Origin of the sequence: Streptomyces sp. 3214.6, from assembly GCF_900129855.1 — a bacterium.
In the GTDB taxonomy this organism is placed as follows: Bacteria; Actinomycetota; Actinomycetes; order Streptomycetales; family Streptomycetaceae; genus Streptomyces; species Streptomyces soliscabiei.
In genome coordinates, this window is the sequence record NZ_LT670819.1 from 3,204,154 (window position 1) to 3,260,270 (window position 56,117).

Genomic DNA, 56,117 nt, shown 5'->3' on the forward strand with positions numbered 1-56,117 from the left:
TCGGCCATGATGCTCTTGACTTCGAGCTGGAGATCGGGGAACGCCTTCAGCCCGGCCTCCATGAGTTTGATCATGTCGGCGGAACTCACCTCCGTGTCCTCGGAGTAGTGCACGATGTCCGGCGACCAGTGCTTGATGATCCCGCTCAGGTCCCACCGGTTCCAGGCGGCGACCATCTCCAGACACAACGCCTTGCGCTCGGCCAATGACATGGCGATTCCTCACAGTCTCGCGGACGATGTCACGCCAGCCTCCCCCCGACCCGCACGAGAACCCCTGGTGTGTCGCTCCAGTCCTGCTGGAGCGGCGCGGGCGGGTGCGGATCCATCGGGGCTCACCGGGTCCTCTAGCCCGGCACGCCAGCCTTGGCGTCCTGCAATCGCCCTCCGGAGGACTTCCGGGGGGTACCGCTTCGCTTGCCGAGGAGGGGCCTTGAACATTTTGTTGACCGGTGCCACGGGCAAGGTCGGCCGCCATGTCGCTGAAGGCCTGGTGGCCTCTGGGCATCATGTGCGGGCGCTCACCCGGACACCCGGGACCGCCGCTCTGCCGGCCGGCGTCGAGGTCGTCCAGGGCGACCTGGAGCAGCCGAAGACCCTGGCCGCCGCGCTGGAGGGCATCGACCGGATGTACCTCTTCCCGGTGCCCGAGACCGCCCACGAGGTCGCGGCGCTGGCCCGCAAGGCGGGGGTCCGGCACATCGTCGTCCTGTCGTCCAGCTCGGTGCTCGAGGACGAGAGCAATCCCAGCCACCAGCACCACCGCACGGTCGAGCGGGCCGTCGAGGACAGCGGGGCGGACTGGACCTTCGTACGCCCCGACGAGTTCGCCGGCAACGTCCTGTGGAAGTGGGGGGAATCCATCCGTACGCAGAACGTGGTGCGCGCCCCGTACGCCGGGGCCGCCCGCGCGATCGTCCACGAAGCAGACATCGCCGCGGTGGTGGCGGCCGCGCTGCTGGAGGACGGGCACGCGGGTGCGCAGTACCTGGTGACAGGGCCCCAGGCGCTGACGCAGATCGAGCAGGTCCGTGCGTTGGGGGAGGCGATCGGCCGGGAGATCCGCTTCGAGGAGCTGAGCCGTGAGGCCGGGCGCGAGGCGATGAGCGGCTCCATGCCGCCGCCGGTCGTCGAGATGCTGCTCGACTACCTCGCCGAGTCGGCCGTCACCCCCGGGCCGGTGACCGATGTGGTGCGGAAGGTCACGGGCCGGGAGGCACGCACGTTCGCGAGCTGGGCGGCGGACCACGCCGACAGTTTCAGCAGTTCCAGCTGAGGGAGGGGACTCCGCAATGTACGGACCCGGGATGGCCGAGATCTACGAGCTGCTCCACGAGTCGCGCGGCAAGGACTACCGGGCGGAGGCCGCCACCGTCGCGGGGCTCGTCCGGGCCCGCAATCCGCAGGCGACCTCGTTGCTCGACGTCGCCTGCGGCACCGGCGCGCATCTGCGTCACTTCGCCGAACTCTTCGACAAGGTCGAAGGGCTGGAGCTGTCCGACGCCATGCTGACGATGGCCCGCACCGCGGCGCCCGCCGCCGTTCTGCACCGCGGCGACATGCGTGACCTCTCCCTGGGGCGCTCCTACGACGCGATCACCTGCATGTTCGGCTCGATCGCCTATCTGAAGGACACCGCCGAACTCACCTCCACGCTGCGGTCGTTCGCGGAGCATCTGGCGCCGGGCGGTGTCGTGGCGGTCGACCCGTGGTGGTTCCTGGAGACATCTCTCGAACGCCATGTGAGCGGGGACACGGTGACCGTGGGGCGGCGCACGATGACCCGTGTCTCGTACACGGAGCGCGAGGGGCACACCTCGCACATGGTCGTGCACTACGTGGTGGCCGAACCGGACAGCGGCATACAGCACTTCGCGGAGACGCACGCCCTGACCCTCTTCACACGGGCCGAGTACGAGGAGGCCTTCACGCGCGCCGGTCTGCGCGTGACCTTCGTCGAGGGGATCCAGTCGGGCCGAGGCCTGTTCCTCGCGAGCCGGGCCGAGGGCGGCCGGCGCTGAGCGAACCCGGGCACGCAGAAGGTGCGGTGGCCGCTTCGAGCGGTCACCGCACCTTCGTCGTCGTCGTCAGTCGGGCAGTCGTACGGACAGCGCGTGCCGGAAGACGTTCTTGGGGTCCCAGCGGGCCTTGACCTGCTGCAGGCGCGGGTAGTTCCCCTTGTAGTAGAGGGTGTGCCAGGGCACTCCCGAGGTGTTCCACTGCGGGTCGGTCAGATCGATGTCGGGGTAGTTGATGAAGGTGCCCTCGGTGCGGTCGCCGGGCACCGGGACGCCGCCGGTGGTGGCGAAGACGTCGCGGTAGATCTCCCGGATCCAGGCGAGGTTGGCGTCGTCCTGCGTGGGATCCATCCAGGTCGCGGACATCCACACCTTGATGATGGAGTCGCGCTGGGCGGTGGCGGTGGCCGTCTCCGGCACGGAGTTGACCTTCGCGCCGTAGGAGTAGAGCGAGACCTCGCCCCACACCTGGGAGTCGGCGCTCAGGTAGCGGTAGAGGGTGGCGGACTGGGCGGCGGTCCACGGCTTGCGCAGATACGCGCCCTTGGACTTGGTCCGGTCGAAGCCGCCGGTGTCGAACTTGTTGGCCAGTGTGGCGCGCAGCCACGGCTCCGTGCTCCGCTGGACGGTGGGCTGCACACCCGTGCCCTCGTTGATCGCGGCCACGAAGTCGTTCAACAGTCCTTCGGCGCCGTCGAGTCCGCCGTCGATCTGGATGTCCAACAGGATCTGTCCGGCCGCCCGGCTGTTGAGGTAGAAGACGCTGTGCAGACTGGCGTACGGGGTGTCGGCGGCGCTGTTGCGCTGGTGCCAGACCCCGTGGTTGTCGATGATCCGGGTGAACGCCTTCTCGGTGAGGGCGGACCATTCCCAGGTCACGATGTGCCGCAGGGTGGACTTGGGGGCCTTGGGCAGCAGTGCGGACGGATCGTTGCCGGTGGCGCCGGGCGTGCGGAACCAGTACCGGGTGACGATCCCGAAATTGCCTCCCCCTCCCCCGGTGTGGGCCCACCACAGCTCACGGTTGGGGTCGTTCGCGGCGCTGGTGGCCACGACCTTGCGGGCCCGGCCCGAGGCGTCGACGACGACGACCTCGACCGCGTACAGGTGGTCGGCCACCACTCCGTCGCGGCGGGAGAGCGGGCCGTAGCCGCCGCCGAGGACATGGCCGCCGACACCCACCTGGGGGCAGACGCCGGCCGGGATGGTCACACCCCAGTCGAGGTACAGGGTGCGGTACGTCTCCCCGAGCGTGGCGCCGGGCTCCACGGCGAACGCCCGCTTGGCGGGGTCGTAGCAGACCTGTCTCATCTCGGACATGTCGATGACGGCCCGGACGGCGGGGTCGTCGACGAAGCCCTCGAAGCAGTGGCCGCCGCTGCGCACGGCGATCCGCTGGCCCGCGTCCAGGGCCCGGTTCACCGCGTCGACGACCTGATCCGCGGTGTGCACGACGTACACGGTGTCGGGCTTGCCGCGGAACCGCCCGTTGAAGCCCCTGCTGACCAGGTCCTGGTAGCGCCGGTCGGTCCGGTCCACCTGGACGAGTCCGGTCGGGGCGCCGCACGCACCGCCTGCCGCCGCTTCCGGGACGGCCGCCTCGGCGGTCTGGACCCCCGGGAGGGCTGTGGTCACCACAGTGGCCCCGCCGACCGCTGCCGCGCTGCCGAGGAATCCGCGGCGCGTGAATTTGTTCAACACAAACACCTTCCCTTTTCCTACCATGAATTTTCTCTGAACATTCGACCGGAGCCGGACGTCACGGGCCGTCGGCGGTTACGGCTTGACGGGCTCCAGGATCACCACGGGAATATCCCTGGTGGTTTTCTTCTGGTAACTCTTGTACTGCGGGAAAATCCCCGTCATGAGCTTCCAGAGATCCGGCTTCTCATCGGCGTTCGCCGTGCGGGCACGCACGTCGAGATGTTCCTCGCCGATCTGGACATGAGCCTCGGGCGAGGCGACCAGATTGAGATACCAGAGCGGATGCTCCGGCTTCCCGGCGTTCGAGCCGACCACGATGACGTTCTCGCCGTCACGGCCGTAGATCACCGCGGTGCGACGCAGCTTGCCCGATTTGCGGCCGCGAGTGGTGAGGAGCAGGGTGTCGAGCCCGTACCACTTCTGCCCTTCCTTGCCGCCGCTGCGGTCGTAGCGACGGATGTGCGCCGCGACCCAGCCCGTCGGGTTGTCGATGGGCGTCTCGTCCTGCTGTTCCGGCTGCTCCAGCTGTTCCGGCTGCTCCGGACCCTGCTCCGGCAGGTGCTCCTCCGGCATGACCCCTCCCCGAACTAATCAAATTTGTCTAGATGCACCCTAGTCACGCCGGGCCCGGCGGCGCAATCAAATTTGAATACCGGTACGTCAGCTGGGACGTCAGCAGCGACGTCAGTAGGGACGTCAGTAGGGACGTCCCCCGCCGAAGGCGGTGGCGGGCATGGCGACCGGGGTCCGGCCCACGGCGAATCGGGGCTCGAAGTCGGTGTCCGCGTTCAACACCGCCTGGTGCAGTCGCTGCACCTGAGGCCCCGGCTCCAGGCCTAGCCCCGCGACCAGCGCACCGCGCAGCCGGTGGAAGACCTGCAGCGCCTGGGCCCTGCGCCCGCTGAGATGAAGAGCCCACATGTACTGGCCGTGCAGGCCCTCGTGCAGCGGGTTCTCCACCGTGAGGGCCGCCAGCTCGGCCAGCACCTCGCGGTACAGGCCGAGCCGCAGCTCCACGTCGACCAGGTACTCGAAGGCGGCGAGCCGGGACTCCTCCAGTTGCCGGCGCCTGCTCTCCAGCACCCGCCCGGCCGGTACGTCGACCAGGGCGGGGCCCCGCCACAGCAGGAGCGCCTCGTTCAGGTCCCGCACCCCGGCCGCGTCGTCGCCGCGCACCAGGGCCTCACGGCCGGAGGTCACCAGGCGCCGGTAGCGGTGGAGGTCGAGCGCTCCCGCCTCGGCGGTCAGCAGATAACCGCCCGCCCGGGTCACCAGGACGTCGCGGGCCACCTCGTCCGTGGTCAGTCCGGTGATCGCGGAGAACATCTTGCGCAGATTCAGGATGTACGTCTGCAGCGTGGTCAGACCGCTGACGGGTGGATCGTCGTCCCACAGATCCCGCACCAGCGAAGGCACGGGCACCACGTGTCCCGTGTGGACGAGCAGCATCGCCAGCACGTTGCGCAGCTTCGGGGCGCTCGGAGCGGTCGTCTCCCCGTTCACCCGCACGTACAACGGCCCCAGCACTCCGAACTCCATCGAGCTCCCCCTGCTTTCCCGGCGTCGAGGAACCCGCCGTCACGGACGGCGGTGCTCCTTCTCCGGCCACGGCTCACCGAGCTGGCGGTAGGTGCCCTGGTAGTCGGGCCAGTCGCGGTGGTGGTGGATCTTTCCGTCGACGAAGTGGAAGAGATGGATCTGCTCGCCGGAGAAGAGCCGCCCGGTGGGCGCCATGCCGACCATCTCACCGACGTGCCGCCCGTAGAGCACCAGCCGGGCGCGCACCCAGTCGCCGTTCTCCTCGATGCCCACCTCTTCCAGGCGGGCCTCCTCCGAGAACGTCTTCTTGACCCATGCGACATTGATCGCGAAAAGCTCCGGGCCGCGCAGAGACGTGAATTCCAGAGTTCCCGGATTCATGTATTCCGGATGGATGTAGTCGGCCACATCGTCCGTTTTCCCGGTGTTGTACGCCTCCACCAGGCGCCGAACGCTCGCTATCTGCTCGCTCACGTTTTCTCCTCCTGAATCGGTGCGGTACGTGACGGAATCAATTCTTAGGAGACGACACCGTCGGGAACAAGGGCCGACAGGCGTCCCACAGAGTTCTTTGCTTTTTATCCAGCCACAGTCCAGTGGCGCTCCAAGACCCCTCCATCCGTGCCCGAGACAGGGCGGGAAAGGTGGTGAATCCACCGAGAGAGCGGGAGGGTCAGTGGACACGTCCACGTACAAATCCGAGGTGGCGGCCGCCTTCAACAGCGCCGCGGCGTCCTACGACCGGCTCGGCGTGGAGTTCTTCACTCCGATGGGCCGGCGGCTGGTGGAACGGGCGGCCCCCGGGGAGGGCGAGCGGGTCCTCGACGTCGGCTGCGGCCGGGGGGCCTGTGTCTTCCCGGCCGCTGAACGCGTGGGGCCGAACGGCAGTGTGGTGGGCATCGACGTTGCCGAGGCGATGATCGAGGAGGCCGCGAAGGAAGCGGCGCTGCGGAACACCACCACGGTGGATCTGCGGGTGATGGACGGGGAGCACCCCGATTTCGAACCGCGCTCCTTCGACGTGGTCCTGGGCAGCTACAGCGTCATCTTCCTGCCCGACGCGCCCGCGGCCCTCGCCCGTTACGCGCCGCTGCTCTCGCCCGGCGGGCGGCTCGCCTTCACCAGCCCGGTGTTCAGCGACGACACCTTCCCCTTCCTGCCTCCGGTGTTCACCGAGCTCATCCCGCGCGAGCTGCTGCTCGACCTGCCGCCGCAGTGGCAGCCCGAGCGTCTCCAGCAGCGCTTCAACAGCTGGCTCGCGGACCCGGCCGACCTCACCCGCACCCTGGAGAAGGCCGGCTTCCAGGAGGTGTCGGTCGTCGACGAGCCCGTCCACCTGGTGGCCGAGTCGGGTCTGGCGTGGGTGGACTGGTCCCACACGCAGGGCATGCGCCTGCTGTGGAACCACCTCTCGGACGACAAACGCCGGCAGCTGCGGGAGCGGCTGATCACCTCGCTCGACGCGATGCGGGACGGCGACGGGCCGCTCACGATCGACACCCCCGTGCGCTACGTCACGGCGACCGTGCGCGACTAGGGCGACCGGTTCCGTATGGCGGCCGGTTCTGTATGGCGGCCGGTTCCGTATGGCGGCCGTGCGGAACCGGCAGTCTGCGCCGGCCCGTACCTCGTCACTCCGCACCCGACCGACGCCGCGCCCCCCGTGAACAGGGCGGGGGCGCGGCGTCGGTCGGGTGCGGTCAGGCGGTTGTGGTGCGGGGGTGCGGGTGGTCGTGGGCCGCGGCTGTGCGGGCGATCGGGTGGCCCGCCGCCTCCATTCGGGCCACTGCGGCGTCCAGCGCGGACCGGTCCGCCTCCGGTGGGCCCGGCCGGGCCGGGAGCAGTGACACCACCGCACTGGTCCCCCGCCGGACGGCCGGGTGACGGCGGGCCACCTGGGACAGGCCCTGCCCCGGCCCCACCTCCAGCAGCAGGTGGTCGCCGGTCGCCAACAGCCCTTCCAGCGCGGGCCAGAAGAGCACGGGCGCCACCGGCTGCAGCGCCCAGAAGGAGGGATCGTCGATGGCGGACTCCGTCAACGGTCCGGCGGTGTAGGCGGAGTGGACCGGCAGGGACGGTGTGCTCTTGTCCACCGCGGCGAAGCGTTCGGCCGCGCCCCGGCAGGCGGGTTCGAGCACCGGACTGTGGAAGGCACTGAGCGACGGCACCCGGCGGCAGACGAACCCCGCCTCCCGCAGCGTACGGTCGACCTTGTCCAGCGGGCCGTCGGGGCCGGCCAGCACGGTCTGGCGCGGGGCGTTGACCGCGCCGACCACGACGTCTCCGCTCAGATACGGCGTCACCTCCGCCGTGGACGCGGCGACCGCGAGCATGCCGCCCGGCGGGGCGTCGGCCAGCCGTCGTACCCGGTCAAGCACCAGGCCGGTCGCGTCCCGCAGGCCGAACACCCCGGCCAGCGTCACCGAGGCCAACTCCCCGATGCTGTGTCCCAGCAGGGCCGCCGGGCGCACCCCCCAGCTCAGCACCAGCCGGCCCAGCGCGTGGTCGACGGCGAAGAGCAGCGGCTGCGAGCGGGTGACGTGGTCCATGTCCGTGGCGGGCCGTTCGGCCAGCCAGTCCTCGCGCAGCGGACCGCCCTCGGGGCCCGCCGCGTCGAAGAACTCGTCCATCGCCGCGGTGAACACCGGCTCGTGTCCGTAGAGTCCCGCGGCCATCCGCGGGTGCTGGGAGCCCTGGCCCGGCAGCAGCAGGGCGACGGGCAGAGGCTGTGCAGCGGTCATCCGACGTCTCCCGTAGGTGTCGTGCCCGCCCAGTCGGGCCGTTCCAGCATTTCGACGACGGCGCAGGAGTAGGTGAACCCCGCGCCCACGCTCATCCACACGACCAGGTCCCCGGCGCCCAGGCTGCCCGAGCCGACGAGGTGGTCGAAGCCGGCGATCTGGTCACCGGCGCCGAGGTGCCCGATGCCGCGGCTCCACTCCCAGGTCGTGCGCTCCTCCGCGATCCCGAAGCGGGCGAGATGCCCTGCCCGCAGCCGCTTGCGGCCCAGGTGCGGAAGGACGAAGCGGTCGACGTCGGCGAGCGTGACCCCGGCCGCGGCGAGGGCCTGCTCCACGGCGGCGTCCTGTGCGGCTCCGCTCGCCGCGATCACCTGGGTCACCCGACGGGTGGCCAGGAAATCCTTCTTGCACGCGTCCAGGTCGACGACCGGCCGGTGACTGAACGGGGCACTGCCGAAGGGGTCGTCACCGCGGTGCATTCCCTCCAACTCCGGTGCGGAGACGGTGGCCAGGCCCCGGATCCGGGCGAAGCCCTCCCGCGAGGACAGCACGAGGGCGGTGCCCCCGTCCCCGTAGAAGGTTCCCGAGTCGCTGCGCCAGCGGTCGAAGCCGGGCGGGCGGAAGGCGTCACCGGTCGTCACCAGTACCCGCCGGTCCGTCTCGCCGGCCGTCGGGCCGGCCCGCAGATGATCGACCGCGAGGCCGAGCGCGGCCATACCGCCGTTGGAGACCTGCCCGACCTCGATCGCGGGGCACTGGTTGCCGACGGCGGTGCGCTGGATGTACGAGGCGGGCGCCCACAGGTCGTGCCCCTGGTAGAAGAAGCTGGCGTGCAGGATCAGCGACACGTCGTCGAAGCCGGCGCGCCCGAGGGCGGTCCGGGCGGCGCGAGCCGCCATCTCCGGCGCCGGCTCGTCCTGCGCCACGGCCACCGACACCATGCCGGTCGTCTTGGCCAGAGCCTCGTCGCACTGCCCGGCCGCGACGGCGTCCGCGACGGGTGTGCGGGGCGGCAGCCAGGCCGCGCACCCCGCGATCCGCAGGTCCGGCGCCGGGGCCTGAACGAGGGGAGCGCCGCTCGCGCCGAGGCCCGCCTCGGTCATCCGGCGGCCTCCACCGCGGGCGTCCGCTCGGCGAGTGCGGCGTTGACGGCGTCGACGAACGCCGCCGGGGTCAGCGCCTCGCCGAGCGTGTCCTCGGGCAGCTCGACCCCGAAGCCGCGCTCCACCCTGCTGATCGCCTCCATGAGGGCCAGCGAGTCGTAGCCGAGCAGGGAGAACTCCTGCTCCGCGGCGGCGCTCGACAGCTCGACGGTCTCCTCCTCGCCTGCGCACTCACGCATGATCTGGAACAGGTCGTCCATGGTGAAAGCGGACATGACGTCTCCAAGGTGCGGCCCCGTGGGCCGCGGTGGGGCCGGCCGCGTGCGGCGCGGCCGGGCGGAGCGGATGGGTTGGGTTGGGTGGATCGGACGGGTGGTGGGCGGCTGGGTCTCAGGCCGCCGACGGGCGGCGTACGACCATGGCGCTGTTGAATCCCCCGCGTCCCCGGGCCAGTACGAGCGCGGCGTCTCCGCCGACGGGTCGGGGGGAGCCGGTCACGAGGTCGATGTCGTAGCCCGTCGCCGGTCGGTCGACGTGGACCGTCGGCGGGACGACGCCGTCCCGCAGGGCGAACAGGGCCGTGACGAGGTCGAGCGGTGCGGCGCCCGAGTAGAGGCGTCCCGTCATGGTCTTGGGGACGGTGACCGGCACGCCTTCGGGCCCGAAGACGGCGGTCAGGGCCTGTGCCTCGACGCGGTCGGATTCCGGTTCACCGGCGCCGTCGGCGAGGACGAAGGCGATGTCCCCGGGACGCAGGCCGGCGTCGGCCAGCGCGCCGCGCACGGCGCGCTCCAGGTTGGAGAGCCGGCCCGAGCCGGGGCGCGGGTCGAAGGTGGCGGCGTACCCGCTGATCTCCCCGTAGCTGCGGGCCCCGCGTTCCCGGGCCCGCTCCGCGTCCTCCAGGGTCACCATCGCCCCGCCCTCGCCCGGCACATGGCCGTCGGCGGCGGCGTCGAAGGGCAGGTAGGCGCGGGTCGGGTCCTCGTTCTCGCTGAGGATCCCGGCGGAGATCTGCGCGGCGAGCCCGTACGGACACAGCGAGGCGTCCATGCCGCCCGTCAGCATGAGCGGGGTGCCCTTGCGGATCCGGCGCCGGGCCTGCGCGATCGCGTCGAGGCCGCCCGCCTGGTCGGTGACGACGACTCCGGTGGGGCCGCGCAGATCGTGCCGGATGGAGACCTGGCCCGAGTTGACCGCGTAGAACCAGGCGAAGGACATGTACGCGCTGACGTGCTTCGGGTCCTTGCCCCACAGGTGGCCCAGTTCGCGCTGGCCGAACTCGAACCCGCCGGAGGCGCTGGCGGTGACCACCCCGCGCTCGGCCGCGGGCAGGCTGTCGGCGGTCAGCCCGGAGTCGGCGAGCGCCCAGTCGGAGCCCGCCAGGGCGAACTGCGTGGTGCGGTCGGTCTGGGGGACGAGACGGCTGGGGATGTGGTCACGCACCGAGAACCCGGTGACCTCGCCGGCCAGCCGGGAGGGATAGGAGGAGGCGTCGAAGCGGCTGATGCGGCCGATGCCGCTCTCGCCGCGCAGGGTCGCCGACCAGTACTCCTCCGCTCCGATCCCGTTGGGCGCGAGCACGCCGACTCCGGTGACGACGGCCGTGGTGGTCATGGGCGCCTCCCTTCCGTGGCGGTGAGCACCATCGCGCTCTGAAAGCCACCGAAGCCGCTGCCCACCGTCAGTACGGTGTCGGTGCGCTGGTCGCGCGCGGTCAACGGCACGTAGTCGAGGTCGAGTTGAGGGTCCGGCTCGTGCAGTCCCGCCGTGGGGGGCACCACGCCGTGCCGGATCACCAGGGCGGAGGCCGCGGCCTCGATGGAGCCGACGGCGCCGAGCGAGTGGCCGATGACCGCCTTGATGGAGCTGACCGGGACCCGGTGGGCGTGCTCGCCCAGGCTGTGCTTGATCGCGGCCGTCTCGTGGATGTCGTTCTGCCGGGTGGCCGTGCCGTGCGCGTTGACGTAGCCGACGGACTCGCGCTCGATCCGGGCGTCGTCGAGCGCGCCGGTGATGGCGGCGGCCATCTCCAGTCCGTCGGGGCGCAGTCCGGTCATGTGGTGGGCGTTGGCGCGCGCGGCGAAGCCGGCGATCTCGGCGTAGACGTCCGCCCCGCGCCGCAGCGCGGCCTCCCGCTCCTCGAGGACGAGGACGGCGGCGCCCTCGCCCAGTACGAAGCCGCTGCGGGTCCTGTCGAAGGGCCGCGAGGCGTGGTCCGGGGTGTCGTTGCGCGGCGAGGTCGCCTTGATGGCGTCGAAGCAGGCCACGGTGATCGGCGCGATGGGAGCGTCGCTGCCCCCGGCGATCATGATGTCGGCGCTGCCTTCCCTGATGAGTTCGACGGCGTGGCCCAGGGAGTCGAGGCCGGAGGTGCAGCCCGCCGAGATGAGCGCGACGGGACCCTCCGCGCCGGCCTCCCAGGCCACTTCCGCCGCCATCGAGCTCGGCACGAAGTAGTCGTAGAGGTACGGGCTGCCCGCAGCGTGGTCGACGAGCCACTGCTGCCCTGCGTCGCTGCGCGCGACGTACTCCTCCTCCAGCTTCTGGGTGCATCCCACGGCGGAGCCGAGGCTGACGCCGGTGCGGTGCGCGTTGCCGTGGTCGATGTCGATGCCGCTGTCGGCCAGCGCCTCGCGGGCGGCGACCAGGGCGAACTGGGTGGCGCGGTCCAGCCGGGCGGTGTCGCGGGCCGACAGTCCGAAGCGGGTCCCGTCGAAGTCGCACTCGGCGGCCATCCGGGAGCGGAACGGCGCCGGGTCGAAGGCCGTGATGGTCCTGGTGGCGGAGACACCGGAGACGATGCGTTCCCAGAACGCCTTCGTGCCGATGCCGCCCGGGGCGATCACTCCCAGTCCGGTGACGACCACCCGGCGGGCCGTCATATCTCCTCCGTCGCATCGGCCGTCTCGTCGAGCCCCGGGCCCTGGAGCGCCGAGTCGCCGTCGCGGTGCAGCCGGGCCCGGTACAGTTCCGGCCGGCTCTCGCTCAGGGCGCGCAGCGCACCGGCGTGGGGCTTGAAGTCGGCGTGTGAGACGGCCGCGCGGAACGAGGCGACGTCCTGCCACTCGGCGACGTTGACGTACTGGCCGGGCCGCTCGGTGTGCTGGGAGAGCGTGTGCCGGACGAAGCCCGGCTGCCGTGCCATGAACTCGGACGTCCGCGCGAACTCCTTCTCGAACACCTCGGGTTCGACGTGCACGGTGAAGGTGTTCACGAAGGTCACGGCACCGGTCTCGCTGGCATCTGGCTCGTGATCCGTCATCAATGGCCTCCTCGTTGCCCGGTGTTGTCCGGTCTCTTTTTGACCCGTTCGTGTGACCCGGCGTCGCTTGACATCGTGCGGTCGTTCGTGTCGTTCCAAGCTGCGTGTCTGGTCTCGCAGGCGGGTGGAAGGCCACTGGAGCCCGGGCCGGGCCAGGGGTCGAGCGCATTTCGAGCGGCCGCTGACACCCTCGCAGTCGTCCGACACCCCACCGCAGGGACCGCTGAGGAGCCTTCATGTCGCCAGCAGCAGAACGCGTCGCCATCGTCACCGGTGCCACCAGCGGGATCGGTCTCGCCGTGGCCCGCAGTCTGGCCGAAGGTGGTGCGCGGGTCTTCATCTGTGCCCGCGACGGCGACCGTGTCGCCCTCACCGTCAAGGAGTTGCGCGAGGCCGGTCACGACGTCGACGGTGCCGTCTGCGACGTACGCGACACGGAGCAGGTGCGCGCCTTCGTCCAGGAGGCCAGGGACCGGTTCGGTCCCGTCGACGCGCTGGTGAACAACGCCGGCCGCAGCGGCGGCGGCCATACCGCGCAGATCCCCGACGAGCTGTGGCTCGACGTGATCGAGACCAACCTCAACAGCGTCTTCCGGATGACCCGTGAGGTGCTGACGACCGGCGGCATGCTGGAGCGCGGTGCCGGACGGATCGTCAACATCGCCTCGACGGGCGGCAAGCAGGGCGTGGCGCTGGGAGCGCCGTACTCGGCGTCCAAGCACGGCGTCGTCGGCTTCACCAAGGCCCTGGGCCTGGAGCTGGCGAAGACGGGCATCACCGTCAACGCCGTCTGCCCGGGCTACGTCGAGACACCGATGGCCGAGCGGGTGCGCCAGGGATACGCCGGCGCCTGGGACATCACCGAGGACGAGGTGCTGGAGAGGTTCGAGGCGAAGATCCCCCTCGGCCGTTACTCCACGCCTGACGAGGTCGCCGGGCTCGTCGGCTATCTGCTCTCCTCGACGGCCGCGTCGATCACCGCCCAGGCGATGAACGTCTGCGGCGGACTCGGCAACTACTGACAGCGGGCCCGGCCGTGCGCGGCCGCGGGCAGACAGAGGGGATCAGCATGGCGCACGAGGTGCACACGACCGAACACACGATCACGGTGGCCGCCGCCCCGGAGACCGTCTTCGGCCTGGTGGAGCGGGCGGAGGACTGGCCGCACGTCTTTCCGCCAAGCCTGCACGTGGAGTATCTGGAGCGGTCGGGCGACGAGGAACGGCTGCGCATCTGGGCCACCGCCAACGGCGAGGTCAAGTCCTGGACCTCGCGGCGCACCCTGGACCGCGAGGGGCTGCGGATCCGGTTCCGCCAGGAGGTCTCCCAGGATCCGGTCGCCGCGATGGGCGGGGAGTGGATCGTCGAGGCGCTGCCCGACGGCGGCAGCCGGGTACGGCTGCTGCACGACTTCCGGGCCGTCGACGACCTGGAGCGCAACGTCAGCTGGATCCTGGAGGCGATCGAGCGCAACAGCGGGGCCGAGCTGGCCGCGCTGGAGTCCGCCGCACTGCGCATCGGCACCGACGACGCGCCCTGCACCTTCGAGGACGAGGTGCGCATCGACGCCCCGGCCCAGGAGGTGCGGGACTTCCTGCGTGACGCGGGGCTGTGGCAGGAGCGGCTGCCGCACGTCGCCCGGGTGCTGCTGAAGGAGGACACGCCCGACGTCCAGCACCTGGAGATGGACACCCGCACTCCCGACGGTTCGACGCACACCACGGCCTCGGTGCGGATCTGCCTGCCGGACGGGCGGATCACGTACAAGCAGTTGCAGACACCGGCCCTGATGTCCGTGCACACCGGGGAGTGGACGGTACGGGAGACCCCGTCCGGCTGTGTGGCCGTCTCCCGGCACACGGTGGTCGTCAACGCCGCGGCCATCACCAAGGTCCTCGGCTCCTCCGCGACCACTGCCGACGCCCGCGCCTTCCTGCGGGACGCGCTCGGCGGCAACAGCACGATCACCATGCGGCACGCCAAGGAGTACGCGGAGCGGCGGGCCCGTACCGAGCCGGTGCAGCCCGCCGAGTACGCCTCCATTCAGCAGTTCTACGCACGGCAGATGCGGCTCCTCGACGAGGGCGACGGGGATGCCTGGGCGGACACCTTCACCGAGGACGGGGCCTTCGACCAGAGCTCGTTCACCGAGCCGGTGCGCGGCCGGGCGGCGATCGCCGCGGCCGTGCGTGAGCGGCCGGCGGCGCCTCCCGGCACGGTGCGCCGGCACTGGCTGGGCCTGCCGGCGGCCTGGCGGTTCCCGGACGGTTCGGTGCGCACGGGCTACGACGCCCTGGTCGTCTCGACCGCGAAGGGCGCCGCTCCCGTGATCCGGCTGAGCACGTCGTGCCAGGACGTCCTCGTCGCCGACCAAGACGGCTGGCTGGTGAGCCACCGATACGTCGGCCACGACGGGCAGTGAAGCCCGCCGCCCCGGACAGTGCCGGCTCCAGGGGGCTCGCCGGCCTCCTGGAGCCGGCGCCACCACTCGCGAAAAGGGAGATCGATGAAGGTCCTGTTCACCACGTTCGCCGCGAAGTCCCATATGCATGCCCAGGTTCCGCTCGCCTGGGCTCTCCAGACCGCCGGCCACGAGGTCCGTATCGCCAGCCAGCCGGATCTGGCGGAGGACATCACCCGTACCGGACTGACGGCCGTCTGCGTCGGTGAGCCGCTGCTCCTGGAGGAGCAGATGCAGCGGGTCAACGAGGGCCTGGGCGACGACGCCGAGATCATGGAGAGCCAGGCGGAAGCCGGGATGGACATGACCGAGACCCGTCCCGAGATGCTGACCTGGGACCACGTCCTCGGGGTGTTCACCTCGATGACGGCGATGGCCTTCCAGAACTCCTGCCCGGAGCGCATGATCGACGACCTGGTCGCGTTCAGCCGCGAGTGGCAGCCCGACCTGGTCATCTGGGACACCCTGTCCTTCGCGGGCCCGGTGGCCGCGCAGGTCACCGGCGCCGCCCACGCCCGGCTGCTGTTCGGGCTCGATCTGCTGGGGCGGATGCGCGAGACCTTCCTCGACCTCCAGGCGGAGCGGCTGCCGGAGCAGCGGGACGATCCGCTGCGCGAGTGGCTGACCTGGACGCTGGGCCGCTACGGCGCGGAGTTCGAGGAGGAGGTCGCGGTCGGTCAGTGGACCATCGACCCGGTGCCTCCGTCGATGCGCTTCCCGGTGAAGCAGCCGTTCGTCCCGCTGCGCTACATCCCCTACAACGGGCAGGCCGTCATACCTCAGTGGCTGCACGAGCCGCCGAAGAAGCGCCGGGTCTGTCTGACGCTGGGTGTGGCCCACCGTGAGGTGCTGGACGGCGACCGTGCCTCGATCGGTGAACTGGTCGGGGCGCTGGCGGAGCTCGACGTCGAGGTGGTCGCCACGCTCAACGCCAAGCAGCTCGCCGGGCTGGAACTGCCGGACAACGTCAGGGCCGTCGACTTCGTGCCGCTCAACGCGCTTCTGCCGACCTGCTCCGCGGTCATACACCACGGTGGCTCCGGCACCTTCCAGACCGCGCTGGCGCACGGGGTCCCGCAGCTGATCGTGCCCGACATGGTCTGGGACACCATCCACAAGGCGAAGCAGCTGGAGAAGTTCGGCGCGGGACTGTACCTGCACGACGTCGACCACTACACCGCCCAGGACCTGCGCGAGCACGTGCTGCGTCTGCTGGAGGAGCCGTCGTTCGCGGAGAACTGCGCGCGGATCCGCCGGGAGATGGTGGGGACGCCGAGCCCCAACGACATCGTTCCGCTGCTGGAGAAGCTCGCCGCGGAACACCGCGGGGCCCGCGATTCCCGCAGCGCCGTCCGAGGGGAGCGGTAGATGGCCTCCGCCGTGACGTTCCGCGAACTCGCCGTCAGTGGCGCGTACGCCTTCACCCCGCCCGTCTTCGAGGACGACCGCGGCCTGTTCACCTCGCCCTACCAGGAGCCGGCGTTCGTGGAGGCCCTGGGGCATCCGCTCTTCCCCGTCGCGCAGAGCAACCACAGCAAGTCGCGGCGCGGCACCGTCCGGGGCATCCACTACACCGTGACCCCGCCGGGCGTGGCCAAGTACGTGTACTGCGCCCGGGGCCGCGCCATCGACATCGTGGTGGACATCCGGGTCGGCTCGCCCACCTTCGGCCGCTGGGACTCCTCCGTGCTCGACCCGGAAGGCTTCAGCGCCATGTACTTCCCGGTCGGTGTCGGGCACGCCTTCATCGCCCTGGAGGACGACACGGTGATGTCGTACATGCTCTCCGGGAGTTACGAGGCACAGCACGAGCTGTCCCTCTCCCCGCTCGACCCCGCGCTCGGCCTGCCGATCCCGCAGGACGTGGAGCCTTTGCTGTCCGCACGGGACACGGCCGCGCCGCTGCTCGCGCAGGTGCAGGCGGAGGGCGGCCTGCCGGAGTACGACAAGTGCCGTCGGATCGAGGCCGCACTGTGGCGGCCCTGAGCGGGGGGCGGCCGGCGGCCGCGGGGTCCCGGATCGCGGTGCTCGGGGCCACCGGCTGTGTCGGCCGCTGTGTGAGCGCCGCGCTGGCGCGCGAGGGGCACCAGGTGCTCGCGGTCGCCCGGCGCGGCGGGCCCGCGGTCGCCGACCACGTCTTCGCCGGCCTGGACGTGGCGGCGGTCCCGCCCGCCGAGCTCGCGCGGCTGTTCACCCGGCACCGGGTGCGCGCGGTGGTCAATGTGACGGGCGGCTGGGGCACGACCGAGGAGGAGATGCAGTACGCGCACATCACCCTGGTCGACCGGCTGTTGCGGGCCCTGACGCAGATGGAAGAGCGGCCGCGGCTGGTCCATGTGGGCTCCATCCACGAGTACGGGCCGGTGTCCGAGCCCCTCTCCATCGGCGAGGACCTCGAGCCCCGGCCGACCACGATGTACGCCAGGACCAAGCTGGCCGGCTCCGAGCTGGTGCTCGACTCCACCCGGGCCGGCCGGGTGGACGGGCTGGTGCTGCGCGCGGTGAACGTGTGCGGGCCCCGCACCACCCGGGCCAGTTTCCTCGGGGCGGTCGTCGACAGACTGCGGGGCGCGGACGCGAGCGCCCCGGTGACGCTGCGGGTCGCGGACGCGCGGCGGGACTTCGTCGATGTGCGCGACCTCGCCGAGGCCGTGGTCCTCGCCGTGGCGTCGCCGGCCACCGGACAGGTCGTCAACATCGGCCGTGGGGAGGCCTCCGCCATGCGTGAGCTGGTGGATCTGCTGGTCGCCGCCTCGGGGCTGCCTCCGGAGGCGCTGCGGGTGGAGGACGGGCCGATCGCCAGCAAGGGCGGCGGCTGGACCCTGGCGGACATCCGGCTGGCGGGCGAACTGCTCGGCTGGAAGCCGCGGATCCCGCTCGCCGAGGCGATGCGGGCGACGTGGGAGACGCCCGCCGACTGAACCACCCCGAACGGCCGCGTACGCCCCCATCGATGACGAGGAGTTCAGATGGCCGATGTGACGGCCCGTATCGCCAGGTCGGCCGCGGCCGTGGAGAGCCCGCTGACCGATCTCGCCGGATTCGACGACTGGTTCGCCGAGTACGGGGAGCAGATCTACACGACGGCCGAGCGGATACCGCTGGCGGCCCTCGACCAGTGGTACCAGACACCGGTGACCGGTGATCTGTGGCATCGCAGCGGCAAGTTCTTCACGGTCCACGGTCTGCGGGTGCACGATCCGGGCAACGCGGTGCCGTGGTGGGACCAGCCCATCATCGACCAGCCCGAGGTCGGCATCCTGGGCATCCTGATCAAGGAGTTCGACGGGGTGCCGCACTTCCTGATGCAGGCCAAGGCGGAGCCGGGCAACCCCGGCGGTCTGCAGCTCTCCCCCACCGTCCAGGCGACCCGCAGCAACTACACCGGCGTCCACAAGGGCAAGCCCGTGCCGTATCTGGACTACTTCCGGGACACGTCACGGCACCGGGTGATCACGGACGTCCGGCAGTCGGAGCAGGGCGCCTGGTTCTACCGCAAGCGCAACCGCAACATGGTGGTGGAGACGACCACCGAGGTGGAGGTCCTCGAAGGCTTCCGCTGGTTCACCCTGGGGCAGTTGTACCGGCTGCTGTCGCGCGACGACATCGTCAACATGGACGCGAGGACCGTGCTGGCGTGTCTGCCGCACGCCTCCTGGCCGGACGGCGCGCTGCACCGGATGACCGACGTGCTGAGCTGGATCACCGGCGCCCGCTCGCTGGCCAACGTGCGCACCGAGCGGATCGCCCTCAACGCGCTCGACGAGTGGCGGCACAGCGAGATGGGTTACTCGCACGAGAGCGGCGGCTTCTTCGACGTGATCGGGGTGTCCGTGACGGCCGCGGGGCGTGAGGTCGGCACCTGGCGCCAGCCGATGATCGAGCCGCGCGGCACCGGCGTCATCGCCTTCCTGTCACGGGAGATCAACGGGGTGCCGCACGTGCTGGTGCACGCCCGCACCGAGCCGGGCTACCACGACGTCGTGGAGCTGGCGCCGACCGTGCAGTGCGTCCCGGCGAGCTACAACTGGCTGCCGCCCACCGCCCGGCCCCGTCATCTCGACGAGGTGCTGGCCGCCGGGCCCGACCGCATCCGCTTCGAGGCCGTGCTCTCCGAGGAGGGCGGCCGTTTCTTCCATGCCCGCAACCGGTATCTGATCGTGGACAGCGACGTCCCCGAGGACCCCGGCCACCCCGACTACCGCTGGCTGACCATGGACCAGCTGACGCAGTTGCTCCGGCACAGCCACTACCTCAACGTGCAGGCCCGGAGCCTGGTGGCGTGTCTGCGCGGCCTGGAGGCGTCCCGCTTGGCCGGCTGACCGCCGGCGCGGGACGCGCGCACCGAGAAGGCCCGGCGGGATCCCTCCGCCGGGCCTTCGGTGTGGGGCGGTGTGTGCCGGGCCGGGGCCGCACGGGCTCAGAGGCTGTCCAGCACGTCACGCACCGCGCTGATCACCTTGTCCTGGACGTCCGGCGCGAGGGCCGGGTACATGGGCAGCGAGAAGATCTGACCCGCCAGTTCCTCGGTGACGGGCAGCGAGCCCGTGGGCCGGCCGAGGTGGGCAAACCCGGACATCGTGTGCACCGGCCAGGGATAGCTGATGTTGAGCTCGATGTCGTACGTCTTGAGGGCCTTGATGATGTCGTCGCGCCGGGGGTGGCGCACCGTGTAGACGTAGTACACGTGCTCGTTGCCGGGGACGGTGTGCGGCAGCACCAGGTCGGTGTCGCCGAGCCCCTCCTCGTAGCGGCGGGCGACGGCCTGCCGCCCCTGGACGTAGGTGTCGAGTCGGCGCAGCTTGCGCCGCAGGATCTCGGCCTGCACCTCGTCGAGCCGGGCGTTGTGGCCGGGGGTGCCGACGACGTAGTAGCGCTCCTCCATGCCGTAGTAGCGCAGTCGGCGCAGCGCGCGGTGGGCGTCGTCCCGGGAGGTCAGCACGGCGCCGCCGTCGCCGTACGCGCCGAGCACCTTCGTCGGGTAGAAGGAGAAGGCGGCGGCGTCGCCCGTGGTGCCGGCGAGCCGGCCGTCGCGGCGGGCGCCGTGGGCCTGTGCGCAGTCCTCGACGAGGAACAGGTCGTGCTCGGCGGCGAGCCGCTCCAGCGGCGCCAGGTCGACGCACTGCCCGTAGAGGTGGACGGGGAGCAGACACCGGGTCCGCGGGGTGAGGACGGACGCCACCTGCTCGGTGTCCATGAGGTAGCTGTCCGGGTGGATGTCGACGAACACCGGGGTGGCGCCCACCGAGTCGATCGCGACCACGGTGGGGGCCGCGGTGTTGGACACGGTGACGACCTCGTCGCCGGGGCCGATGCCGAGCGCCTGGAGGGCCAGCTTGATCGCGTTGGTGCCGTTGTCGACGCCGACGCAGTGCCCCACGCCGTGATATCCGGCGAACTCCTGCTCGAAGCCGCGAACACTGTCACCGAGGACGAGCTGGCCCGAGCTGAAGACCGTCTCGACGGCGTCCAGAATATCGGCGCGTTCGTTCTCGTATTCCTGCCGGTAGTCCCATACGAGAGTCGTCATTAATTCGTTTCCCTCCCATTGCTGATGCCATGCCGCAGGGCGTCACCATCCCCCCGCAGCACATCACATTGCCGGTTCGGTCCACAACCCTTGATTTTCCTCTATTCCCACTCGAATTTCCCTGGACCAAGGGCTCTTCTTGTTGCTGTCGAGTGAATCCGGTCGTTAGCATGAACAGAAATCGAGGACAGGGGCATACCCATGAAAGGGATTATTCTCGCCGGCGGTTCGGGAACAAGGCTCCATCCAATAACCGTCTCCGTTTCGAAACAGCTTCTCCCGGTCGGCGACAAACCGATGATCTACTATCCGCTTTCGGTGCTGATGCTCGCGGACATCAAGGAGATCCTGCTCATCTGCACCGAGCACGACCTGGATCAGTTCCGCAGGCTCCTGGGCGACGGCTCCCAGCTCGGCGTCCGGATCGACTACGCGGTGCAGAACCGGCCGGCCGGGCTGGCCGAGGCCTTCATCATCGGCGCCGACCACGTGGGCGACGACGACGTGGCCCTGGTCCTGGGAGACAACATCTTCCATGGCTACCACTTCTACGACATGCTCCAGAGCAACGTCCGGGACGTACAGGGCTGTGTGCTGTTCGGTTATCCCGTGGAGGACCCCGAGCGCTACGGAGTGGGCGAGACCGACGCGTCGGGACGCCTCATCTCCCTGGAGGAGAAGCCGATCCGACCGCGCTCCGACCTCGCCATCACCGGGCTCTACCTGTACGACAACGAAGTACTGGACATCGCCAAGAACCTCCGCCCCTCGGCGCGCGGAGAACTGGAGATCACCGACGTCAACCGGAATTACCTGGCGCGCGGCCGAGCCCGCTTGGTCGACCTCGGCCGCGGTTTCGCCTGGCTGGACGCCGGGACTCCGGAATCCCTGCTCCAGGCCGCCCAGTATGTGCGGACGCTCGAAGAACGGCAGGGCGTGCGTATCGCCTGCGTCGAGGAGGTCGCACTGCGCATGGGATTCATCGACGCGGACAGCTGCTACCGGCTCGGCGAGAAAATGTCGCAGTCGGGTTACGGCCGCTACGTGATGTCGGTGGCCCGCGAAATGTCGTCCTGACGCTCCCGTCTCTCAGCCTGATTCGCGTACACCGACGAAAAGGCCACGACCGGTGGGGCCGTCCTCCAGGAACTCCACGGAGCAGCCCGCGTCGGTGAACGCAGAGACGTACTCCTCCTTGGTGAACAGGGTCAGTACGTCGATCTCGGTGAACTGCTGGATACCGGCGGCGTCCCCCACGGTGAAGCGGACCTCCATGCGGGTGGCCCGGCCCTTGCGGGTGGTGTGCGAGATCCGCGCGATGGTGCGGTGCTCCTCACGGGCCAGGTCACCCGCGACATAGCCCTCGATGAAGTTCTCGGGGAACCACCAGGGTTCGACGACCAGGACGCCGCCGGGCTCCAGATGGCCGGCCATCGACCTGATGGCGGCCCGCATGTCGGCCACGGTCTCCAGATAGCCGATGGCGCAGAACATGCAGCTCACCGCCGCGTAGGTGCGACCGAGGGAGAAGTCGCGCATGTCGCCCGCGTGCACCGTGGTGCCGGGCAGCCGCTGCTCGGCGAGCCGGCGCATCGGCTCCGCGATCTCCAGCCCCTCGGCGACCTCGAACAGCGTGCTGAACACGCTGAGATGGGCGCCCGTGCCACAGGCGACGTCGAGCAGTGAGTCGGCTCCCGGGCGGCGTTCGGCGATGAGCCGGGAGACGTCCGCCGCCTCCTCCCCCCAGTCCTTGCCCCGGCTCCGGTAGATGGCCTCGTACACGTCCGCGAGTTCCCGGCCGTACATGTGTCTCTCCTCCCGTTGTCGCCCCGCAGGGCGCTTCGTCCGCTGGGCCGTCGCGCTCCTCACTCGTCGAGCAGCGCCACCGCCCTCGTCCAGCCGGCGCCCGCGCCGGCGATCCGCACCGGGAAGCACGCGACCCGGAATCCGTGCGGGGCCGGCAACCGGTCGAGTCCGGCGAGCCGTTCGACCTGGCAGTACTCGCGGTCCCGGCCGATCATGTGGGCGGGCCACAGCACCGAGCGGTCGCCGGTTCGCCGGTAGCGGGTGATGATGTCGCCGAACGGCGCGTCCAGGCTGAACGCGTCCGTGCCGATCACCCGGACTCCCTGGTCCAGCAGCAGGTGCACGGCCGAGCCGTCGAGCCCGGTGAAGTCCGTGAAGTACTTCTGCGTCCCCGACCACGCGTCGGCGCCGGTCCTGAGCAGCACGATGTCCATGGGCGAGAGGGTGTGGCCGACACGGTCCAGCTCCCGCTGCACCACGTCGGCGCCGACCGCGCCGGTGCCCTGGTCGCTCAGGTCGAGCACCACCGCGGGCCGGAAGAACCAGTCGAGCGGCATCTCGTCGATGTGCCGCGGCGGACCGTCCCGGTAGGAGGCGCGGGTGCCGTAGTGCGAGGGCGCGTCGACGTGCGTTCCGGTGTGGGTCGTCAGCTGGAGGCGGTCGAGCGAGAGGAACTCGCCTTCCGGAAGCTCCGCCGGATCGAACTCGATCCCGAAGTGGTCACGCATCTCCTCGCTCATGTGCGTGGCGGCTTCCTTGGGGCCGAGGACGTCGTGCACCACGGGATCGGGTTCGAAACCCGCCCCGTCCACGGGTGAGGACAGGTCGATGATGCGCACACGAGCCTCCCGGCGATGGATTCCTGCAAGCCAGCCCATGCTCACCAGCGCGGCTAGAGAAGCGTTGGAGCCTGGCTGAACGGTCGCCCGCGCGCTCGCCCGCGCCGCGCTCGACCGATCCTGGAGGGGCCGCTGCCACCGTCGTGACCTCACCGGGAACTCGGGAACGCACCCGCCCCGGCACAGGGAACGGCGGAAGGGACACGGCATGGCAGCACAGGCCCCGACGGCCCCGGCGGACGTCTACGCCGAGGTACAGCACTTCTACGCACGGCAGATGCGGCACCTGGACTCGGGCGAGGCCGAGATCTGGGCCGGCACCTTCACCAGGGACGGCTCCTTCGCGCCGCCCTCGCTCCCGGAGCCGGTGCGCGGCCGCCCGGCCCTCACCGAGGGCGCCCGGCAGGCCGCCGCGGGTCTCGCGGCCGCCGGCGAGACGCACCGCCACTGGGTCGGCATGCTCACCGTCACCCCCGCGGACGACGGCTCGCTGACCGCCGAGAGCCAGGTCTCCATCATCGCCGTCCCGCAGGGCGGCCCCGCCCGGCTGCACCTGGTGTGCACCTGCCGGGACATCCTGGTGCGCGAGGCCGGCGAGCTCCTGGTCAGGGAAAGGGTGGTGACCCGTGACGACCGGCCGTAGCGGGAGTCGACCGCGAATCGAGCGGCCCGGCCTACGGTCCCGTCCATGAGCGCGACACAGGACTCGACAGCACCTCGGGGCGTGATCGTCACCGGCGGCGGGACCGGGATCGGGCGGGCCACCGCCCGCGCCTTCGCCGAGCGCGGCGACCGTGTACTCGTCGTGGGCCGTACGCCCGCCACCCTGGCCGGGACCGCCGAGGGGTACCCCGGCATCAGCGTCCTCGCCGCCGACCTCACCGATCCGGACACTCCTCAGGCTGTCACCGACGCGGCGCTGAACGCGTTCGGCCGTATCGACGTGCTGGTCAACAACGCGGCCACCGGCGGATTCGCCGCTCTCGCGGAGACCAAGCGGGAAGCCGCCCGCGACCAGCTCGACAGCAATCTCCTGGCCCCGCTGCTGCTCACCCGGCAGGCCCTGGACGCCCTCGCGGCCGACGGCGGCGGAACCGTGCTGAACATCGGCTCGGCGGGCGCGCTGGGCCGCCGGGCCTGGCCGGAGAACGGGGTCTACGGCGCCGCCAAGGCCGGGCTCGACTTCCTCACCCGGACCTGGGCGGTGGAACTGGCGCCCCGCGGGATCCGTGTCCTCGGCCTGGCGCCGGGCGTGATCGACACCGGTATCGGTGAACGGTCCGGCATGTCACAGGAGGCCTACGCGGGCTTCCTCCAGCAGATCGCCACGCGCGTCCCGGCCGGCCGGGTCGGCCGCCCCGAGGACATCGCCTGGTGGGCCGTCCAGCTCACCGACCCGCGCGCCGCCTACGCGACCGGAGTGGTGCTCGCGGTCGACGGCGGTCTGTCCCTCACCTGAACCACGCCCCGAAGGAGACTGCCGTGACACACACGGAGACCGACGAGACGATCACCGACGAGACCCCCGTGGCCGGCGAGGAGGTCCAGCAGACCGACAGCGAGCTCGGCCGTCATCTCCTGACCGCCCGCGGCTTCCACTGGATCTACGGAACAAGCGGCGACCCGTACGCCCTGACACTGCGCGCGGAGAGCGACGACCCGGTGGTGCTGGCCCGCCGCATACGGGAATCGGAGACACCGCTGTGGCAGAGCGCCGCCGGCGCCTGGGTCACCGGCCGGCACGGTGTGGCCGCCGAGGTGCTGGCCGATCCGCGGCTGAGCCTGCGGCACGCCGATCTGCCGGGCCTCCAGCGGCACGTCTTCTCGGACGCCTGGAGCAATCCGCTGCTGTGCCACATCATCCCGCTGGACCGGGCCTTCCTCCACGCGTCGGGCGCCGACCATGTGCGCTGGGAGCGGTCGGCGGCCCCGGTGCTGGGCGAGGCCGCGGCGGACGGTCACCGCAAGAGCGCCGAACGCGTGCACCAGGAGACCGCCGACGGACTCGGCGCCTCCTTCGACCTCATGGCGGACTACTCCCGCCCGGTGGCCACCGAGGCCGCCGCGGCGCTGCTCGGTGTCCCGGACGCGCAGCGCGACCGGTTCGCCCGCGCGTGTCTGGCCCTGGGCGTCGCGCTCGACGCGGCGCTCTGCCCGCAGCCGCTCGTCGTCACCCGCCGGCTCACCGAGGCCATCGAGGACGTGCGCGCCCTCGTCGGCGACCTCGTCGCGGCGCGGCAGACCGCGCCGGGTGACGATCTGCTCAGCACGGTGCTGCGCGCCGGCTCCGCCGACTCTTCCGCCGAGGACGCGCTCGCGGTCGGAGTGCTGACCGCCGCGGTGGGCGTCGAATTCACCGCCGGGCTCATCAACAACGCCCTGGAGGCGCTGCTCGCCCATCCCCGGCAGTGGGCGCTGCTCGGTGAGAGCCCCGAACTGGCGGCCGGCGCAGTGGAGGAGACGCTGCGTCACGCGCCGCCGGTGCGGCTGGAGAGCCGGATCGCAGCCGAGGACCTCACGCTCGCCGGCCAGGACATCCCCGCCGGCGCCCAGGTCGTCGTCCATGTCGGCGCGGCGAACCGGGATCCCGAGGTGTTCCTGGCCCCGGACCACTTCGACCTCACCCGGCCGGTGGGACAGGGGCAGTTGTCGCTGTCCGGCCCGCACACCTCTCTCTTCGGGGCGTTCGCCCGGCTCCACGCGGAGACCGCCGTACGCACCCTGCGGGAGCGCCACCCCCGGCTGGCGCCGGCCGACGGCGTCCAGCGGCGGATGCGTTCCCCCGTCCTGGGCGGAGTACTGCGGTTCCCCCTGACCACCTCCGCGTGACGGTGCGCCGCGTCCGGCGTACCGCGGCCGGAGTTTCCACAGAGCCGCAGAGAAAGGACCGACCATGCGGGTTCTGCTGACGTCCTTCGCGATGGACGCGCACTTCAACGGGTCCGTACCGCTCGCCTGGGCGCTGCGGGCCGCCGGGCACGACGTACGGGTGGCGAGCCAGCCCGCGCTGGCGGGCAGCATCACGGCGGCCGGACTGACCGCCGTCCCGGTGGGAGCCGACCCCGCCCTCGACGAGATGGTCAAGGCAGTGGGCGACTCGGTGCTGTCCCACCACGCCAACCAGTCGCTGAACCCCGACGCCCCCGGTCAACTCACCCCCGCCTTCCTCAAGGGCTGGGACACGATGATGACCCCCACCTTCTACGCCCTGATCAACGACGATCCGATGGTCGACGAACTCATCGCGTTCGCCCGCGACTGGGAGCCGGACCTCATCCTCTGGGAGCCGTTCACGTTCGCGGGCGCGGTGGCCGCGAAGGTGACCGGCGCGGCCCACGCGCGACTGCTGTCCTTCCCCGACATGTTCATGTCGATGCGGCGGGCCTTCCTCGCGCAGCTCGGTCCGGGTCCCACGGGCGGGGACGGGGAGCAGGGGCAGGCGCACGCCGAGGACTCCCTCGGCCAGTGGCTGCAGTGGACACTCGGCCGTTACGGCGTTCCCTTCGACGAGGAGGCGGTGACGGGGCAGTGGTCGGTGGACCAGGTGCCGCGCAGCTTCCGGCCGCCGTCGGACGGGCCGACCGTGGGCATGCGCTACATCCCGTACAACGGGCCGACGCCCGCCGTCGTACCCGACTGGCTCCGGGTCCCGCCGACGCGTCCCCGCGTGTGCGTCACCCTGGGGCTCACGGCCCGGACCTCGGAGTTCCCCAACGCGGTCCCGGTCGACCTGGTCCTCAAGGCGATCGAGGGGCTCGACATCGACGTGGTGGCCACGCTCGACGCGGAGGAGCGGGCGCTGCTGACCCATGTCCCGGACAATGTGCGCCTGGTGGACCACGTACCGCTGCACGCGCTGCTGCCGACCTGCGCGGCCATCGTGCACCATGGTGGCGCCGGGACCTGGTCGACGGCGCTCGTCGAGGGAGTCCCGCAGATCGCCATGGGCTGGATCTGGGACGCCATCGAGCGGGCGCGCCGCCAGCAGGAGCTGGGCGCCGGTCTCCATCTCCCCTCCCACGAGGTGACGGTGGAAGGGCTGCGGAGCAGGCTCGTGCGGCTCCTCGACGAACCCTCGTTCACCTCGGCGGCCGCCCGGCTGCGGATCGAGGCCCGGTCCGAACCGACTCCGGCGGAGGTCGTCCCCGTACTGGAGCGGCTGACCGCCCAGCACCGCGCCCACGGGCGTCGACGTCTCGGAGGTACGTCCACACCATGCGTGTCCTGATCACCGGCGGTGCCGGTTTCATCGGATCCCACTATGTGCGCTCCCTGCTGGCCGGCAGCCTGCCCGGACCCCGGCCGGACCGGGTGACGGTCGTCGACGTGCTCACATACGCGGGGAGCACGGCCAACCTGCCTCTGGAGGACCCGCGGCTGGACTTCCGGCGCGTCGACATCTGCGACCTCGACGCGCTCCTGGAGGTGTTCCCCGGTCATGACGCGGTGGTGCACTTCGCGGCCGAGACCCATGTCGACCGTTCCCTGACCGGGGCCGCGGAGTTCGTACGCACCAATGTGCTGGGCACCCAGGCGCTGCTGGAGGCGAGCCTGCACTGTGGGGTCGCCACCTTCGTGCACATCTCGACGGACGAGGTCTACGGGTCCATCGCCGAGGGCACCTGGACGGAGGAGGAGCCACTGCTGCCCAACTCGCCCTACGCGGCGTCGAAGGCGAGCAGCGACCTCCTCGCCCGGTCCTACTGGCGCACGCACGGGCTCGACGTACGCACCACCCGGTGTGCCAACAACTACGGCCCTCGCCAGCATCCGGAGAAGCTCATCCCCCTGTTCGTCACCGAGCTGCTGGCCGGACGGACCGTGCCGCTGTACGGGGACGGCAACAACGTCCGGGAGTGGCTGCACGTGGACGACCACTGCCGTGCCGTCCACGCCGTGCTGACCGGCGGCCGGGCCGGCGAGATCGACAACATCGGCGGCGGTACGCATCTGACGAACCGTGAGATGACGTCCAAACTGCTGGAGTTGTGCGGTGCCAACTGGTCCCGGGTCCGTCGGATGCCCGACCGCAAGGGCCACGACCTGCGGTACGCGGTGGACGACTCGAAGATCCGTACGGAACTCGGCTACCGGCCTCTGCGGTCGCTGGACGACGGACTGCGCGAGGTCGTCGACTGGCACCGCGACCAGCTGGCTCGGCGACCGGAAGCGGCCGAGCGGGTCTGAGCCGGACTCCCGTCGGGGGCGGGCCGCACCACAGCCCCGGGCCGCCCCCGACGACACGACGACCGACGACCGACGACCGCAAGAAGAGCCGGCCCCGACGGGACCGGCTCTCGTCGTCGGAGCCGGTGTCGTCGGGGCCGGACGGAACAGCGCGCGTCGGGGGAAGCGCGCGCCGTCCGACGGAGGGCCGTGGCATGCGAAGCCGCGCCGCGCGGGCGCGGCCGGCTCCCCGGCCTGCCCGCGTCCGGCGCGGCCTCAGCGGCTGACGACCCGCGCGGCCTTGCGTACCTGCTCGACCAGGAGCGCCTGACGCAGCAGTGCCTCTCCCAGCGCTGCCCGCCCGGTGCCCGACAGGGCCGCCGCCGCGAACGCGTCGAGCGCGTTGCCCACTTGGTGGTCGGCGGAGAGCGTCACCTCGGTGATCCTGTCCTGCTGTTCGAGGCGGACCACCGGGCGGTGCTCCCGGGGCGGCGTGAAGGCGCGCGGCACACTGATCCGGCCCCGGCTGCCCCACAGGGCGTACACGGACCGGTAGGAGTGCTGGAATCCGAAGTCGAGCTGGGCGCTCACCCCGGTCGCCGTGGAGAGCAGCACGCTTCCCGCGACGTCGACGCCGGTGGCCTCGTCGACGCGCAGACAGGCGCCGAGGACGTCGAGTTCCCCGGCGAGGTGGAGCTGGGCCGCGCGCAGCGGATAGACGCCGACGTCCAGCAGGGCGCCGCCGCCGAGCAGCGCGTTGTGCCGGAAGGACGCCGGATCGGGCGGCGGTACCCCGAAGGAGCTGGAGAAGACCCTCAGTTCGCCGACCTCGGCGGCCATGTCCCGTACCGCGGCGTGCTGGGAGTGGTGCAGGAACATGAAGTTCTCGGTGAGCGCCAGATCGAACCGGGCGGCCATCGCCACCAGTTCGGCGCTCTGCGCGTACGTCGTGCTGAGCGGCTTCTCCACCAGGACGTGCTTTCCGGCGGTCAGCGCCTCGGCGACCCATTCGTGGTGCATGCCCGGCGGCAGCGGCACATAGACCGCGTCGATGTCGTCCCGGTCCAGCAGCGCCTGGTAGCCGGTCACCGCCGCGCATCCGAACCGGGCCGCGAGCCGTTCGCTCCTCGCCCCGTCCCGGCTCGCCACAGCCACCAGCCGCACCGACTGATGCTCCACGAGCGCAGGCAGGATCCGGCGCACCGCGATATCGGCACAGCCCAGAACCCCCATGCGGAGTACCGGTCGTGGAGTGTCCTCGGGCATCTGCCACCTCACCTGTCGGATACGTCGCCGACACAAGCTAGCCAGAGCGGGTCGAAAGCCCCTGGAAGCCCGCTGGAGCAGGCCCTTTCCGCGGGGACTCCATGGCTCCTCGACCGAGCGGCGCGAGCATGGTCCCGAGGCAATCCTTACAGGAGGGACGGCTATGACGTCGGACACCAAGGCCCTGGTCCTGGAGCAGGTTCGCGAGTACCACCGGCAGCAGCAGCCGGAGAACTTCGTGCCGGGAGTGACACCGATCCTCTCCTCGGGGGCGGTCCTGGACGAGGAGGACCGGGTCTCTCTGGTGGAGGCGGCCCTGGATCTGCGGATCGCGGCCGGGTCGCACTCCCGGCGTTTCGAGAGCAGGTTCGCCCGCCACATCGGCGTGCGCAAGGCGCACCTGGTGAACTCCGGGTCCTCGGCGAACCTGCTGGCGCTCTCGGCGCTGACCTCCCCCCGGCTCGGCGACCAGCGGCTGCGCCCGGGCGACGAGGTGATCACGGTGGCCGGCGGTTTCCCCACGACGGTCAACCCGATCTTCCAGAACGGTCTCACGCCCGTCTTCGTGGACCTCGAACTCGGCACGTACAACACGACGGCGGAACGCGTGCGGGCAGCGATCTCGGACCGCACCCGGGCCATCATGATCGCGCACACCCTCGGCAACCCCTACGAGGTGGCGGAGATCCAGCAACTGGCCACCGATCACGAGCTGTTCCTGATCGAGGACAACTGCGACGCCGTGGGCTCGACCTATCAGGGGCGTATGACAGGCACCTTCGGGGACCTGGCCACCGTCAGCTTCTATCCTGCCCACCACATCACGACGGGCGAGGGCGGGTGCGTACTGACCAAGAACCTCGAACTGGCCCGGATCGTCGAGTCGTTCCGCGACTGGGGGCGGGACTGCTGGTGCGAGCCCGGCGAGGACAACACCTGCCTCAAGCGGTTCGACTACCAGCTCGGTGACCTCCCCAAGGGCTACGACCACAAGTACATCTTCTCGCACATCGGTTACAACCTGAAGGCGACCGACCTCCAAGGAGCCCTGGCGCTCAGCCAGTTGGAGAAGCTTCCGGAGTTCGGCCGGGCCCGGCGGCGCAACTGGCAGCGGCTGCGCGACGGGCTCGCGGACGTTCCGGGTCTGCTGCTGCCCACCGCGACGCCGGGCAGTGACCCGAGCTGGTTCGGCTTCGTCATCACGGTGCTGCCCGACGCCACCTACACCCGCCGCGACCTGATCGCCTTCCTGGAGGAGCGGCGCATCGGCACACGACGGCTGTTCGGCGGCAACCTCACCCGGCACCCGGCGTATCTCGGCACCCGGCACCGGGTGGCGGGAGATCTCCGCAACTCCGACATCATCACCGAGCAGAGCTTCTGGATCGGGGTCTACCCGGGCATCACCGAGGAGATGACCGACTACATGCGGGACTCCATCGTCGAGTTCGTCGCCAAGAACGGCTGAGCCGCCCGGGGGCGGTCAGCCGATCATCCGGTCGAGCATCACGTCCTCCCCGCACCCGGGCACGTCCAGCCACGGCTCCGCAGCGAGCACGGCCTGTTGCAGACGCTGCAGGCGTGGGGACGGGGAGAGCCCCAGTTCCTCCGCCAGCCGGCGGCGCAGCCTCTGGTAGACGTCGAGCGCCTGCCAGGAGCGCCCCGCCCGGTACAGCGCCGTCATGCACTGGGCGTGCAAGCCCTCGTGCAGCGGATGACGGCCGGTGAGCTCGATCAGCTCGGCCAGCAGTTCCGCGTGACGTCCCAGCCTCAGATCCGCCTCCAGACACCGCTCCAGCACGCCGAGCCTGCTCTCCTCCAGACGGGCCACCTCGATGCTCAGTACGGGCCCTATCCGCACGTCGACCAGCGCGGATCCGCGCCACAGCGCCAGCGCCTCACGGAAGTACGCCGATGCCTTCTCCTGCCGGTCCTCGGCGGCGGCAACGCTCCCCGCGGCGACCAGCCGCTCGTAGCGCGGTACGTCGACGGCGTCCGCGGGCGCCTGCCAGCAGTAGCCGCCGTACTGGGTGACGAGGACGTCCTTGGCCGACACTCCGGCCTCGGAACCGTAGGCCGCGGTGAGCTGACGGCGCAGCTGAAGGATGTACGTGTGCAGGGTCGCCAACGCGCTCTGCGGCGGCTCGGTGCCCCAGATCTCCTCCATCAGGGTCGCGACGGGCAGGACCCGATTGGCGTGGATCGCGAGCAGCGCGAGGATCTGGCGGGGTTTCGCGGCGGTCGGCACGATCGAACGGCCCCGCACTTCGGCCGTCAGCGGTCCCAGCAACCATATGTCCATGTTTCCCCCCATGTGGTCGGCGGAGCACCGCAAAGAGCTCCTTGCCCATGGAGTCTCGCTGGCCGCTTCGGCCGCCAACCAGTGCCGTGGACCCGGACAGGCATATGAGAAACGTATGCGCAAGATGTGTAAACCTCATATGGTCCCTGTGCTGGACACACTGGTACCCCCACGGCCCGGCCCGAAAGGATGGCAGCGCTGCGCAGGGCCCGGCCGGGTCCGACGCACCCCACGGAGCAGGCAGTCCACAGCGACAAGGAGCACACATGCTACGGATCACGCCCCTGGTGGACGGCGACGGGGACAGAGCCAGGTCCATCGACGACCTCGTGATCACCGAGTTCGGCGACGACTCCGCACAGATCCCCGACGGCCGTATCTGTATCTGCTGGACCTCCTCCACCGGCACCCCGTCCGCCATGGACGGCGGTCGTACGTCTCGATGAGCCGTCCGGGCCCGGGCGACGGGCTCCCCCGGCTGGGGTTCGCACCGCATCTGCGCGTCGAATCGGTGCCGGGGGAGCCCGTCTTCCTGATGGCGGAGGACCGGGTGACCACGCTGGGCGGAGCACAGGTCGCCCTGCTGGCCCCACTGCTCGACGGCAGCCGTGATCTGCCCCGTATCGTCGCCGACGCGGCACCCGGGCTGTCGAGCGACAGCACCGAACGGCTCGTGACCAGGCTGCTGGACGCGGGCCTGCTCCATGTCTATCCACCGGACGGGTCCGACGGCCCCGAGCGTGCCTACTGGGCCCTCACCGGCCTTCAGTCACGGCCCGCCGGCGGCCGGGACGCACTCCTGGCCCCGGTCGACCTCACCGAGGACGCGGGAGGCGCGCTGCACGAGGCCGTGTCGGCGGCGGGGCTGCGGACCGCGCCGGCCGGCGAGCCGGCCGACCTGACCCTCGTGCTGTGCCACGACTATCTCGATCCGCGGTTGAGCGCCCTGGACGCGGAGCACCGCGCCGCGGGACGCACCTGGCTGCCCGTACGGGCCAGCGGCACCCACCTGTGGATCGGGCCCTTCTTCTCCCCCGGCGACGGCCCCTGCTGGAGCTGTCTCGCGGACCGGCTCCGGCTGCGCCGACGCGGCGAGGCGTACGTCCAGCACCGGCTCGGGCACAGCGGGCCCGCCGCGCACCGGCCGTCGTATCTGCCCGCCGGGCGGGCGGCGGCCATGCAACTGGCCCTGCTCGAGGCCGGAAAGTGGCTCGCCGGGCACCGGGACAGCGATCAGGGCAGCCTGTGGCGGCTGGACACCCGCACGCTGGAGAGCAGCCGTCATCCCGTGCGACGCCGCCCGCAGTGCTCCCGCTGCGGTGATCCGCTGCTGGTACGCGACCGGGTCTCGGCACCGGTCGTGATGTCCCCCCAACCGGTCCGGGACACCACCGGCGGCGGCCACCGGACGTTCGGCCCGGACCGGATGCTGGAGCGCTACGGCCACCTAGTGGACCCCGTCACCGGTCTCGTCGGCGAGATCCGCCGCGACCCGCGCGGACCGGAGTTCCTCAACTGCTTCCACGCGGGCGCGCAGCCGCCCTGGGACCCCGAGCGGCCGCCGCCTCCGCTCCACACCCCGCTGCGCAGCCCCGGCTCAGGCAAGGGCATCACCGAACTCCACGCCAAGGTGAGCGCGTTGGCCGAGGCCCTGGAGCGGTACAGCGGCTACTTCCAGGGCGACGAGCCACGCCGACGCGGCAGTTACCGCGAGCTGGCGCCCCTGGCCGTCCACCCGGACAGCGTCCAGCTCTTCGACCGGCGGCAGTTCGAGGACCGGGTGGCCTGGAACCGCACGCACGGACCCTTCCACCAGGTGACCGAGCCCTTCGACGAGGACGCCCCACTCGACTGGACGCCCGTCTGGTCGCTGACCGAACAACGGCAGCGGCTGGCGCCCACGAGTCTGCTCTACTACAACGCCCCGGACGCGGACACCGGTTTCTGCAGGGCCACCTCCAACGGCGCCGCCGCCGGAACCAGTCTGGAGGACGCCGTCGTCCACGGCTGCCTGGAACTGGTGGAGCGCGACGCGGTCGCACTGTGGTGGTACAACCGCACGCGGCAGCCCGGGGTGACCCTGGACCAGCGGGATCCGTGGATCGCCCGGATGCGGGCCGTCCTCAGGGAGCTCGGCAGGACGGTGTGGGCCCTCGATCTCACATCCGATCTCGGCATTCCCGTGGTCGCCGCCGTGTCGGCCCGGATCGGAAGGACGGCCGAGGACATCGTGCTGGGCTTCGGCGCGCATTTCGATCCCCGGATCGCGTTGCGTCGGGCGCTCACCGAACTCAACCAGATGCTGCCGCCGTTGACAGGGGAGACGACCGACGGCGCCTCCGCCTACCAGGGCACCGACCCGGAGGCCCTGGACTGGTTCCGGCACGCCACCACCGCCAACCAGCCCTATCTGCTGCCCGCGGCACGCCGGTCCACCCGGCCGCCCGCGGCTTTGCGGCCGCCCGCCGACGCCGCGGAACAGGTCCACGCCTTGGTCGCGCTGTTGCGCCGCCACGGCCTCGACGTACTCGTCCTCGACCAGACCCGCCCCGATGTGGAACTGCCCGTCGCCAAGGTGATGATCCCCGGTCTGCGCCCGCACTGGGCGGGCTTCGGCCCCGGCCGGCTGTTCGACGTACCCGTCGCGCTCGGCCGGCTCACCCGGCCGACGGACTACGCGGACCTCAATCCCCTGCCGCTGCATCTGTAAGGGAATGAGACCTTCCTCTTCCTCCCGCGCAACGAAGCAACCTTTCCGCACCCAGAACGATCTTCTTCCACAAGGGGATTGAGAACGGCAGCCACGCCGTAGAGCTTCTTAGTCGAATGACTCGTACCGGCTAGAATCGATTACGCGTTCCCAACCTCGCGCTTTGCCGTGAGCGGGTTAAGCGCGGCACAACCTGACTCATTGACTCGTTCGGTTCGCCCGAGGGGGAAGAGAAGAGATGCAAGGTTCTGCCCAGCACAGTGGTGCGCGCGCCGAACTAGAGGACGCGAGAAGCAGATACCTCGCCGTCGGCACCTCCAGCGCCATCACCATCGCGGTCCTCGTGGCCTTTTTCGGCGTTGCCTTCTTCTATCTGCTGGAGGACCATCTCTCACCGGTCAGGTTCACCGCGGGCATCGTGACCCTGTTGCTCGTCTACTGCGTCCAACTGACCCACTCCTTCGGCTACCTGTCTCCCCGGCTGACCCGCCTGAGGTACTGGACCTTCGGACTCCAGGTCCTCCTCACCTATCTGCCGTTCCTCACCTTCGCCGATGCCTGGCTCGCCACGCCGGGCGTCCTCGCCGGCTCCGCCCTGCTCGTGCTGCCCCGCCGCTGGATGTGGCCGGCGTTCGCGGCGATCGTGGGATCGTCCAGCCTGCTGATACTGGAAAGCGGGGTGGGCCGTGGCTCGCTCGGGTACGGCACCGTCGCGACCACGCTGACCGGCCTGGTGGTGTTCGGGTTCTCCGAGCTGACCCGCCTCGTCCAGGAAGCCCACCGCACCCGCGAGGAACTCACCCGGATGGCCGTGGAGGCCGAACGGCTGCGCTTCTCGCGCGATCTGCACGATCTGCTGGGCATGAGCCTGACCACCATCGCCTTCAAGTGCGAAGTGGCGCGGCGGCTGCCGCCTTCCAAGCACGCCCGCCTGCAACAGGAACTGACGGAGATCCTGGAAGCCACCCAGCGGGCGTTCATCGACGTCCGTGCCGTCTCACAGACCTACCGTGCCATGTCACTGGCCACAGAGGTCGACACCGTCTTCGCCACCCTCAGGAACATGGGTGTGCACGCCCAATTCCGGGGCAGCGCCGGGCCGCTGCCGCCCGACATCGAAACGACCCTGGCGACGGTGCTGCGCGAGGGGGTCACCAACATGCTGCGGCACAGCAGGGTCGGCACCTGCGTCGTCCGAATCCACCGCGAACAGGACGCCGTCAGACTGACGGTGACCAACGACGGACTCGAAGGCCACCCGGCCTCCGCGTTCAGCAACGCCCGGCCGGGAAGCGGCCTCAACAACCTTCGCGATCGCATCGAAGCGGTGGAAGGCCGGCTCACCGCGGAGATCACGGACGGGAAGTGGTTCTCCCTCACGGCGGTCGTCCCGGTCCCGGCGAAGGGCCCCGCGCCCAAGCACTGGCTCGTCCGGCCCGTGCATCCCTCCGGCAGAGGGATGCACGATTCCGCTTCAGTTGCCTGAGCACTGAGCTCAGGCCCGGTCCCCGGCGCGACTCGTCGGATACTCGTCAGATCCAGCCGCCCTCACGGGCGATCCGTACCGCGTCCATGCGGTTGCGGGCGCCCAGCTTGACCACGGCGCTGCTCAGGTAGTTCCGCACCGTTCCTGTGGAGAGGAACAGACGGCCGGCGATGGCCGCGGTGCCCTCGCCCGCGGCGGCGAGCCGAAGGACTTCCAGTTCGCGTGGCGCCAGCGGCTGGGTCACGTCCTCAAGCGCCGCGACGGCCAGTTGAGGGTCGACGACCCGCTTCCCGGCGGCCACCGCCCTTATGGCGCCGACGAGTTGGGCCGGGTTGGCGTCCTTGCACAGGAATCCCGTGGCGCGGGTGGCCAGCGCCCGGCGCAAGGTGCTGGGATTGCCGAGCCCCGTGAGCATGAGGATCCGGCAGTCGGGTACGGCTGTGGAGAGCGCGGCGGCTGCGGTGATGCCGTCCATCCCCGGAAGACCGATGTCGAGGACGGCCACATCCGGTCGCAGTGCGCGCGCCTTCGGAACGATCTGATCGCCGCGATCGACTTCGGCCACCACGTCGAAGTCCGCCTCCAGCGCCAGGAGTTCGGCCAATGCCCTGCGCAGCATCGCCATGTCCTCGGCGATCAGAATCTTCAGCATGGCCCCCCCCTCACATCGGCGGTCCCCAAGACCCCCTGCGCTCATACTCTCACCCAAAAAGCCAGATCACAGCTTGGAAACGCCCAACGCCCCATCCGCCAACCAGGGCGATCGCAAAGTCAGTTGTCCCTGGAATGACGCCGGTCAGCCGCATCCGAGGAGCCCGGCGGCCGCTCGAAAGAGCCTGACTCGGCGGTCCCGCGACTGCTTCCCCTGTTCATTCAGCGGGGTGCGGGGCCGTGCTGTGGCGGATGTGGAGGGCGACGGGGACCAGGGTCAAGGGAGGGGCGGGGGGTGAGGGAGTGTCGATGTGGTTGAGGAGGGTGTGGAGGGAGATGGTGCCGATGTCCTTGAAGTCTGTGCGGATCGTTGTCAGCGGGGGCAGGAAGTGGGCCGCTTCCGGGATGTCGTCGTAGCCGACGACGCTGACGTCCTCCGGGACCCGGCGGCCCGCCTCGTGCAGAGCGCGTAGGACGCCCAGGGCCATCTGGTCGTTCGACACGAAGACCGCGGTGAGGGTCGCGTCCTTCGCCAGATTCCGGCCCAGGTCGTAGCCGGAGTCCGCGCTCCAGTCGCCGAAGAGGGGGGTGGGGATCTCGGCTCCGGCCGCCTGGAGGGTGGCGCGCCAGCTCTCCGCTCGGCGGTCCGCCGAGGTCCAGCCCGTCGGGCCCGCGAGATGGTGGACCGTGGGGTGACCGAGGGAGAGCAGGTGCTGCGTCGCCTTGCGGGCGCCGGTGCGGGCATCCGAGGTGACCATGGGGGTGCCGTCGCCGAGATCGTTGTCCATGACGACCAGGGGGGTGTCCAGATGGGCCTCGGCGAGGGCCCGGGCCACCCAGAGCTGGGGGGCGATCGCGATCACGCCGTCCGCGCCCTCCGCGGAGAGACGGTCCGCCGCGCGTACGACGGTGTCCTTGTCGGCGGTGTCCAGAGCGATCGAGCTCACCAGGTAACCCGCCTCCTGCGCCGCCGCGTTGATCGCGGTCAGGGTCGAGGCGGGGCCGTAGCGGGCCGCGTCGAAGGAGATCACGCCGAGCATGCGGGTGCGGCCGCTGGCCAGCGAGCGCGCGCTGCTGCTGGGGCGGTAGCCGAGGGTGCGCATGGCCGCCTGGACCGCCTCCCGGGTCTCCGCGCGGACGGCCGGGTTGTCGTTGAGCACCCGGGAGACCGTCTGCTTGGAGACACCGGCCAGTTTCGCGACGTCGTCCATCACAGGGCGGGCGCCGGCGAAGTTGCGTCGGCTGCGTCCCTTGGTCGCCTGGCCGTCGGTCGCCGGGCCGTCGTCGGCGGTTGGGGTCATGGCGGGGCTCTTCTTCCTTCCGGCCTGTCCTGGGCTGGGCTGAGCTGGGCTGGGCTGGTCAGCCACAGGATAGGCCGAGGGGAGAGGGGGTGGTCGTCAGTGCTGCTTCGGGCCGAGGTCGGGGGTGTCGGTGAGGTGGGCCTCGGGGGTGGTGGTGCCGTGGAGCTCGAGGAGGACCAGGTCGTTGGCTCCGGGGCGGAGGACGGGGGCGGGGACGTAGAGGGTGCGCTGGGGGCCGCGGTTCCAGTAGCGGCCGAGGTGGAAGCCGTTGATCCAGGCCTGGCCCTTGGTCCAGCCGGGGAGCGAGAGGAAGGTGTCGGCCGGGGTTTTCACCTCGAACGTGCCGTGGTGGAAGGCGGGTTGGGCTGCTGCCGCAGCCGCAGCCGCTGCCTCGGCCGCGGCCGTCGTCGTCGTTGGAGTGGCGGTTGTGATGGTGGGGGGTTGTGTGAGGGGTAGGGGGTGGCAGTCCCAGTTCTGGAGGGGGGTGCCTGCGTAGGTGACCGGGCCCAGCAGGCCCTTGGGGGTGCCTATGCGGGGGCCGTAGTTGACCCGGCCCATGTTCTCCACGAGGACGTCGAGGACGGCCCCGGGGCGGGGGACATGGACGGGGAGCGTCTCGTCGTAGCGCTCGCGTTCCAGGACGCCTACGGGGGCGCCGTCCAGGAAGACCTGGGCTCGGTCGCCCACTCCCCCGGTGAAGTGGAGGAGGCCGGCGCCCTCGTCCGGGACGGTGGTGCGGTACAGGACGTATCCGGCTCGCTGTCCCAGGTCGTCGGCGGTGAGGGGGTCGGTGGACCGTACGGGGGGCGTGAGATGTGAGAGAAGGGGGGTCCTGTTCGTCAACTGGACTGTGGTGAGCGGGAGTTTGGGGGCGGGGGCCGGTACCGGCTCGGCGGGGAGTTTCGTGTGGCGGGCGAGCACCTCGCGGAAGGCGTGGTACTTCGGGCCCGGGTCGCCGCTTTCGGTGAGCGGAGCGTCGTAGTCGTAGGAGGTGACGGTGGGGGCGTAGGCGTGGTGGTGGTTGGCGCCGTTGGTGTAACCGAAGTTGGTGCCGCCGTGGAACATGTAAATGTTGACGGAGGCGCCTGCGGTGAGGAGTCGGTCCAGGTCGGCGGCGGCCTGGTCGGCGTCCCGGCCGTGGTGCGGGCCGCCCCAGTGGTCGAACCAGCCGATCCAGAACTCCGCGCACATGAGGGGGCCTTGGGGCTGTGCCTCGCGGAGACGGGCCAGGGACTCGTCCACGCGGCTGCCGAAGGTGCCGGTGGCCAGGACGCCGGGGAGCGTGCCGTTCTTGAGGTGGTCGCCGTCGGTCTGGTCGCAGGTGAAGAGGAGTTCCTCGATGCCGCGGGAGCGGAAGGCCTGCTCGATGTGCTTGAGGTAGGCGGGGTCGTCACCGTAGGCGCCATACTCGTTCTCCACCTGTACGGCGATGACGGGGCCGCCGGATGCCGCCATGTACGGCAGGAGTGGGGGGAGGAGGAGGTCGAGGTAGCGGTCGATCACGGCGGTGAAGCGGGGGTCGCTGGTGCGCAGGCGGATGCCTGGGTCGGGGGTTGGGGTGGTGTCGGTGGCGGGGGTGGTGTCGGGGGTGGGGGTGGGGGTGGTGTCGGGGGTGGGGGTGGGGGTGGGGGTGGTGGTGAGCCAGTGGGGGAGGCCGCCGCCGTCCCACTCGGCGCAGATGAAGGGGCCTGGGCGGAGGAGGACGTGCAGGCCCTCTGCGGCGGCCAGGCGGAGGAAGCGGGGGAGGTCGAGGATGCCGTCCAGGGCCAGGGTGTCGGGGTCTGGCTGGTGGAGGTTCCAGGGGATGTAGGTCTCGACCGTGTTCAGGCCCATGAGGCGGGCCTTGTGGAGTCGGTCGGCCCACTGGTCGGGGTGTACGCGGAAGTAGTGCAGGGCGCCGGAGAGGATGCGGAACGGTTCGCCGTGGAGGAGGAAGCCGTCGGATGTGGTGGTGAGGACGGGCATGCGGGTCCCTTCGGTCGGGGCGAGCGAGGTGGGGTGCGGGTGCAGGTGCGGGTGGGGGTGGGCGCCGGCGCGGTGGGTGGGGTCGGGGTCGTGGCGGTGCGGCGAGCCCGTCGCGTGTTGGGCGTACTGCTGCCTGTTGAGACGGTGGGGTTGGCTGTGACGGGCTGAGCGACGGGCTGCGCCGCACCGCCACGACCCGCTCCCGGCCGTCGGCGGCCGCGGGTGCGTCGGGATTCCCTCTCCGCCGCCGCCGAGACTGCTGGGTGCTCAGTGGGGTGTTTTGCTTGTTGCTCTGATCAGCCAGAGGGTGGCTGCCAGGCAGGCGGCCGAGACCGTGGCCAGGAGGATGGGGATGGTTCTCACGCCGGACCACTCGATGGCCTTGCCCAGTGCTGGGCCCGCCGTGACGCCGCCCAGCATGGACGCGGCGATCACCAGGGCGCCGGCGCGGCGGGCGTGCGGGGCGGTCCGGTTGAGCCAGGGCAGGCCGGTGGGAAAGATCGGGGCGATGAAGAGGCCTACGCCGGCGTAGGCGTAGGGGGCCAGGTTCGGTACGGCGGCCAGGAGGAGGCAGGCGGTCATGCCGGCGCAGGAGACGGTGATGATGGCCTGCGGGGAGAAGCGGAGGGCGATCGGGGCGACCAGGAAGCGGCCGACGGTCATCATCAGCCAGTAGACGCTGGTGGCGGTGGCGGCCGTGCCCGCGGCGTAACCGACGGTCTCCAGGTGGGTGGGTTCCCAGCCGCCGACGCCTGCCTCGATGCCCACGTGCAGGACGTAGAGGGTGACGAAGACCGCGAGGACGGTGGTGAGGCTGCGGCGGACGGGGGTGGGGTGGGCGTCGCGGGGTGGGGGGTTGGGGGTGTGGTCGCGTACGCCTCTCAGGCAGAGGAGGAGGGGGAGGTTGGCGAGGGCGAAGGCCAGGAAGAGGCTGGGGTAGTACTCGGCGCCGACCGCGCCGATCAGGGCCGGGCCGAGGATCGCGCCGATGCCGAAGTGGGCGTTGAGGATGTTGAGCATCGCGGTGGAACGATGGCCGAAGCCGATGGAGAAGAGCTGGTTGAGGCCGTAGTCGATGCCGCCGAAGCCGAGGCCCGCGAGGAGGGCCGCGGTGAGGGCGAGGGGCCAGTTCGGCGCGAGCGCGAAGCCTGCAGCGCCGGCTGCCATCAGCAGGAACGAGGTGGCGAGGATCCGTCGGTTGCTCGTACGGCCGTAGCGGCGGTCGAAGAGGAGGACGCCGGCTACTCCGCCCACGAAATGGGCGCTCAGGCCGAGGCCTGCTGCGGAGGGTGAGAGGCCGAACTCCTGGCGCAGGGCTGGGATCGCCGGGCCGTAGAGGGCCTGGAGTGCGCCGATGAGTACGAAGCCGGCGCAGGAGGCGGCTACGGCGGGGGTGGTGAAGACGGGGATGGTGTCGGGTGGGGTCGCCGCGGGGGCGCGCTGTGCCGTGGGGTGGTCGCTCACGCGAACTCCAGAAGCGGACGGCCCACTGCGGTGTGGGGTGGTGTGATGATCCGACGAACATCGATGTTACCGGTAACATTGGAGGCGTCAAGATATTCGGCGGACTTGCCGTTCAGGGCGGGAGCGTCGCCAGGAGGCGCGGGAGTAATTCCGGTCGGGCTCGGGGACTTTGGGGTCGGCATGCGATCGTCGCTCGTGCCGGGGCGTTGTCAGTGGCGGGTGCCAGCATGGGGGCATGGTCGAAACGGGTGAGTTCGAGTGGCGTGACTTTCTGGTGCGGTGGAGTGGGGAGTGGGCGGATGCGGGGGAGGATGAGCAGTCGCTCGGGGAGCGGGACTCGGTGCCTCGGCGGGAGCGATGGCTGGGGTTCGAGGGGGCCGACGAAGCGCTGATCGTCGCGGCGGAGGAGCGGCTCGGGTGCCGGCTGCCGCCGTCGTACCGGGCGTTTCTGGAGGTGAGCGACGGGTGGCGGCACGCCGGCGGGTTTGTTTACGTGCTCGCCGGGACCGAACAGGTGCGCTGGCACGAGGACTCCTCGGGGCTCGGTCAGGAGTTCCGGGACATGCTGGACGAGAACTCCACTCCGGAGGAGGTGCTGCAGGCGGGGGTCTGGGAGCGGGGTCTGCAGCTGCAGGTGGAGTCCGACGCGATGTACGTGCTGATGGATCCCGGGGACACGGACGAGGCGGGTGAGTGGGCCGTCCACGTCTGGGCCGGCTGGCGAGCGGCTCCGCCCGAACGGTACGGCTCCTTCCGGGAGTTCATGACGGCGATGCACCGGGAGTTCCACAGTCTGCAGGCGCACCGGCTGGGTGCGGCGTTCGTCAACGACACGACCCGGGCGCTGGACGCCGCAGTCGAGGAGGCGCGGCTGGACGCCTTGCGCGGGCGGTACAAGCGGGCGGAAGCGGTGCTGGAGAAGGCTGTGGCCTACGGCAGACCGCGGGCCCATGGACTGTACGACCAGATCCGGCGGCTGTCGGGACACAGTTACGGGGTCGGCTTCTGGCCGCTCCCCATGGATCCGGTGTACGCGCCCGAGTTCCTGCCCGTACTCGCCGCCGAACACGTGCGCGACGGGAGGGACGACCGCGCCTGGCGCATGCGGCTGTCGGGTGCGGACGACACCGTGCGGGAACTGGCCGACGCCGTGCTGCGGGAGGTGCGGGAGAGGACGTATCTGTACACCCCCGACGGGGAGTTCGGGCGCGCCCTCGACGAGGCTCGGGAGCAGGCGCGTTGGGGGCTCACGGACGAGGCGTGGCGCATCGTGCGGAAGGCTCTGCCGCAGTGGCGGCCGCGAGGGCCCGAGCAGCTCGCGCCGATCGGGCTCCTCGCCGATCCGTTCCTGGGGCCGGTGTGCGATGTCCGTGAGCGGGGGCGGGAGTTGCTGGCCACTCCGCGTGCCGGGGAGACGGGGGACGCGCCTGTGCCGGCGGGCGACATCGATCCGCCCGGGCTGGCGTGGCTGGCCGAGGCGGATGGGGGCGGGGGTGGCATGCAGGAGGGGTATCGGTTCCTGCTCGTGGAAGGGGTGCGGCCGGACGAGTTGCCTGAGCTGGTGGGGGCGGAGGGTGCTCGTGAACTGCGGGGGCCGGAGAGCCGGTTCGAGGCGGTCTTCGGGGCGCATCGGCGGCGTGGCCAGGACTCGGCACCCTGGGAGGACCGGGCGATCACCGCGGTGGGCCTGGCCGGGGCCGACTGGAGTTTCGCCTTCGATGGTCAGCCGCCTTTGTTCAACGGTCAGCGGTTCGTTTCGCCGGCGGTCGTCGCCTCCCGTGGCGGACGGGAGGGGGGTCGGGCGCTGGTGGTGTGGAAGTCGCCGGGGGCTTCGCTCCGGCGGCCGGACGTCTTTCATCTGTCCCTCGCGCAGGACGGCGAGGAGCGGTACTCGTTCACCGTCCGGGGGGACGAGGTGGCGGAACGGCATGGGGACATACCCGACTCGCTCGATCCCGACCGCTGGTTCGGCGGCGGCACGGGTGAAGGGGGGCTTCTGGACGCCGTCGCGGGCGAGTTCGGGGTGCGGCTGCCTCGGTTCGCGCTGGCCCGGGGGCCTGCGTACACGCTCACCACCCTGTCGTGGACGCGGCCCGCCGAGCCCGGCGAGGCGATCCTCGTCATGCGCCGGACGCGGCCCGGGGCCGAGTAGCGGCGAAAGCACGCGCGGGTGGTGTCGGCTCGGGCACGGGTTGGTTGCGACAAGGGCTTTTCGGCGCAGGGGGGTTGGGGGACGGGACAGCATGCGGCGCATGGGGAGAGACCGGTACGTCGACTTTCTGCGGGCCTGGGCGATTCTGCTCGTGGTGTTCGGGCACTGGGTGATCACCGGGCTGGTCCGGCATCCGGACGGTGAGATTGGCGCGCCGGAGTTGCTGGCGACGGTGCCCTGGACGCAGTGGCTGACCCTGGGCTTTCAGATCATGCCGTTGTTCTTCCTGGCGGGCGGGTATGCGGCCGGCGGGTCCTGGTCTCGGGCGCGGGCCGGTGGGGCGTCCGTCGCGGGGTGGGTGGGGCAGCGGGCCGTACGGCTGCTGTTGCCCACGGCCATGTACAGCGGGCTCGTGCTGCTCGCCGTCGGGGTGTGCGCCGGTCTCGGCGTGGATCCCGGCACCCTCGCGCTGGTGGGGTGGGCGTTGGCCATGCAGTTCTGGTTCCTGCCGGTGTATCTGCTGCTCAGCGCCCTGACGCCGCTGATGTACGCCCTTCACGAGCGGTGGGGGGTTCGGGTGCCGGTGGGGACGGGGGTCGTCGCGCTCGGGATCAGTGTGCTTGTCGCGGCCGCCGGGTCGTCGTCCCGTACGGGAGGCGTGGAGGCAGTGGGTGCGCTCAACTACCTGCTGGTGTGGGGGGCGGTGTATCAGCTTGGGTTCTGCTGGCGGGACGGGGTGTGGGGCGGCGGGACGCGGACGCCGACCCGGAAGCGGACGCGTACTGTGGCGGTCGCCATGGCGGTGGGGGGTGGGGTCGGGTTCGCCGCGCTGGTCGGGCCTGGGCCGTTTCCTGTCAGTCTGATCCTGGTGACCGGGCAGGAGCTGAGCAACACCAATCCGCCGTCGGCCGCCATGCTGGCGTGGGCCGTGGCTCAGGTCGGGGTCGCGCTGGCGGTTGCGCCCGTGGCGCGGCGGGTGTTGGAGCGGGCTCGGGTGGCGCGGGCGGTGCGGGTGGTGGGGGCCGGCAGCATGGCCCTCTACCTGTGGCACATGGTGCCCGTGCTGATCGTCGCCGCCGCCTTCTATCTGACCGGCCTCGCTCCCCAACCCGGTTACGGGTCGGTCGGCTGGTGGGCGCTGCGAGTGCCGTGGGTGGCGGTCCTGGGCGTCGTGCTGGTGGGGGTGCTGCTGGCTTTGCGGCCGCTGGAGCGGGGGGTGGCTGCCGTGGGCGTCCGGGTGCTGCCCGACGCGGGGCTCCGAGGGGCGGCGGCCTGGCGGATGTGGGGCGGGCTCGGCGTGAGCGTCTGGTCGCTGACCTATTTCGCCGGGCACGGGTTCGCTTATGGCGGCGGGTTTCCCGTCTGGGCAGCCGTGGGGCTGGGGGTGGGCACGGGCTTGGTGCTCGTGGGGCCGTCCCGACGGGGCGGAAAGGCGACGAATCCGACGACGGGGGTCCGGCGGGCGCAGGAGTTCGTGGCGAGAGCGCGGCTTTGAGAAAGGCTGCCTTTCTCTACCGACACCGCGACCTGCTGCAGCACCTCCACACCGCAGCCACGACACCGCTGTCCACCGAAGGGCAGGCCCAGGTCAGCAGGGCCTCCCTGCAAGCCGACCTGGCGAACGCCCTGGAGCGCAACACCCGGCTCACCGCCCGCGTCCGGCAACTGGAGAACCGGCTCTCCCAACAGCTCGGGGAACAGGCCTGGCGCGACTCCGGCCTCGGAGCGCCTACCGACATCGACCACCTCCAGCGGCAGATCACCACTCTCGAACAGCGGGTGGTGGAGCTCCAAGGTCAACTCGAAGATCGCGCCGAGGAACTGCAGGCCGCGCGTGCCGCCAACCGAGAGCTGACCCGATCCCTCAACCAGACCCACCGCTGACTGCGCCTCTTCCGCAGAACCGCCCGGACAGCGCATGCCGGGATGCGATCAGCGGCCAGGGGAGGTGCCATGGGAAAACAGGAGGTGGGAAAGCCATGGCCCGAGCTGTCTGGAGCGGTGCTCTCTCATTCGGGCTCGTCGCCCTACCAGTGCAGCTGTTCACCGCCACGGAGAGCCACACGATCCGCTTCAACCAGCTCCAACGCGGAACATCGGACCGAGTGCGCAACAAGCGAGTCAACGAGCGCACCGGTGACGAAGTCCCCATGGAGGAAATCGTCAAGGGCTTCGACATGGGGGACGAGTACGTGGTCGTCGAGCCGGAGGAACTGGACGAGATCGCCCCTGGCCAGTCCAAGTCGCTGGAGATCACCGGGTTCGTCGACCTGGACCAGGTCGAGCCGGTGTTCTTCGACAAGACCTACTACCTGGCGCCCAAGGGCAAGGAGTACGCCAAGGTCTACGCCCTGCTCCACAGAGCCTTGGCCCAAGCGAACAAGGTCGGTATCGCCACCGTTGTCATGCGCAACCACGAGTACCTGGTCGCCGTGAAGGCAGAGGGCGACGTCCTCGCGATGCACACCATGCACTGGGCGGACGAGGTCCGCGACCCTCACCGGGAGATCGGGAATCTCCCGGAAGAGACGCAGGTCGCCGACAAGGAGTTGCAGACGGCGGTGCAACTGGTCGAGGCGCTGAGCATCGACTGGAATCCGGAGGAGTACCACGACACCTACCAGGAGAAGGTGCTCCAGCTCGTGGAGGCCAAGCGCACCGGTCAGACCGTGGAGAAGGGCGAGCCGCCGCCACGCTCCACCAACGTCATCGATCTCATGGGCGCGTTGGAGGCCAGTGTCAAGCAGGCCAGAGCCACCAGGCAGGGCAGCGAAACGGAGGAGCAGGAAGCCGCGGGGGGCCGTCCTCCGGCACAGTTGAAGAGAGCGGCCGAAAGACGCGCCGACCGTACGGCAGGAAAAGCAAAGAAGTCCTCGAAGGTTTCGGAGCTGGAAGGGCTGAGCAAGGCAGAGCTCTACCAGCGCGCATCCGAAGCCGGCATTCCCGGTCGTTCATCAATGACCCGCGAGGAGCTGCTCAAGGCCCTCACTGGCAAGGGAGGACGCCGCACCACACGAGCCTCCTGACGTCGCTCCTCACAGCCGGACCTGCCGTGTCTGGCCGATTTTCTCCCCAGAATCGCTGTGACCGCCGGTCCAGGCGCATGGATTGGACTTTCGGCAGTGTCGGACGGCCCCTTGTGTCCGTACCGTCGCCCCCGTGAACAGCACGGTGATCCAAGATGCGGCTGCGAGCCCGACAGCTGTTCCCCGTCGGACTCTTGATCCGTGGGGCCTTCTGGCAGCGGGAGCGGTGACGTTCGCCGGACTGAGCATGGCGAGCCTGTGGTGGGCTGTCCCAGCTGCGGTCGTGGCTTTTCTGGCAGGTCGGGGACCCGGACGGACGGGGCCGACAGTACTCGCCCTGGTCGCGATGCTCGCGGCTGGTGTGATGACGTTGTCCGTCGTGCCGGCCTGGCTCGCGCTGGGGAGCCGGTTTGTGGCCGTGGTGGCTTTCGCCATGATGCTGCCCTGGTTCACGGGCCGCTTCTCCCGCCAATATCAGGAACTTGTGAGAGCCGGCTGGGAGCGAGCCGAGCAACTGCAACGTGAGCAGCAACTGGTTGCTGACCAGGCCCGGCTTCGCGAGCGGGCGCGTATCGCTCAGGACATGCATGACGTACTCGGCCATGACCTCAGCCTGATCGCCCTGTCGGCCGGTGCGCTGAAGCTCGCGCCCGGCCTTGAAGAGCACCATCGAAGGGCCGCAGGTGAGATCAGGGCCAAGGCGGCGGCCGCAGTGGAGCGTCTCGCAGAGGTGATCGGTGTCCTGCGTGAGGAGACCGACGACGCGCCACGGCGCCCGGACGGCTCCGGAATCGCCGATCTGGTGGAGGAGGCATCCGCTTCCGGGCTCGCGGTCGAGTTACGCATCGAGGGCGAGGCAGTCGATGTGCCGCCGGCGGTTGGGCGTGCCGCCCGCCGGGTCGTCCAGGAAGGGCTGACCAACGTTGCCAAGCACGCGCCTGGCGCGGCAGTGACCGTCCGCGTGACGCACACGGCCACGGAGACGGAGGTGATGGTGGAGAACAGCACGTCATCATCGGTGGCCGGTCTGCGGTCACCGGGTGGGGGACGTGGCCTCATCGGCCTCGAAGAACGTGTGCGACTGGCCGGAGGCTCCTTCGCCCACGGCCCGTCCGACGAGGGCTTCGCAGTCGTCGCACGAATGCCGCACACACCCCTGGCACCGCAGCCACCACCACGCACGTCCGTAGTCTTCGAGGCCATTCCCGAGTTGCCGAAGGAACATCGCCACGCTCGGCGTCGTGTCCGTCGCTCCCTCGTGATCGCGATCATGGCCCCCCTGGTGACGGGTGGATTGCTGAGCGGAGCGCTCACGGGGTGGGAGATGCTGTCGGCGCCACAGTCAGTTCTGGAACCGGGGGACTATGCCCGCCTGCACGTCGGGCAAGATCGTTCCGAGGTGGAGCGTTTCCTTCCTGAGCACCAGACGAGCCATCGGCCACTGACGGCCGAACCGAGAGGCGGCGACATAACGTGCGAGTACTACGCGATGACGGCCGACCGGTTCGACGACCGGTCTGGGGACGCCTACCGGCTTTGTTTCCGGAAGAACAGGCTGGTGTCCCTGGACACCCTCACTCCGTGAGTTCCCGATGATCCGTGTGCTGATCGCCGACGACGAGCCGATGATCCGCGCAGGGGTGCGGGCCGTTCTTGCCACGGATCCGGACATCGAAGTCGTTGCCGAGGCCGTCGACGGTCACCACGCCGTGGAACTGGTTCGGTGCCACCGCCCCTCGGTGGCCGTACTCGACATCCGCATGCCGGGGATCAACGGCATCGAGGCGGCGGTGGAAATCCGCAGGACAGTGCCGACCACGAGCGTCATCATGCTGACGACGTTCGGGGAGGACGACTACATCCTCCAGGCACTCGGCGGAGGTGCGGCCGGATTCCTGATCAAGTCCGGCGAGCCCGAGGAACTGATCACAGGAGTCCATGCAGTGGCCGAAGGAGCCGCCTATCTGTCACCGAAGGTCGCGGCCCGGGTCGTCGCCCACCTTGCCGCGACGGGCGCGGGTGCCCTGGCCGGCCGGCGCTCCGCCGCCCGTGACCGGATCGGCGCTCTCACCGCCAGGGAACGGGAGGTACTGGCCTTCCTCGGAAGCGGGCTGTCCAACGGGCAGATCGCCCGACGGCTGCACGTGGTGGAGGGAACGGTCAAAGCTCATGTGAGCTCCATCCTGGCGAGGCTGGGCGTGGACAACCGAGCTGCTGCCGCGGTCGTCGCCCACGAGGCCGGGATTGTGCCCTCGCAGCCTTGCCAGCCGTGACGCCGCACGCTGAGCAAGCGGTAACAACGCGAGCAGCACGGCCGCCACCCCGGTGCCGCCAAGGATCGCACCGGCGAGCACATCGTGCGGATAGTGGACCCCCACAACGACACGCAACAACGCAGCAGCCCCGGCCAGCGGCAGCGTCACAGCAGCCAGGCGAGGCCACAGCATGGCCACGCCGACACCCAACCCAGCGGCCAAGGTGGCGTGATTGCTCGGGAACGACCAGTCCCCCGCCTGGGGGCACTCCGAGATCACGTCAGCACCCATGCGCAGGGCGCGGCAGGGCCGCTCCTCGTCCACCACCAGCTTCACCGCTTCGCTGACCGCATAGGCCGCAACCGTGCCAAGGCCCGTCAATACGGCTCCTGAGGCACCTCGCGAGTCTTTGCGGCGGACTGCCGTCCACCACATCCAGGCCAGCAACACGCCGAGGATCACCAGCGTGCCCTCGGTTGCTAATTCCAAGAGCGCGCCCATCCACGACGGTGCGTCCGCCACCGTCCCGGTCACCGAACGGTATGCAGACGCCGAGGCTCCGCCAGTGACCTCGACCGCACTCACCTCGCCCAGCCCACCCGGGGAAAGCCAAGCGATCACTCCTCCCCCCACGCCCAGGACGCACAGTGCGCCCAGCAGCCGGCCGGCCCTGACCTTCTCTCGCGGTTCTCGTTCCATGAGGTCCGAACGTAGAAGCGGGCACAGCGGGGAACCCGAGCCGAACGGCAACACCGGACCTTGACGATCGTCAGGGTTGACGGCTGTGACGACTTTCGTCCCGTGTCACCGAACTCATTGATCCGCCACAGCTGTTGCAGTCGGTGCTGCTGACGCCAGTCCATCCCACCTGCACCGACACCACCCTCCCACTGCCAGAACACCTCACACCCCCAGAGAACCGCCGTCCTCCAGATGGATCTGGCGGAAGGAGATCGAGTGGCTCTCGGTGGCGTTCACCAGCTTGATCGGGATGCTGACCAGGCCGAAGGAGATGGCGCCGTTCCATATGGACCTCAGGTGCAACATCCTCCCCGGAGAGCGTTATGTACCGGTTTCATGTGATTCTCATGGTATGACGCCGATCACTGAGGTGGAGGGACGGCGGCTCGCGCTCAGCAATCTGGAGAAGGTGCTGTATCCGGCGACCGGCTTCACCAAGGGTGAGGTGCTGCACTACTACGCGACCGTCGCCGACGTCCTGCTCCCCCATCTGCGCGACCGGCCGCTGTCCTTCCTGCGCTACCCCGACGGGCCCGACGGGCAGGTCTTCTTCGCCAAGAACGTGCCGCCGGGCACGCCCGAGTGGGTCACGACCGCCGAGGTGCCGCGGTCGGAGGGGCCGGCTCGGATGGTCGTCGTGCAGGATCTGGCGAGTCTGGTGTGGGCGGCGAACCTCGTCACCGAGTTCCATACGCCTCAGTGGGTGATTCAGGAGCCGGCGGTCGCCGACCGGCTCGTCTTCGACCTCGACCCGGGGCCCCCCGCGACCGTCGTCGAGTGCTGCGAGGTCGCGGTGTGGCTGCGGGAGCGGTTGGCGGCGGACGGGATCGAGGCGTACGCGAAGACGTCCGGGGCGAAGGGGCTGCATCTGCTGGCGGCGGTGCGGGGGGCGTCGTCCGAACAGGTCTCGGAGTATGCGAAGCGGCTGGCGGTGGAGGCGGAGCGGGGGATGCCGCGGCTGGTGCTGCATCGGATGACGCGGAGTCTGCGGCCGGGGAAGGTGTTCGTGGACTGGAGTCAGAACGCGGCGCGGAAGACGACGGCTGCGCCGTACACGTTGCGGGCTCGGGCCGCGCCGACTGTTTCGGCGCCTGTGACGTGGGAGGAGGTGGAGGGGTGTGGGGCTGTGGAGACGCTTACGTTTCTCGCCTCGGATGTTGCTCCGCGGGTGCAGGATTACGGGGACCTGTTGGCGCCGCTGCTTGACGGGGGGCGGGCGGGGGTGGTTCCAGTACCGTGAGGGGGCGGTTTCTGGGTGATCATTTCTGTTCTCTACGCAGAAGGATCACTGGGTAGCCACGGGCTTGGTCAACGATACGAGGCTGCCGCTGGACCTCGACGGGGTGTCCGTCATGCGGGTGCGGGCCACAACGGGTCGGAAGGCCTTCATTTCCGCAGGTCAGTGGCTACCCGCAGCTGAGAAGGCACACTGCCCCCAGACCCCCGCTTCGGCCCCGAATGGGTCTTGTCCTCAAGCGCCGGGCAGGCTGAAAGGGCGGGCTGGAGGTCTTCATACCCTCGACCACGTTGCCCTGTCCCTCGCCATTGCGTGGAGGGCCTCCACGTCTGCCGGTTTGAGGATTCCGCCCAGGCGGGACAGGTCGGTCAGGGCCGTGTCGGTCAGTATGCGGACCTCACGTGGGGGGAGGGGGACCGCGACCTCCGCGGGGGCGACGAGGACCAGGATCGGGCGGACCTCGGCCGTCAGGGCGTAGGAGGCACGGTCCGCGTCTGCGCGCAGGCGTCGGAGCAGGGGCTCCGGGGTCCGGCGGCCCAGGGTGACCATGGGGTCGGCGACGCGGACCCGCTGTTTGCGGGCGTACAGGGTGTGGATCGCGAACAGGCCGGCGGGGCCGATCGCCAGATGGTGGACGCGGTCTCCGCCGGGCAGCGGGACGGAGTGCAGGGTGCGCCAGCCCGCGCCGTCGAGGCGGTCCAGGGCCTCGCCCACGGTCTGCTCGGCCGCCAGGGCGTGGCGGCGCGGGTCGGTGCGGAGGCGGTGGGCGGGGCCCGGGTCGCGGTCCAGGGCGATGAGGAGGGCCTCGCCGGGACGGTTGGGGGCCAGGTCGTCGTCGGGATGGAGGGCCAGGCGGGCCAGTTCCGCGGGGGTCGGCACCGGGGGTGGGCCCACCGTGACAGGGCCCGTGATGAAGGGGCCCAGGGCCTCCAGGACGTCCTCTCTGCGGGCGTCGCCGAGCAGGTTGACGCGGCCCGCCTCACGGTCGTACCAGGCGATGTTCCTGCCGTCCGTGAGACAGACGTAGAGCCGCTCCTGGCCATGTCGCCAGGTCGGTATGACGCGCAGTCCGTTCATGCACCATCACCCCACCGACCATGGGAACAGTAGGGGTGCTCCGGGGGCAAGAAGGCGGTTACCTTCGAAGGGAGGTGGGCAGGCACTGGGCAGCGCGTTTGGGGAGGCGCCGTTGCGGACCCGCAGGAAGCAACCCGACGTACCGGTTCCGGACCGTCCGTGGAGCGAGATCGTGCCCGGCCTGTGGATGGGCGGGCACGAGTTCCGGGGGTCCGGTGGGGAGCTGGAGCTCGCCGTGGTGCGCGGCGAGTTCGATCTCGTCCAGACGTTGACGCGCGCCCGGCAGGGGCACGGGCCCGATCCCGGTGTGCGGCACCATGTGTGGCCGATTCCGGACGGGCCGCTGGACGGCACCCAGCTCGCCGGGGTGATCCGGCTGGCGCAGGCCGCCGGGGACGCGATGGACGAGGGGCGTACGGTCCTCGTCCGCTGTTACAGCGGCTACAACCGGTCCGGGCTGGTCGTGGCCCACACGCTGGTGCACCGGGGGCACTCGGTGGAGGACGCGATCCGGCTGATACGGTCACGGCGCTCGCCGTGGGCCCTGCACAACGAGTTGTTCGTGGAGTATCTGCGGGCGGGGCTGCCGACGGCCAGACTGCTGGAGGAGCTGGCAGAGTAATCGTTTCACCTGCTGCTTCACCTGCCGTTTCACTTGCTGCTTCACCTGCTGTTTCGCCTGTCGCTTCACCGGCTGTTCCACCTGTCGCTTCACCAGGTCGGCATCTCCGGCCCCACCGGTACGCAAAACAGACTTCCCCATGAATAAGGTGTACGGGGCCTGACATCGTGTAGCCCAAGAGGAGTCACAGGAGTCCCGTGCCTCGCAGTCGCCCCGTCCGTCGCTCCCGTTCCGCGGGTGGTTCCGGTTCCCCGCGCCCCGGCCGCGCCAACCGTGCCGGTCGCCCCAACCGTGCCCGCCGTCCCGTGTTCGCCGGCCTCGCCGTCGTTCTGCTGGCGTCGGCCGCCGTGGGCTGCGGTGACGCCGGTGAGCTGAAGGGCGCGGGGGCCACCCCGACCGCGATCAGCCCGGACAAGCTCTGGCCGGATCTGACGCCCGCCGCGAGCCCGGCCTTCGACATCGGCGAGGTCGACACCGAGGTGATCAAGGGCATCACGGTGCCCGGCGGCGACATCCACAAGGTGGATCCGGTCGCGGTCGTCCGCAGGGAGATCGCCGCGCACCCGGGCGACTACAGCGCGGGGGCGTACGACGAGACCGCCCGCCTGATGGCCGACTGCGGCAAGAGCGGCGCGCAGGGGCGCAGGTGTCCCGTCCTCAAGGCGTACTACCGCGATCTCACCGGCGACGGCCGTGACGACATGACGCTGGGCTTCCGGCAGCTGCCCGGCAACCTGACGGCCGTCCGCGTCTACACCGTCCGCAAGGACCGGCTCGTGCAGATCATGGGCTACGAGGACGCAGTGAGCGCGGTCGAGCTGGCCGGGCGGTCCGTGATCATCCGCGCCCCTTCGGAGGTCGCCGGCTACGAGTACCGCCTGCAGTGGACCTGGGACCAGCAGCAGCAGGCGATGCTGCTCACCAACGACGAGATGCTGCGCACCGGCGACGCGAACCACAAGCGCTCCCCGCACGCCCCACACTCCTCACGGCTCCCGGTCTCCCCTTCCCCCTCCCCTTCCGCTTCGGCCTCCCCCTCAGCCGCCGCCTCCGCGAGTGGCCGATGAGGCTCGCGCTGCCCTCATGGGCCGGCACACTCGCCGTGAAGGCCGCCGTCTTCATCACGGTGATGTGCTGCGCGCTGGCCGCCCTGCTCGGCGTCCTGGTGCATGTGTCGGTGACGAACCAGACCGTCGGCCAGGCCCGCGATCTCGCGCTGTCCCGGCTGAAGGACGCGACGACGGCGTTCGAGGCCGGGGACTCCCTCGGGCGGGGAGCGAGCCTCGATCCGCCGGGGCTGCCCACCTCGCTGCGGACGCTGGCGGTGGCCGGGGAGCGCGGCACGATGGTCGCCGAATACCGGGGGCGCCCCACGATGTGGGCGGCGGGGCCCGCCGACGACGAGCGGGCCCTCGCGGTCGCCGTCGACTACTCACAGAGCGCCCACACCATCGAGGCGCTCGACACCGCGATCCTGTGGTCGTCGGTGCTGGCGATCGGGGCGACGCTGCTGGTCGGCGCCGTCGCGGTGACCCGGGTGACTCGGCGGCTGCACACCACCGCGCAGGTGGCCCGGCGGATCACCGCCGGCGACCTGGACGCCCGCGTGGACGACCCCCGCACGAAGGACCCGGGCCGGCCGCGGGACGAGGTGGGCGCCGTCGCCGTCGCACTGGACTCCATGGCGTCCTCGCTGCAGGGCAAGCTGCTGAGCGAGCAGCGGTTCACCGCCGACGTGGCGCACGAGCTGCGCACCCCGCTGACCGGGCTGCACGCGGCGGCCGAACTGCTGCCGCCGGGGCGGCCGACGGAGCTGGTGCGCGACCGGGTGGCGGCGCTGCGCACACTGACCGAGGACCTGCTGGAGATCTCCCGGCTGGACACCGGGCGGGAGCGGCTGGAGCTGGACGCCGAGGAACTGGGCGCGCTGGCGATGCGGGTGGTGCGGACGGCGGAGGCTTCCGACACCTTCGGGGGTTCGGCCGGCCTCGGGATGTCGGGGTCCGGCGCCGAGGCCACGGTCACGGTCGTCATCGTCCGGGACGTGCGCGTGGAGACCGACCGGCGACGCCTTGAGCGGGTGCTGGGGAACCTGCTGGCCAACGCGCACCGGCATGGGCGGCCCCCGGTGACGCTGACGGTGGACGGGCCGGTGGTCACCGTCCGGGACCACGGGGACGGCTATCCGGAGTACCTCGTCACGCACGGGCCACAGCGGTTCCGCACCGAGGGCGGGGCGAAGGGGCACGGGCTCGGGCTGACGATCGCGGTCGGCCAGGCAGAGGTGATGGGCGCCCGGCTGACGTTCGCCAACGCGCCGGACGGCGGCGCCGTGGCCACGCTGACGCTCCCTCAGACGCCTCCTGCCGGGGGCCGCCTCCCCGATGGCGCAGTGTGACGGGCGACATGCGCGAACCGCTCCTAATGTGGCGATAAGTCAGCTTCACCCTCTTCGCTCCGCCCTCTTCATGGAGGTATCGCCATGTCCGTGCGCTCCGCTCTCACCCGTCTCGCCATAGTGACCGCAGCAGGCGCACTCGCCGCCACCGCGACCATCACCCCCGCCCTCGCCGGCGACGGGGACGACGACTGGGGCGACAACAGCAGCACCAGCGGCAACAGCAACGGCACCAACTTCGGCGCCCAGGGGGACGACCCACAGAACTGGCAGAACCAGGGCGGCGGGGACGGCGGGGGCGGCGGCAACCAAGGCGGCGGGGGCAACCAGGGCGGGGGTCAGGGGGGTGGGGGCGGCGGCAACCAGGGTGGTGGGGGCGGCGGCCACAACCAGGGTGGTGGGGGCGGCGGTCAGAACCAGGGTGGTGGGGGCGGCGGTCAGAACCAGGGTGGTGGGGGCGGCGGTCAGAACAACGGCCAGAACAACGGCCAGAACAACGGCCAGAACAATGGTCAGAACCACGGCCAGAGCAACAACGGTCAGAACAACAACGGAAACGGGAACTGGCAATCCGGCGGGGGCAACAACGGGCAGGGCGGCGGTGACGGCGGCGGCGGTGACGGCGGCTGGCAGTCGGGTGGTGGTGGCGACGGCGGCGACTGGCAGTCCGGGAACCACGACAACGACAACGACAACGACAACGACTTCCGCCGTTTCCGCGGGCGCGTCACCGCCGACGAGTTGCTCCTGCGGAGCAAGCCGACCCGCGCCAGCGAGGTGATCCGGGTCGCCCACCGCGGGGAGATCGTCTCGATCTTCTGCAAGACGTCCGGCCAGGAGGTCCAGGGCGACCGCCTGTGGTACCTGCTCACGGACGGTACCTGGGCCTGGGGCGCGGCGCGCTTCATCGAGACCATCGGGACGAAGCCGCGCTGGTGCTGACACGGCGCCAGGACTGCGCCCGGCACAGTGCCGGCACTACGCCGACACGACGGCGACCGAAAGCATCCACGGCTCACAAGGAGCCCCATTTGGGTAAGTTCCGGACATGACGAAAGCCGGAGTCGGAGCGGCGGCCACCCTGGTGGCGGCCGACGCCCCCGCCCCCGCGGTCGGCCTCCCCCGGCGCCGTGGCGTCGAGCTCGCCCTCATCGTCCTGGCCGTCCTGCTCTCCGTGTACGGCTACTGCGCCGTCGGCCTCGCGAAGAGCGGCACCGTCCCTCCCGGCGCCGCCGGTTACGGCGCCGGGCTCGGCGTGCTCGCGCTGCTGGCGCATCTCGCCGTGCGGTGGCGGGC

At 70.6% G+C, this 56,117-nt stretch carries 52 protein-coding genes and 2 pseudogenes (2 of these 54 only partly in view); 31 read left to right on the plus strand and 23 right to left on the minus strand.

From position 1 onward, the window contains the following. On the minus strand, nt 1–212 hold the beginning of the coding sequence (locus B5557_RS14240; RefSeq protein ID WP_079659590.1) for an ester cyclase. It extends 226 nt beyond the left edge of the window; only the first 212 of its 438 coding nucleotides appear in the window; its start codon is at nt 210–212; the stop codon falls past the left edge of the window. Between the two features lie 220 nt (nt 213–432). Between B5557_RS14240 and B5557_RS14245 the strand changes: the two genes are divergently transcribed. Both B5557_RS14245 and B5557_RS14250 read left to right on the plus strand, forming a co-directional pair. After that, nucleotides 433–1,275 (plus strand): NAD(P)H-binding protein, encoded by an 843-nt coding sequence (locus tag B5557_RS14245; protein ID WP_173877677.1) that lies wholly within the window; start codon nt 433–435, stop codon nt 1,273–1,275. A 16-nt stretch (nt 1,276–1,291) separates the two neighbouring features. Further along, the gene (locus B5557_RS14250; protein ID WP_079659593.1) at nt 1,292–2,020 is read left to right on the plus strand and encodes a class I SAM-dependent DNA methyltransferase; all 729 of its coding nucleotides are present in this window, start codon (nt 1,292–1,294) and stop codon (nt 2,018–2,020) included. A gap of 66 nt (nt 2,021–2,086) precedes the next feature. Here B5557_RS14250 and B5557_RS14255 read toward each other — a convergent pair whose 3' ends face one another. The 4 genes from B5557_RS14255 to B5557_RS14270 form a co-directional block, all read right to left on the minus strand. Further along, nucleotides 2,087–3,715 carry an FAD-binding oxidoreductase gene (locus B5557_RS14255; protein WP_107472714.1) on the minus strand — a complete coding sequence of 543 codons (1,629 nt, stop codon included), beginning with the start codon at nt 3,713–3,715 and terminating at the stop codon, nt 2,087–2,089. Between the two features lie 78 nt (nt 3,716–3,793). Then, nucleotides 3,794–4,294, minus strand: a complete 501-nt coding sequence (locus B5557_RS14260; RefSeq protein ID WP_079659595.1) for a nitroreductase family deazaflavin-dependent oxidoreductase — start codon at nt 4,292–4,294, stop codon at nt 3,794–3,796. A 123-nt stretch (nt 4,295–4,417) separates the two neighbouring features. Further along, a complete protein-coding gene (locus tag B5557_RS14265) occupies nt 4,418–5,260 on the minus strand; it encodes an AfsR/SARP family transcriptional regulator (RefSeq protein WP_079659596.1) in 843 nt (280 codons plus the stop codon). Between the two features lie 39 nt (nt 5,261–5,299). Continuing rightward, on the minus strand, nt 5,300–5,734 hold the full coding sequence (locus B5557_RS14270; RefSeq protein WP_099935957.1) for an ester cyclase: 435 nt from the start codon (nt 5,732–5,734) through the stop codon (nt 5,300–5,302). 202 nt (nt 5,735–5,936) lie between these two features. On the opposite strand from B5557_RS14270, the gene B5557_RS14275 reads away from it, so the two are divergent. Next, nucleotides 5,937–6,797 carry a class I SAM-dependent methyltransferase gene (locus B5557_RS14275; RefSeq protein ID WP_079659598.1) on the plus strand — a complete coding sequence of 287 codons (861 nt, stop codon included), beginning with the start codon at nt 5,937–5,939 and terminating at the stop codon, nt 6,795–6,797. A 163-nt stretch (nt 6,798–6,960) separates the two neighbouring features. On the opposite strand, the gene B5557_RS14280 is transcribed toward B5557_RS14275, so the two are convergent. The 6 genes from B5557_RS14280 to B5557_RS14305 all read right to left on the minus strand — a co-directional run bounded on the left by B5557_RS14280 (nt 6,961) and on the right by B5557_RS14305 (nt 12,366). Beyond that, nucleotides 6,961–8,001 (minus strand): acyltransferase domain-containing protein, encoded by a 1,041-nt coding sequence (locus tag B5557_RS14280; protein WP_079659599.1) that lies wholly within the window; start codon nt 7,999–8,001, stop codon nt 6,961–6,963. Beyond that, complete coding sequence (locus B5557_RS14285; RefSeq protein ID WP_079659601.1) at nt 7,998–9,104, minus strand: ketoacyl-ACP synthase III family protein; 1,107 nt, start codon at nt 9,102–9,104, stop codon at nt 7,998–8,000. The genes B5557_RS14280 and B5557_RS14285 overlap by 4 nt, the downstream gene beginning before the upstream one ends. Then, nucleotides 9,101–9,379 carry an acyl carrier protein gene (locus tag B5557_RS14290; RefSeq protein WP_079659602.1) on the minus strand — a complete coding sequence of 93 codons (279 nt, stop codon included), beginning with the start codon at nt 9,377–9,379 and terminating at the stop codon, nt 9,101–9,103. The genes B5557_RS14285 and B5557_RS14290 overlap by 4 nt, the downstream gene beginning before the upstream one ends. A 115-nt stretch (nt 9,380–9,494) precedes the next feature. Continuing rightward, nucleotides 9,495–10,718, minus strand: a complete 1,224-nt coding sequence (locus tag B5557_RS14295) for a ketosynthase chain-length factor (RefSeq protein WP_079659604.1) — start codon at nt 10,716–10,718, stop codon at nt 9,495–9,497. Beyond that, the gene (locus B5557_RS14300) at nt 10,715–11,986 is read right to left on the minus strand and encodes a beta-ketoacyl-[acyl-carrier-protein] synthase family protein (protein ID WP_079659606.1); all 1,272 of its coding nucleotides are present in this window, start codon (nt 11,984–11,986) and stop codon (nt 10,715–10,717) included. Before B5557_RS14300 ends, B5557_RS14295 begins: the two co-directional genes overlap by 4 nt. After that, complete coding sequence (locus B5557_RS14305; RefSeq protein ID WP_079659607.1) at nt 11,983–12,366, minus strand: antibiotic biosynthesis monooxygenase family protein; 384 nt, start codon at nt 12,364–12,366, stop codon at nt 11,983–11,985. The genes B5557_RS14300 and B5557_RS14305 overlap by 4 nt, the downstream gene beginning before the upstream one ends. Nucleotides 12,367–12,602: 236 nt before the next feature. Between B5557_RS14305 and B5557_RS14310 the strand changes: the two genes are divergently transcribed. The 6 genes from B5557_RS14310 to B5557_RS14335 all read left to right on the plus strand — a co-directional run bounded on the left by B5557_RS14310 (nt 12,603) and on the right by B5557_RS14335 (nt 19,149). After that, on the plus strand, nt 12,603–13,388 hold the full coding sequence (locus tag B5557_RS14310; RefSeq protein WP_079659609.1) for an SDR family NAD(P)-dependent oxidoreductase: 786 nt from the start codon (nt 12,603–12,605) through the stop codon (nt 13,386–13,388). A gap of 47 nt (nt 13,389–13,435) precedes the next feature. Further along, nucleotides 13,436–14,788, plus strand: coding sequence for an SRPBCC family protein (locus B5557_RS14315; protein ID WP_079659610.1), 1,353 nt, complete (start codon nt 13,436–13,438; stop codon nt 14,786–14,788). A gap of 84 nt (nt 14,789–14,872) precedes the next feature. After that, complete coding sequence (locus tag B5557_RS14320) at nt 14,873–16,195, plus strand: activator-dependent family glycosyltransferase (protein WP_079659612.1); 1,323 nt, start codon at nt 14,873–14,875, stop codon at nt 16,193–16,195. Continuing rightward, complete coding sequence (locus B5557_RS14325) at nt 16,196–16,813, plus strand: dTDP-4-dehydrorhamnose 3,5-epimerase family protein (protein WP_079659613.1); 618 nt, start codon at nt 16,196–16,198, stop codon at nt 16,811–16,813. Then, a complete protein-coding gene (locus B5557_RS14330; RefSeq protein WP_231976350.1) occupies nt 16,777–17,748 on the plus strand; it encodes an NAD-dependent epimerase/dehydratase family protein in 972 nt (323 codons plus the stop codon). Before B5557_RS14325 ends, B5557_RS14330 begins: the two co-directional genes overlap by 37 nt. Before the next feature lie 48 nt (nt 17,749–17,796). Next, complete coding sequence (locus B5557_RS14335; protein ID WP_079659615.1) at nt 17,797–19,149, plus strand: NDP-hexose 2,3-dehydratase family protein; 1,353 nt, start codon at nt 17,797–17,799, stop codon at nt 19,147–19,149. 98 nt (nt 19,150–19,247) lie between these two features. On the opposite strand, the gene B5557_RS14340 is transcribed toward B5557_RS14335, so the two are convergent. Beyond that, nucleotides 19,248–20,357 carry a DegT/DnrJ/EryC1/StrS family aminotransferase gene (locus B5557_RS14340; protein ID WP_079659616.1) on the minus strand — a complete coding sequence of 370 codons (1,110 nt, stop codon included), beginning with the start codon at nt 20,355–20,357 and terminating at the stop codon, nt 19,248–19,250. A gap of 201 nt (nt 20,358–20,558) precedes the next feature. Here B5557_RS14340 and rfbA point away from each other — a divergent pair, with 201 nt between their 5' ends. Further along, on the plus strand, nt 20,559–21,434 hold the full coding sequence (gene rfbA / locus B5557_RS14345) for a glucose-1-phosphate thymidylyltransferase RfbA (protein ID WP_079659617.1): 876 nt from the start codon (nt 20,559–20,561) through the stop codon (nt 21,432–21,434). Nucleotides 21,435–21,446: 12 nt separating this feature from the next. Here the strand turns inward: rfbA and B5557_RS14350 are convergent, their stop codons facing one another. Both B5557_RS14350 and B5557_RS14355 read right to left on the minus strand, forming a co-directional pair. After that, nucleotides 21,447–22,163 carry a class I SAM-dependent methyltransferase gene (locus B5557_RS14350; protein WP_079659618.1) on the minus strand — a complete coding sequence of 239 codons (717 nt, stop codon included), beginning with the start codon at nt 22,161–22,163 and terminating at the stop codon, nt 21,447–21,449. A 59-nt stretch (nt 22,164–22,222) separates the two neighbouring features. Beyond that, nucleotides 22,223–23,002, minus strand: a complete 780-nt coding sequence (locus B5557_RS14355; protein WP_079659619.1) for a cyclase family protein — start codon at nt 23,000–23,002, stop codon at nt 22,223–22,225. Between the two features lie 208 nt (nt 23,003–23,210). Here B5557_RS14355 and B5557_RS14360 point away from each other — a divergent pair, with 208 nt between their 5' ends. From B5557_RS14360 to rfbB, 5 genes are all read left to right on the plus strand, one after another. After that, nucleotides 23,211–23,645 (plus strand): nuclear transport factor 2 family protein, encoded by a 435-nt coding sequence (locus tag B5557_RS14360; RefSeq protein ID WP_079659621.1) that lies wholly within the window; start codon nt 23,211–23,213, stop codon nt 23,643–23,645. Nucleotides 23,646–23,690: 45 nt separating this feature from the next. After that, entirely contained in the window at nt 23,691–24,461 is a 771-nt protein-coding gene (locus B5557_RS14365) for an SDR family NAD(P)-dependent oxidoreductase (protein ID WP_173877678.1), read from the plus strand. Nucleotides 24,462–24,484: 23 nt separating this feature from the next. Beyond that, nucleotides 24,485–25,831, plus strand: coding sequence for a cytochrome P450 family protein (locus B5557_RS14370; RefSeq protein WP_159424382.1), 1,347 nt, complete (start codon nt 24,485–24,487; stop codon nt 25,829–25,831). 64 nt (nt 25,832–25,895) lie between these two features. Continuing rightward, nucleotides 25,896–27,230: an activator-dependent family glycosyltransferase gene (locus tag B5557_RS14375; protein ID WP_079659625.1), complete on the plus strand. Its 1,335-nt coding sequence runs from the start codon at nt 25,896–25,898 to the stop codon at nt 27,228–27,230. Next, the gene (gene rfbB, locus B5557_RS14380) at nt 27,218–28,189 is read left to right on the plus strand and encodes a dTDP-glucose 4,6-dehydratase (protein ID WP_079659627.1); all 972 of its coding nucleotides are present in this window, start codon (nt 27,218–27,220) and stop codon (nt 28,187–28,189) included. Before B5557_RS14375 ends, rfbB begins: the two co-directional genes overlap by 13 nt. Nucleotides 28,190–28,444: 255 nt before the next feature. Here rfbB and B5557_RS14385 read toward each other — a convergent pair whose 3' ends face one another. Then, complete coding sequence (locus tag B5557_RS14385; protein WP_231976351.1) at nt 28,445–29,434, minus strand: Gfo/Idh/MocA family protein; 990 nt, start codon at nt 29,432–29,434, stop codon at nt 28,445–28,447. A gap of 163 nt (nt 29,435–29,597) precedes the next feature. Here B5557_RS14385 and rfbH point away from each other — a divergent pair, with 163 nt between their 5' ends. Continuing rightward, a complete protein-coding gene (gene rfbH, locus B5557_RS14390; protein ID WP_079659630.1) occupies nt 29,598–30,902 on the plus strand; it encodes a lipopolysaccharide biosynthesis protein RfbH in 1,305 nt (434 codons plus the stop codon). Between the two features lie 15 nt (nt 30,903–30,917). Here rfbH and B5557_RS14395 read toward each other — a convergent pair whose 3' ends face one another. Continuing rightward, a complete protein-coding gene (locus B5557_RS14395; protein WP_079664770.1) occupies nt 30,918–31,736 on the minus strand; it encodes an AfsR/SARP family transcriptional regulator in 819 nt (272 codons plus the stop codon). Nucleotides 31,737–32,002: 266 nt separating this feature from the next. On the opposite strand from B5557_RS14395, the gene B5557_RS14400 reads away from it, so the two are divergent. From B5557_RS14400 to B5557_RS14410, 3 genes are all read left to right on the plus strand, one after another. Continuing rightward, a complete protein-coding gene (locus B5557_RS14400) occupies nt 32,003–32,182 on the plus strand; it encodes a hypothetical protein (protein WP_079659632.1) in 180 nt (59 codons plus the stop codon). Beyond that, nucleotides 32,179–34,446 carry a TOMM precursor leader peptide-binding protein gene (locus tag B5557_RS14405; protein ID WP_079659633.1) on the plus strand — a complete coding sequence of 756 codons (2,268 nt, stop codon included), beginning with the start codon at nt 32,179–32,181 and terminating at the stop codon, nt 34,444–34,446. Before B5557_RS14400 ends, B5557_RS14405 begins: the two co-directional genes overlap by 4 nt. Nucleotides 34,447–34,684: 238 nt before the next feature. Next, nucleotides 34,685–35,932 carry a sensor histidine kinase gene (locus B5557_RS14410; protein WP_079659635.1) on the plus strand — a complete coding sequence of 416 codons (1,248 nt, stop codon included), beginning with the start codon at nt 34,685–34,687 and terminating at the stop codon, nt 35,930–35,932. Between the two features lie 46 nt (nt 35,933–35,978). Here B5557_RS14410 and B5557_RS14415 read toward each other — a convergent pair whose 3' ends face one another. The 4 genes from B5557_RS14415 to B5557_RS14430 form a co-directional block, all read right to left on the minus strand. Then, complete coding sequence (locus B5557_RS14415) at nt 35,979–36,584, minus strand: response regulator transcription factor (protein WP_079659636.1); 606 nt, start codon at nt 36,582–36,584, stop codon at nt 35,979–35,981. A gap of 217 nt (nt 36,585–36,801) precedes the next feature. Then, nucleotides 36,802–37,884, minus strand: coding sequence for a LacI family DNA-binding transcriptional regulator (locus tag B5557_RS14420; protein ID WP_079659638.1), 1,083 nt, complete (start codon nt 37,882–37,884; stop codon nt 36,802–36,804). A 96-nt stretch (nt 37,885–37,980) separates the two neighbouring features. Next, on the minus strand, nt 37,981–39,849 hold the full coding sequence (locus B5557_RS14425) for a glycoside hydrolase family 35 protein (protein ID WP_079659639.1): 1,869 nt from the start codon (nt 39,847–39,849) through the stop codon (nt 37,981–37,983). A 267-nt stretch (nt 39,850–40,116) separates the two neighbouring features. Next, entirely contained in the window at nt 40,117–41,313 is a 1,197-nt protein-coding gene (locus B5557_RS14430) for an MFS transporter (RefSeq protein WP_173877679.1), read from the minus strand. A gap of 235 nt (nt 41,314–41,548) precedes the next feature. Between B5557_RS14430 and B5557_RS14435 the strand changes: the two genes are divergently transcribed. The 6 genes from B5557_RS14435 to B5557_RS14460 all read left to right on the plus strand — a co-directional run bounded on the left by B5557_RS14435 (nt 41,549) and on the right by B5557_RS14460 (nt 48,764). Further along, nucleotides 41,549–43,465: an SMI1/KNR4 family protein gene (locus tag B5557_RS14435; RefSeq protein ID WP_079659641.1), complete on the plus strand. Its 1,917-nt coding sequence runs from the start codon at nt 41,549–41,551 to the stop codon at nt 43,463–43,465. A gap of 100 nt (nt 43,466–43,565) precedes the next feature. Further along, nucleotides 43,566–44,960: an acyltransferase family protein gene (locus B5557_RS14440; RefSeq protein WP_079664773.1), complete on the plus strand. Its 1,395-nt coding sequence runs from the start codon at nt 43,566–43,568 to the stop codon at nt 44,958–44,960. Then, nucleotides 44,957–45,349, plus strand: a complete 393-nt coding sequence (locus tag B5557_RS45085; protein ID WP_079659642.1) for a hypothetical protein — start codon at nt 44,957–44,959, stop codon at nt 45,347–45,349. Before B5557_RS14440 ends, B5557_RS45085 begins: the two co-directional genes overlap by 4 nt. Before the next feature lie 95 nt (nt 45,350–45,444). Beyond that, complete coding sequence (gene ku, locus B5557_RS14450; protein WP_079659644.1) at nt 45,445–46,491, plus strand: non-homologous end joining protein Ku; 1,047 nt, start codon at nt 45,445–45,447, stop codon at nt 46,489–46,491. A gap of 133 nt (nt 46,492–46,624) precedes the next feature. Then, a complete protein-coding gene (locus tag B5557_RS14455) occupies nt 46,625–48,076 on the plus strand; it encodes a histidine kinase (RefSeq protein WP_079659645.1) in 1,452 nt (483 codons plus the stop codon). A 7-nt stretch (nt 48,077–48,083) separates the two neighbouring features. Further along, on the plus strand, nt 48,084–48,764 hold the full coding sequence (locus B5557_RS14460) for a response regulator (protein ID WP_079659647.1): 681 nt from the start codon (nt 48,084–48,086) through the stop codon (nt 48,762–48,764). Here the strand turns inward: B5557_RS14460 and B5557_RS45935 are convergent. Together B5557_RS45935 and B5557_RS42850 are read right to left on the minus strand one after the other, a co-directional pair. Beyond that, nucleotides 48,723–49,445: pseudogene (locus tag B5557_RS45935) on the minus strand (phosphatase PAP2 family protein); the annotation flags it as partial. The gene B5557_RS14460 and the pseudogene B5557_RS45935 overlap by 42 nt on opposite strands. A 213-nt stretch (nt 49,446–49,658) precedes the next feature. Then, nucleotides 49,659–49,784 (minus strand): annotated as a pseudogene (locus B5557_RS42850) (Ku protein); the annotation flags it as partial. A gap of 55 nt (nt 49,785–49,839) precedes the next feature. Here B5557_RS42850 and ligD point away from each other — a divergent pair. Beyond that, on the plus strand, nt 49,840–50,727 hold the full coding sequence (ligD, locus tag B5557_RS14470) for a non-homologous end-joining DNA ligase (protein ID WP_079659650.1): 888 nt from the start codon (nt 49,840–49,842) through the stop codon (nt 50,725–50,727). A 270-nt stretch (nt 50,728–50,997) separates the two neighbouring features. Here the strand turns inward: ligD and B5557_RS14475 are convergent, their stop codons facing one another. Beyond that, nucleotides 50,998–51,801, minus strand: coding sequence for a nuclease-related domain-containing protein (locus tag B5557_RS14475; protein ID WP_079659652.1), 804 nt, complete (start codon nt 51,799–51,801; stop codon nt 50,998–51,000). A 112-nt stretch (nt 51,802–51,913) separates the two neighbouring features. Here B5557_RS14475 and B5557_RS14480 point away from each other — a divergent pair, with 112 nt between their 5' ends. The 5 genes from B5557_RS14480 to B5557_RS14500 all read left to right on the plus strand — a co-directional run. After that, nucleotides 51,914–52,423: a protein-tyrosine phosphatase family protein gene (locus tag B5557_RS14480; RefSeq protein ID WP_079659653.1), complete on the plus strand. Its 510-nt coding sequence runs from the start codon at nt 51,914–51,916 to the stop codon at nt 52,421–52,423. 305 nt (nt 52,424–52,728) lie between these two features. Beyond that, nucleotides 52,729–53,490, plus strand: a complete 762-nt coding sequence (locus B5557_RS14485) for a hypothetical protein (RefSeq protein ID WP_079659655.1) — start codon at nt 52,729–52,731, stop codon at nt 53,488–53,490. After that, the gene (locus B5557_RS14490) at nt 53,487–54,821 is read left to right on the plus strand and encodes an ATP-binding protein (protein WP_079659656.1); all 1,335 of its coding nucleotides are present in this window, start codon (nt 53,487–53,489) and stop codon (nt 54,819–54,821) included. Before B5557_RS14485 ends, B5557_RS14490 begins: the two co-directional genes overlap by 4 nt. A gap of 84 nt (nt 54,822–54,905) precedes the next feature. Beyond that, entirely contained in the window at nt 54,906–55,763 is an 858-nt protein-coding gene (locus B5557_RS14495; RefSeq protein WP_079659658.1) for an SH3 domain-containing protein, read from the plus strand. Nucleotides 55,764–55,869: 106 nt separating this feature from the next. Beyond that, on the plus strand, nt 55,870–56,117 hold the start of the coding sequence (locus tag B5557_RS14500; RefSeq protein ID WP_079659660.1) for an FtsW/RodA/SpoVE family cell cycle protein. It continues 1,189 nt past the right edge of the window; the window shows 248 of its 1,437 coding nt (coding positions 1–248); it begins with the start codon at nt 55,870–55,872; its stop codon lies off the right edge, out of view.

What these genes read in the sequence shown, in the direction of transcription:
- ligD (WP_079659650.1), top strand. Translation starts at nt 49,840, where the DNA reads ATGACGCCGATCACTGAGGTGGAGGGACGGCGGCTCGCGCTCAGCAAT.
- rfbH (WP_079659630.1), top strand. Translation starts at nt 29,598, where the DNA reads ATGACGTCGGACACCAAGGCCCTGGTCCTGGAGCAGGTTCGCGAGTAC.
- B5557_RS14320 (WP_079659612.1), top strand. Translation starts at nt 14,873, where the DNA reads ATGAAGGTCCTGTTCACCACGTTCGCCGCGAAGTCCCATATGCATGCC.
- rfbA (WP_079659617.1), top strand. Translation starts at nt 20,559, where the DNA reads ATGAAAGGGATTATTCTCGCCGGCGGTTCGGGAACAAGGCTCCATCCA.
- B5557_RS14360 (WP_079659621.1), top strand. Translation starts at nt 23,211, where the DNA reads ATGGCAGCACAGGCCCCGACGGCCCCGGCGGACGTCTACGCCGAGGTA.
- B5557_RS14475 (WP_079659652.1), bottom strand. Translation starts at nt 51,801, where the DNA reads ATGAACGGACTGCGCGTCATACCGACCTGGCGACATGGCCAGGAGCGG.
- B5557_RS14315 (WP_079659610.1), top strand. Translation starts at nt 13,436, where the DNA reads ATGGCGCACGAGGTGCACACGACCGAACACACGATCACGGTGGCCGCC.
- B5557_RS14295 (WP_079659604.1), bottom strand. Translation starts at nt 10,718, where the DNA reads ATGACCACCACGGCCGTCGTCACCGGAGTCGGCGTGCTCGCGCCCAAC.
- B5557_RS14280 (WP_079659599.1), bottom strand. Translation starts at nt 8,001, where the DNA reads ATGACCGCTGCACAGCCTCTGCCCGTCGCCCTGCTGCTGCCGGGCCAG.
- B5557_RS14300 (WP_079659606.1), bottom strand. Translation starts at nt 11,986, where the DNA reads ATGACGGCCCGCCGGGTGGTCGTCACCGGACTGGGAGTGATCGCCCCG.
- B5557_RS14420 (WP_079659638.1), bottom strand. Translation starts at nt 37,884, where the DNA reads ATGACCCCAACCGCCGACGACGGCCCGGCGACCGACGGCCAGGCGACC.
- B5557_RS14490 (WP_079659656.1), top strand. Translation starts at nt 53,487, where the DNA reads ATGAGGCTCGCGCTGCCCTCATGGGCCGGCACACTCGCCGTGAAGGCC.
- B5557_RS14375 (WP_079659625.1), top strand. Translation starts at nt 25,896, where the DNA reads ATGCGGGTTCTGCTGACGTCCTTCGCGATGGACGCGCACTTCAACGGG.
- rfbB (WP_079659627.1), top strand. Translation starts at nt 27,218, where the DNA reads ATGCGTGTCCTGATCACCGGCGGTGCCGGTTTCATCGGATCCCACTAT.
- B5557_RS14495 (WP_079659658.1), top strand. Translation starts at nt 54,906, where the DNA reads ATGTCCGTGCGCTCCGCTCTCACCCGTCTCGCCATAGTGACCGCAGCA.
- B5557_RS14410 (WP_079659635.1), top strand. Translation starts at nt 34,685, where the DNA reads ATGCAAGGTTCTGCCCAGCACAGTGGTGCGCGCGCCGAACTAGAGGAC.
- B5557_RS14325 (WP_079659613.1), top strand. Translation starts at nt 16,196, where the DNA reads ATGGCCTCCGCCGTGACGTTCCGCGAACTCGCCGTCAGTGGCGCGTAC.
- B5557_RS14365 (WP_173877678.1), top strand. Translation starts at nt 23,691, where the DNA reads ATGAGCGCGACACAGGACTCGACAGCACCTCGGGGCGTGATCGTCACC.
- B5557_RS14265 (WP_079659596.1), bottom strand. Translation starts at nt 5,260, where the DNA reads ATGGAGTTCGGAGTGCTGGGGCCGTTGTACGTGCGGGTGAACGGGGAG.
- B5557_RS14305 (WP_079659607.1), bottom strand. Translation starts at nt 12,366, where the DNA reads ATGACGGATCACGAGCCAGATGCCAGCGAGACCGGTGCCGTGACCTTC.
- B5557_RS14285 (WP_079659601.1), bottom strand. Translation starts at nt 9,104, where the DNA reads ATGACCGAGGCGGGCCTCGGCGCGAGCGGCGCTCCCCTCGTTCAGGCC.
- B5557_RS14335 (WP_079659615.1), top strand. Translation starts at nt 17,797, where the DNA reads ATGGCCGATGTGACGGCCCGTATCGCCAGGTCGGCCGCGGCCGTGGAG.
- B5557_RS14310 (WP_079659609.1), top strand. Translation starts at nt 12,603, where the DNA reads ATGTCGCCAGCAGCAGAACGCGTCGCCATCGTCACCGGTGCCACCAGC.
- B5557_RS14405 (WP_079659633.1), top strand. Translation starts at nt 32,179, where the DNA reads ATGAGCCGTCCGGGCCCGGGCGACGGGCTCCCCCGGCTGGGGTTCGCA.
- B5557_RS14460 (WP_079659647.1), top strand. Translation starts at nt 48,084, where the DNA reads ATGATCCGTGTGCTGATCGCCGACGACGAGCCGATGATCCGCGCAGGG.
- B5557_RS14350 (WP_079659618.1), bottom strand. Translation starts at nt 22,163, where the DNA reads ATGTACGGCCGGGAACTCGCGGACGTGTACGAGGCCATCTACCGGAGC.
- B5557_RS14290 (WP_079659602.1), bottom strand. Translation starts at nt 9,379, where the DNA reads ATGTCCGCTTTCACCATGGACGACCTGTTCCAGATCATGCGTGAGTGC.
- B5557_RS14425 (WP_079659639.1), bottom strand. Translation starts at nt 39,849, where the DNA reads ATGCCCGTCCTCACCACCACATCCGACGGCTTCCTCCTCCACGGCGAA.
- B5557_RS14260 (WP_079659595.1), bottom strand. Translation starts at nt 4,294, where the DNA reads ATGCCGGAGGAGCACCTGCCGGAGCAGGGTCCGGAGCAGCCGGAACAG.
- B5557_RS14440 (WP_079664773.1), top strand. Translation starts at nt 43,566, where the DNA reads ATGGGGAGAGACCGGTACGTCGACTTTCTGCGGGCCTGGGCGATTCTG.
- B5557_RS14415 (WP_079659636.1), bottom strand. Translation starts at nt 36,584, where the DNA reads ATGCTGAAGATTCTGATCGCCGAGGACATGGCGATGCTGCGCAGGGCA.
- B5557_RS14340 (WP_079659616.1), bottom strand. Translation starts at nt 20,357, where the DNA reads ATGACGACTCTCGTATGGGACTACCGGCAGGAATACGAGAACGAACGC.
- B5557_RS14385 (WP_231976351.1), bottom strand. Translation starts at nt 29,434, where the DNA reads ATGCCCGAGGACACTCCACGACCGGTACTCCGCATGGGGGTTCTGGGC.
- ku (WP_079659644.1), top strand. Translation starts at nt 45,445, where the DNA reads ATGGCCCGAGCTGTCTGGAGCGGTGCTCTCTCATTCGGGCTCGTCGCC.
- B5557_RS14395 (WP_079664770.1), bottom strand. Translation starts at nt 31,736, where the DNA reads ATGGACATATGGTTGCTGGGACCGCTGACGGCCGAAGTGCGGGGCCGT.
- B5557_RS14250 (WP_079659593.1), top strand. Translation starts at nt 1,292, where the DNA reads ATGTACGGACCCGGGATGGCCGAGATCTACGAGCTGCTCCACGAGTCG.
- B5557_RS14400 (WP_079659632.1), top strand. Translation starts at nt 32,003, where the DNA reads ATGCTACGGATCACGCCCCTGGTGGACGGCGACGGGGACAGAGCCAGG.
- B5557_RS14435 (WP_079659641.1), top strand. Translation starts at nt 41,549, where the DNA reads ATGGTCGAAACGGGTGAGTTCGAGTGGCGTGACTTTCTGGTGCGGTGG.